Here is a 57,671-nt window from a genome sequence, read left to right on the forward strand (position 1 = left end):
AAAATGGTCAGGAATTTTACATGCGTAGAAAGCCTTTTATACCGGGCACACAGGACGGTTTTGCCTTTCCTATCTACTGTCGGTCATGATGTCGGTCATACTGTCGATCATACTGTTGGTCATACTGTCAGTCATAGTGTCATTTTCTTCATTATTTTTCTTACTTTTTTAATCAAATATTTTATCCAATTATCAATTGGAATCTATTCATTGATACATTTAAACACTCATTTTTTTCAATCTTTTTAGAGTGTATTGAACTCATTTTTTCTTTTCGTTTTCCTGTTTTTTTATCCAGTCACTCACACTTCGGATATAAACAGATTGCGTCGGGATCTCTTTTGACGAAGCTTTTCGCTCCACAATGTACTCCCCTTGTTTCAGTTTTCGTATTTTATTCGGGTGTACAATGAAGCGATCCACGTTTCGTTTTGTTCCCTTTTCACCTGTCCAATCTGATTTTCCAACGTCAGAATAACCTGCTTCTTGCTGCACAACGGAGGTCAATTCGATATCTTGATAGGTTCCCATTGATTTTGACCAATACTCGCGCTCAAGTGGACTATTTGTCTTTCCGACCATTAAGGTATTGACGTTCCCGACTAATTGCTCGTCGATTTGATCGCCAAGTTTCTTGATATCGGCCATCGTTTGAGGTGTAAAAATACCACACAAACCGACACCCCGTGTCTTGTTTACGGTATCAATGAAGGCCTCATTCAGATACGAAGCCGGTTCATCAAAGATGGCAAAGAAAGGTTTTTCTTCTCCCTGAATATACATTTCTGAAGCGTAATAATTAATATCATGGACAAGCATTTGTGCGAGAACCACAATAAATTCACTGTAAATTAACCCATTCAATGAGATATAAACGATCTCATTATTCTTCGCAATTTCACCGATATCCAACTCTTCTTCTGCGCCTTCTGGATCAAACAATCGACCGAGTTCACTATCTAAAAGCATGTTGATATTTGACTGTAAGGCTTCCGATGTCGCATATAAATAGAATGGATTTTCTTTGTGTTCATATCGGACAAACAACCGCTCAAATATTCTCAACTGTTGGGGAGTCAATAAATTTGAGTACCGTTTTACTAGCTGATAATAGCTATCTAGATCTATCGTCTTAGGATCTAATCGAATCCGTTCTGTCTCTGGTTGTTCCTCGAAAGATTCCATCCTTTTTCGTAGTTGCCGATCCATTCCTTCACGTTCTTTCTTTTGGGGCTCGGCAATTGAAGAAGTATCTTCTGTATCATCTGATAGTTCAATTGATTCCTTTTTCGGTCCTTTCCCCTTCTTATTTGAAGTTTTCGCAACCACTTCAATCACAAACATATCCGGCTTTTTCTTCCAGATTTCTTTAGCAAATAGATCCAATACTTTACGAGGCATCATGTATTTTTGCATCAAGAAAAGACTCCGTTTGAACCCAGTAACTTCACTAAACGTATCAATCAATTGAACCGTTCCGAGTAAAAGCAACTTCGCTGCGATGGTATAATACTCGCTTTCTGTTTTAGCTAAAGCGACTAATTTATTCTCGATAACAACTTCGTTCCCGTGCTTAATTGGGTTGTATTTCATATGACCGGTATCTGTAAAAACGCGTACCTTCCGGCCATAAAAACTCGCGATAGTTTCCATTTCAGTGAGGGTTGCGCGGGCACCTTTTCCATCAATCAAGACTAAAGGAATGTCAAATTTTGCCGCATGTTGAACAAATAATTGAATCAAAGTTGTTTTACCTGAGCCGGTTGTCCCTGGAATTAAAACGTGTTTATTTAACTCGCTCGTACACAGATAGTATGGTTTCCCAAACTCACTAGCACCTAACAAAATGCGTGAGCGTAACTCTAAAAGTTTCTCAACATCACCCTTCCGTTTTGCTTCTTGGTACGCGGCCTCTTCCTCTTCAGTAAATCGTTGCGACTCTTGAAAACTGTTCTTGCGTCGCTCTTCATAGTCCTTGGACTGAGTGACTTTTAGGCGCTCGTCTTCTTTTGAAACTACTCTTCGTTTGGAAACAAATGCAGAAAAGGCGATTAACGCTGCACCCATTCCACTACCGCCCATGACCAAAGCAAGGACCGTTTGGTAAGTAAATATGAGCGCAGTATCTAACAAATTCAGCGGAAATAGTAGGTAACAAGAGAAGTATCCCCTCGGAATAAGAAGGATAAAACATGCGATATTTACAATCGCGAAACCACCTGCCAGTGCCATAAAGAAAGAGCCCCCTCGTTTGAGGAAGCTCTTATAATTCATATCATCAATGTGCGCTGCTTGATCTTTTTTATCCAAACTCATCACAATTACAAGTGGAATTACACCAACAAAAAGGAAGGGATAGAGCACCACGCCGATCAATACTGCGACAGTTAAGAGGGTCTTGTACTTGTTCTGTTCTTTCTCTTTTTCTTTTTGATTCTGGTTCGAATTGTTGTACCAGCCGAACAAATTATTTTCTTGCACGGTGTATCAATTCCCCTTTCATTGAAGATTATTTCTTAGATTTGTCAGTCAAGTTTGACTGTTTTTCAGTTTGATTTCGAACGGCTTCCGGTCGAAAAACCGCAGATGAACGTCTTGCAGGTGAAGGCTCAGTCGGACGTTGGTTTTCCTTTGAAGCACGCTTAACGGAGACCGTTCGGCCATTTTTCTGAGTATTTCGTAGCCGTTCGGCCACCTGTGGATTTCCGCCTTGCCGATTGATTGCCGGCTGGATTGATGTTCCACTCGCCTGTGGTTTCATTGATTCGGGTACACGGACCGTACCTTTTCGAACCGTTGATTGCCGAGCTGGCCGTGCACTGACATTTCGTTGTTCAGCCTTTTGCGAGCGATCACCCGAAGGTGAGGAAGCTCGTGCTGGTGTGGATCGTTTATCACTTCTTGGCAATTGGCCGCGACGTTCGTTGCGGCGTTCCGTTCTGTTTGTTTCATCAGATTGCCCCGCAGACTGCTTGGCAGTAGTGTCACTCTTCTTGCCATTTGATGCCTCTTTCACGGATTCTCCACGCTTGCTGCTTCGTACTGAATTCGCTTTTTGCTGACGTTCCTTCGCTTCAGTAGTCGTTGAAGAGGACACCACAGCCTCATTCGATTCTGGAGACTTGGCATTCGATACCTGGTCTTTTTTAACTGAAGGTTGTCCCCGCTTAGTCGAACGCTTCGATTTAGTGCTACCCCCGTTTGGTGTCCGTTCCATACCAGTTACAGTTGACTGTTCAGCGTGATTTTGGTTCTTATTCTGGCCTGACGTTGCCGTATTTGCACCTGAACGAATACGATTCTTCTCTTGCTTGCCAGCATTTCGTCCCTGATTCTTATTCCCTGTTTGATCCTGCGTAGATTGTGATTGCCGTTTGGCGCTCTTCTTGTACTGCTCTTTTGAACCAGGCTTTTCTCGAAAATCGACAGTCGTTCGGCCGGACTTTTCGGCTTCTTTTTTCTTCCGTTCCATCTCGGCTTTTTTCCGTTCTGCCGTGTTTTTGCGGGATTGTCTTGCGGTTTTTGCTTGTTCCTGGTAAGCATTTCGCAACCTGCGTTCTGTCCCTACTGGGTTGACGGAGAACGAAGCCATATCGGATAACTTCACTTTCCCAAGCAACATACCACCCAGGAATTTTCGGAAAGTCCAGATCCCAAGCGGAGTCAGAAGATAAATTAGGATAGTTAGAATCTTTTGCCAAGGGTTATCGACCGCATTGCTTAGACTGAACCCTAATGACAAGAAAGTCGCAAAGAAAATCACAAGAAATCCAGTCATTGCCTTCAGCAACATGGTCATGCCGAAGCCTTTGAAGTAATTTACCGCAAGATTGTTTTCGATCAAAAATAGCCCGGCAAATAGCATGATTGGCAAAAGCGGCATTAAGAATAGCTGCATGACCGCAATCACTAACCGTAAGAAAGCAAGGACAAAATAGACAAGGGTTTGAATGAGATTCACGACAATATAAAAGATCCCGTAGAAGCAGTTTTGTAGGTTCGTAAAATACTGAATGGCCTTGTTACTCAGTTCGTCCGCTTCATATTTCATTGCCTCTTCATGAAGTTTTTCGTTCTCATTCGTGTCTACATCATTATCCAGCAACACTTGGATCCGATCATAACTAGCACCATCGAGTTCAATGTCTTTCTTACGAATCGTCTCCACGTTTGTTGTCCCATAGTTCATTAACAGGTACGGCTCGAACACATTGGTATAGAAAATTTGTGACGCAATCAAATCACCCGCATTTTTCATTCGTTCATTGACATCATAGTCTACTTCCACCTCACGACCATTTTCATCTCGAATCGTATGACTAGCAGCCATTGAATTTTCGTCACCAAAAACTGGATTAACTTTTACAAATTCAGTTTCAATCGCTCGATCAATATTGAATAGTTGGGCAAACAACGAATCATTTGAATCCGCATCACGACAAACGGCAAGGCCCGTAAAAATGACAATAGTCGTCAGTAAAATCTGGAATACCCGCTTGAAGTTTTGCTCTGCAAAAAACCTAAAGCCAATAACCAAAACGACAACGGTAATGCCAATGGTGCCCGCAATACTCGTCATATTCGTCGCAATGCTTGAAGTGAGTTTCTGCATTGGACCACGGATTGGCGTGATTACATCCATACTGAACAGAAACTTGACCATTTCTGTATTAAACTGGCCAAGTCCCTTCACGCCACCCCAGGTGAGATTTTTTAGTGTGCCCGACAGGTTCACAAAGGCTTCTTTGATCTTATTGCCAAAGAAGCCTTCGTCATAGTCTTTGGTCATGAGCTCAAAGGAATTGTCTTTGTACCGATCGTAAATTTCGTCTTTGTTGGTTGTCGGATCAGTAACTACCGGCTCTGCGGCCGCAAAGGCCGGCTGCGAATGACTCAGACCAAAGATACAAAAGAGCAAGAAGGCGACCAGGGCGAGCCTTTTCTTCATTCCGCATTCCTCCTATTTTTGAACATGCCTGGTCAACGTCGCTGTTTTATCCCCATTTTCCATTTGAACAGTGCCATCTTCCAAGACCTGAACGTTTGTAAAGGTGGCATTTTTTTGATCTCCGCTGAAGGTCAATAATTTGTTCTCTTCATCAAGAGTGTAGGTACCGGAATTAATCGGAGAGCTGGAATGGCTGGCTCCCCAGTCAAAGGTGTTGTTTTCGTAGAAGGTAAACGTTCCTGAACTGCCTAGCCCCTCAACGTCCCATACACCGCCTTCGGCTTGTAACGTGTCATTTAGCACGTGCTGTGAGCCGCACGCTGCAAAGATTGTCAAACTTGCAATGAGGAGTACCGTCACCCCAAGCCATCTTTTTACGATTTTCATGAATGTTCCTCCATTTCTTGTAAAAACGTCAGCTGCTTCTCGTTCTTTTGAATTTTTTTATCCCATTGTGTTCTGAGGGTATATTCCTGATCGATCCATTCGTGCAATAACATGGTTCGTGTCTTTTTTGAGCTTCGCAGAATGGCTTCTAATCGTTTGATATGTGGTGGATCTAACGTGGCCCAGAAACGCATATTTCCCTCTTTGATTGGCAACTTTTTCACCTCCTGTTACGTGCAACACTTTTAGAGAGAAAATAAAAAAGTGTTGCACCCACCGGTGAACACTCTGATTAATTTTTCCCTTCGATCGCTAAGGCTGCTTGTGTCGCCGCATCTTTTTGGTCGGTTGAAGAAATCGCAAGCATCCAACTATCAAACAGTACATCAATGGCGATCGCCTGATTCCGTCCTAAATGGTCTTGGAAAAGGCATGTCCCAGGTTTTAGTTTGTTGATTAATTCCATATTGGCCCGATTCTGTTCCATACCAAAAAATCGTAGGATTTTCCCTTGCGCTTCTTCCTGATTCGGCCGAAAAGCGAACTTGTACGAGAGGAGTTCCTTTTTGTCTTCCTGGTCATAGTCCATAAAGGCTTGGGTCACAAGATAGATGTCCGTCGCGTTCGCACGGCCTTTTCTAAGACTATCTTCAATCAGGTAACGTCCTTGGGACGTATCTTCAAACCCTTTGGCTTCATCGAAGATAATCGCGGCGTCCTCGTCCTTATTCGTGGAAAAAATATAGGTCATCTTCATGATGACTTCCATTATCGACATACCCGCAATTTGTTCATTGTTTAACCGGTGTGCGGCAATCTCTTCTTGGGTTGGAATTTGAAGACCTTGGGTACCCAAGACGTTGATTTGATTCTCAAAACGCAACGGCTCACTCTGGTCATTTCCAAGCAAGATTTTACCTAACCCGGTGTTGTATCCATTAATGAGTTTTGCCAATTCTTCATCTTTTTGCCGGATTTCCTCGATCACTTTCGTTAAATGTTTCTTCCCACGCCCATTAATGACTGTTTCAACCGAACTCAAAATCAGAGCTTTTTTATGGTTGGCCGTTGCCGGATCGGTATTCACCTCACCAAAATTTTCTAATACGGTTCGTGCAGTCTGAATCGCTTCCTCGCGAGGTAAAAACATCAACGGGTCTAACATTCCTCGGTAGCGTTCATTGCTGGATAGGGAAATGAAATTGATTCGGTGGTACAAGTCCACAAATTTCGGTTCATGGCTGTATTTTTCCAATGCACGTTTAAAAAACTTTTCGGTTTCATTTTTTGGATCGACGTAGAGGATTTTCTGACCAAGAAAAGTCAGCCACAGGAAGATATACTTCACTAATACCGATTTCCCTTGACCGGGTGGACCTGTGATTAGTGTATTCCCGTTGGTGTGTAAAGCCCCGGCAATCGCCCGCTTCGTCAGGTTTGGGTAGAACCAGACAATTTTATTGGATAAATTCAAGGCTTGGGTCCGGTCCTTGATATTTCGAATGGTAATGATTCTGCCTAGTGGAAAGCCCATATTGTTTCCTACTTGGCGAACGAGATCCAACCCGAAATCGGCAATAAAGCCCGTCGTCAAGACCTGTTCGTAACTTCGAAAACTTCGTTTTGTCCCAATTAGACACTGATCGAACAAGGTCAACTGATCCACCAATGGCCGGTAAATTTTCCAATCGGTCACTTCAAAATGAAAGTAAAAGTCCTTGATTCGTTCTTCCAGGGTTGCCAAATCCCCTGCCGCGATACAAAACGTCACGGTGGTTCGACAAAGGCGACGATCCTTTCGCTTCAACCGTTCGTTCAGCTCATTTAAACGCTCCTCACCAAACAAGATCACTTCATCTTCATTTAAGACTGCATCGACCGTCTGTTGATCCTTATCCTGTTCATAAATACGTTTTCGCATTTTGTAGACGTGCTTTTGATCTTTCTTTTCATGTTCGAAACGTACTTGGACATGGGTTTCAAAGGAAAACCGAATCATTTCTTGTGCCCGTTGAATAAAGGCGGAGCCAAACGAACTGCTAGGTAAATCAATGACAGATAGAAACGCGACATAATGGGTCTTATCCGCTTGTTCAATGGTTAGGTAGCCTTTGTGATTTTCAATGATTCCCTCGTTGATTTCTTCGGCCAGTAACTCACGTTGCGGCAGTCGTGTATTCGCACGATGGAAAAAGTAGTAAAAGATCCGTGCCATTTGCCGAGTTTCTAACCGTGAAATGAGTTTGTTATTTGCCAGGTCTTGAAACAGCTGTTGTTCTGCTCGTCGATAGCTAGATAGCAGTGTGGAACGAGGAATCCGTTGACCGGTCAACCGAAAAAGTTGTCGGGTACCAAAGTCTTTAACCAACTCAATATATTCCAAGGGATCTGCGACTTGAATCGGTGTCGATAATTTAACAAAGAGATAGGTTGTGTACTGATTCACCTGAATTTCTTCTTTCAGAATCTCTCCTGCTTGGTGAAAATAGAATTCACCGAGATCTGCGAAGCTTCCCTTTACGATCGTGTCGATGGTGTCTTCGATATGTTGATCCAAATCAAAATATTCCGGCACATTTACAAAATGGTAATCGTAGGAATCGTGTTCAAATAGCCCCTCACCGTCTTCGATGTATTCCCTGAAAAAATCCACCTTGTTTAAGGGCAGCTCTTTGCGATCAAGCTTGTAGCCTACCCAAACATCTTGCGTATCTGTAAAGAGAAAATTTTGGGTCATGGCTTCAATTGGAAAGGCCAGTTTTGGTTCTCTTTTTGCCATTCATTACTTGCCTCCTTTCATACAAAAAAACCTACTGATTTCAATATCAATAGGTTTCTGATCTATTTTCTAAAAATTGACTTGATTAATGTTAAAACAGTTTAGTTCTTAATTTCTTGAATTTTTCTGGACAATAAAAGAAATTAGAGCATATGGTTAAATAGGAGATTATCATGAACGTGATCGATAAGTTCACTTTCCAACTCAAACTGTCCTCTAAGAGTTAGAACATCTTCTATCGCTAGTGTTTTAAAATTCGAAATTTGTACGATAGGAAGAACGATAGGTTTGTCATAAATCGTTTGAAATATCACCAATCTAGAAGCTGAAGTCGTATCCAAAAGATCTAATAGAAGAGAGAAGCCCTCTGGACAGTGAATCGTTGCCGTTTCTACAACAAGTATTTGTAGCCGTACTTTTTCGTTTGCGCCCATCTCTGAGAAATAGGACCCTCCGGCCTTACGAAATTCACTAGTTGAAAGAAACTGACTTTCCTCAAATAGACGCTGCTCTCCAATTTCTAGAATATCAATTGTGCATTCAGGATGTTGTCCCAATAGTTCACTCAGAAAAGAGCGAAGTTTTCCTATATCTTTTGAGTAGTACTCGATCACATTCATTTCATGAACTTTTGGGAAACTAAGTTCCCTCAACGTTGCCTGATAGACGTCTTCGAACATATAAATTGAATTTTTCTTCATTTGAACCATTTGACCACCTCAATTTGTTCAACCCATTAGCTTAGGTACGTGAAACGAATCAACTGATAAAGCCTTTCGACCAAATAAGGATCAGTTTCTTGCCATTCTAACTGATTCCAAATATCCCATATGGATTGGTAAGCTATATGGGAAAAACTCAGTGCAGGTAAGATTCTTGCCCTGTTTTCAACTGTCAAAAACAACACGACCTTTGGGTGATTTCCCGTCGTAGCTAATGTCACTAACCGCTCAATCATTGCCAGGCTCATAGACTCGCTAAACTGCACTAAGAGAAGCTGACAATCTGACGTTTGAATCTGTCTTGACTGTTCCTGTACGGTCATTTCACATCTGAAAAGGTTGAAAGGTAAAAATTTGCTACGCTCAAATATCCGAGAGTCCCCAATTTCCAGAATATCCTTTTGATACTCTGGATAGGAGTTCACTAAGGCTCTGACTGCCTTCACCAATTGACTTGGATTCACTGAATGCCACTCAATTATGCTCATTTCATAAATGTGTGGTGGTTCAATCTTTCGCAACGTATTCAGATAGACATCTTTAACACCGTCTAACTCCTTTGTTTTCAATGGATACATTTTCTCTCACTTCCTTGGTCTTTTTCGAAATAGTCCTTTTCCCATTTGTACGTGGATATGCTACAAATAAAAAGACAGCGTTCAATATTTACATTCAATCTCGATTTTGGTTCAGAAAATCTAAAGAGAAGGAGTCGGTTTTACGTTTTCAAGAGCATGGTGAAAAACTGATCCCCTTGGTGTATTTCACTGAGCGGCATTAAGGGGGACTGGAAATTTGGCATTTTTGATAAGCAATGAAATGGCAACCAAAACCATTGCTCGTGTTGTTTGATAAAAACAGCAAGACGGTGTCCATTTTTTAATAGGTGGAAGCTAGTTGTCCCTATTTTTTCCGCAATTGCGATGGATTGATCTTCTGATTCTAGTAGCTGAGTAGAACACAACTCTTCTTCAAAATACAGATAGGAATTATCAGGAGAAGGACGTATTTGATGAAATACGTCCCTTTCTGTTTGATTTTCGCCATCCATTTCCCAGTATAGTAACCGTGAATGGGTGTGATTTCCCATCAGGTATTCTTTGATTTTTTCTTCCAGCTCTTCTTCTGCCATTAGTGTGAAATTTTCCAAGCTAAATTCTAAAGTGCTTACCAACTCAAAATAGGAGAGTAGAAAGGTATACTTATCAGTCATTTCACCCTCCTTGTCTGAATGCCCTGGTAGGTCATTTTCTTGTTCAGGTACTGCACAGGCATTTCATGTTCGAACCGCTCGTTTCGCTGACTGGCATAAACAACTCTGCCCATTAAATAGTCCACAAAATTCTTGTTGTCCCACTTTAGAGAGAAGAGTGTCCAAATGAGTACGCCTGATCCAGCAATAACTAACATCCAGTAGTTCATGAAGAGTGACGTCAAAAAATCGCTGTGAGTCACAAACCCAATGAACCAGATAATCCCCAGTAAGACGACGAACCCAAGCCCAATAAACAAGGTGTCGGCTCGGATTCCGTTCGGCGCAAAGGGGATTGCGATCCCTTTGACCGAGTAAAATTTGTGTGGTTGTTTAAATTCGTGCGTGTAGTTGTACTCCAATGACCTCACCTAACAATCTAAAATTTGTGATCAAGCCAGCATCAGAATCTAATTTGAAGATTTTGTCCTTGATCCAGGTGCCGACCTCAGTAGCACTTCCAAGCATCAAAATACAAGCGATTAAGACAAAAACACCGATCACTGTAATAATCGCTCGCCCAAATCCTTGTGTGGCTACACCGACTACAATCATTCCCAAAGCCACGATCGCAAGTAAAATAATGACCTGCGTTGAAAAATTGTCCCAAAGGGGCTTTAAATCAATCATGTTGTCACTCTCCATTCATTGATAATACATAGTAATTTTCTTCGGTTTGCTTGATTTCCAAGCTGAATTTTGACTTGATTGTGCTCTGCTTTTCAAATTGAAACAGATAGGTGCCTTGAACAAAATAGTTCCCATTTTCCAGTTTCATAAAGACGGTGGAATTGACTTGTTGGACCGTTGCTCCACCGATTCCACTGACAGCTGCGATCAATTCCAACTTGTCGTCATTTGCGCCGTAAAGGTCAAAGAATCGATTGACAAATTCTGTAAGTTTATCCTCTTCCTGAGTAGAAACAGAGGTTCCTTTCGGAATAAAACGATTTTTATCATAAGTCACTGGGTTTGTAGCGTCGCGTTTTTCCAAATTTACAACAGCTGGCAGATCAATCAGCTTCAAATCGTTGTCTTGATAAGACACCGGCAAAACAACCGACAAATCATTCATTTGATCGGCTTCTGTATACGAAACTTTGTAGAAAAGGCGGTACGTCCTTTCAGATTCACTCAAGGTTTCCATCTTAATAAAACTAACGGCACTCACAGTCCGGTCAATTTTTCCGTTGTTTAGTTCCAGTTGGCTGACATTTAGACCTGGCGCAAGATACCCTTTCACCTCTGTTTCCCATGCCTGCCGTTCTTCGTCTGTTTTGCCTGCCGTGTAAAGAGTTTTTGCGAGCTCTTCGCCTTCATAATGCAGCTGATCGGTTTCAATTAACCGGGTATTAATTTTTAACACGAGGTCTTCTTGATTCACTTGCTTACTCATGGCCATGTCTGTTAAATGATCGACGCGACCGAAGGTCATGAGGACGATTACACACATGATGACAAACAAGAAAAAGAACAGAACCGAAAAAATACTTTGGGCGGTCCGCGGCGCAAACCGCAACGTCCGAGTATTTGAAAGATCCACCTTCTCCTTGTTCGAAAAAAAAGAAGCCCGCTTTTTCTTGGACTTCTTCGCAGCTTTCTTTGTTGTCTGAACGGCTTGCGGATTAAATACCGGCTTCTTTTCAGCCATTTCCGAAAATCCCGTAGCGCTGGATTAAACCAGTTGGCACTTTATCCGAGACAACCACTTCATTGACGACGACACCCGCACCTTCAAGAAAGGCCAGTGCTTCCTTATAGGCTGGTTTTGCGGTCTTCAGGTTGCGATTAATCTCTTCATAGAACAGTTGCGCCCCCGCTTGGTATTTTTTATTGTGCACCCGCCATAAAACGAATAGTGCGGTTTGTACGGCTGGGCGCTGATAATCAAAAGTTTCAGCAATCTTTAGCTGCGAATTAGATGCCGACGTTCCTTGATTTGCATAGTTTTCTTGATTTGTATAGCTTTCTTGATCTTCCAATGTTTCTGCTCCTTTCATTAGTAAGCTTGTTGGACGTAGTTTAAGACGATTTCATCGATTTTGAACGACCCGTCAACTTCAACTACCTTCAGCTGAAGCAATACCTGGCGGTGAATCGTCTCGCGTACCACATCATTGCCAAACAACAGGTAGGTGTCCGTTTGATCCACGTCTTGTGTAACAAGCGTGAACTTCCCTTCTCCCTTAAATTCGGCATGTGGATCTGCCGCAAGGCCATTGTCTTTCACTGCTTTTTCCGTACATAATTCCACGACAGACGCGTTTCGTTTGCCAATGGAAGAATAGTTCAGCCAGCGCTTCCCAAATTCACCAATGAGCGCTAGAATGGCTTCTTTCCGTTCGGCGGCGGCTTGTTCCCGTTCAGAATCCCTCGATGTTTCAGTAGAAGAAGCCGTCGATGGGAATTCTTCACTGCTCGATTCAGTTGTTGGATCCGATTGAATCGTTGATTGAACGGTACTTTCTGTGGATTGAGTGGCTGTCCGTGTTGGCGGCTCTCTTGTTGTGAAATAGAAGAAAGCACCAATGCCGATAACGCAGATGCAAAATAGGCCGATTTGAAGGTTCCTTTTCACTAAAAATCACTTCACTTTCCGGATAATCGCATAGATCGAATCGTCGTAATAGCGAGTATAGGACGCACAGATTTGTCCTTGTTCAGAATTCTGTTCGTAGGTGTCATAGGCCCCCATTTTCCCAATAGAAGCAATGATCCCGGTGTGCCCATATTCACTGCGGCTGTGTGTAGAGAACGGTTTCCAGTTGATAATATCCCCAGCCTTCAGGTCGGCGTATTTTGGACTGTTTATCACCTTCCAGCCGTGCGCTGCCCAATCATAGGCATTCCCGATTTGATACGCACTGGTGCCATCTGTGCCGGGAATCATGTCGATTTTATCTGTCACGCCAGCTCCCAAACTTGGACCACCCATCAAATGCGAATAGAGCGCCGTCAAGGCGTAACACTGTCCATTGCCGATGCGTTGCCCAATATACCCATTTAGGACTTTCGGATTTCCCGCTCCAGGTAAATTCGGAACTGAAGGCCCGTCATCAACCCCAGGTAATTTGGGAGAAAAACTACCCCATTTCTTGATTGCCATGTCGTCATATTCCGTGAGCTTATTCCTAGAAATGATATCCATCGCTGCTTTGAAGTATTCACTGTCTTCGTCAATCCCAGCAGCCGCATACCCTCCACGTCCTAAAATCAGTAAACTTTCTGAGGGGCTTTGGTTGCCCACAGAGGCGTTGAAATTGCTTTGAGAGGCAACCATATAGCCATAGTAGGAGAAGCACGTAATAGGGTCGGGAAAGGCCATATAATTACCGCCTTCGGAGCCATTTATCCCCCGCTGCATACCTTTCGGAAAGGGGCAGCCATCAAAATAGGTGATCCCAAAAAAGTTCAGGTCTTTGGTAGCTGGGCCAGATTTTCCCCAGGCGCTTTCATACGCCCATTGGCTCAAAATAACTGAAGGCAACAGCTTGTATTTAATCGCTGTCCCAACCGCCATTTGAACCACCGCATCCGGGAAATCCCCGCGTCCTTTGATCGTTTTATCCAAAGGTAGGTCTTTGGTGAAGGTACCGTTATACGCTTCACCTTCGCCAAAATCGACGCTGATATTTGTGCCAGTGCTACCCATCGCCGCACCCATTAGCGCAATCAGCAATACCAGAAAAAAAACGGCGAGGATTGGCATAAAAAAGGCACCCAAGCTTAATAGGATTTTCTTTTTCGTCATGTTGGGTTTCACTCACTCTCCTATTTCCCAGTGATATAGCTAAGTCCTTTTGCAGTCTCCGCTGACAGGATTCGATAGGACACGGTTCCTTTGCCTTTGTTAACGACGTTTCCTTCTGAAATTAGAATAGAACCGTCTTCATTGACTGCTTCAACGAATGCCACATGCCCGTATAATGGGTTCGATCCCAACTGGCCCCCAGGAATTGAAACGGCGGTTCCTACCGTTGGCGTACTGATCACAGTGTAGCCCAGGGCTTTGCCTGTTTCGCCCCACTGACCACCGTTCCCCATGTGATCATCTACGGTCATACCCAGTTGGGCCATGCGGTTGAACACGTACCAGGTACATTGTCCGAAGGGATAAGATCCGGAAGTATTACGCTCCACACCATCATAGGCTGGGTAAGTGAGTTTCCCTTGGTAGACTGCTGGTACCTCCGTCAGAATAGCGGAATCCGCAGCTACACCCGGAAATGCTGGTGCGGGTGCCGGCGTTTTTTCTTTCACTGTCACCGTCACCACGGCTGGAATGCTCTCTTTTCCGTGGGAATCTTTCACCATGTAGTGAATTTCGTAACTGCCAGCGGTGTTGAAGTCCACGTCGCCAACAACAGAAATCGCTTCTGGTGAAAGATCACCGTCTTCAGTATCTGTGGCCGTAATTCCGTCCTTCAGATCCAAAGATTGGCCGACTTCCGTCTCCAGGTCTTTTGCACCATGGATTACTGGCGCGTCATTGATCACATTGATTTTGCCTTTCACTTCTGATTGCTTGCCATGGGAATCCGTCGCAGTGATCTGAATTTCATAGGTTCCTTCAGCCGTTGTTTGGACGGCATTCAAGTCCTCCAAAGAGAATTCAGGCATGATTTTCTCGCCTTTGCGATCGTCTTCCCGGTCGGTCACCTTGACAGAATCCCGATAAGTTGTCTGGTCGAACGGTTGACCAACATGCAGCGTCAATTCTGGTGCGGTGATAACTGGGGCCTCATTGGTTACTTTGACATAGATTGTTTTGTCAGTTGCGGCCTTTCCGTCACGGTCTTTTACATTGCCAATCACGACTTTGTAGGTTCCTTCTTTGTTGCTGTTGACGTGATTTTCCAAAATGTTGGCAGCTGTCAGCTTGATTGGCTTATTGTCGCGGTCGTCTTCCCGATCGGTCACTTTGATATGATCTAAGATTTCAAACGGCTGATCGATTTCCCATTCCATATCTTTTGCATGGATAGTAGGTGCTTCATTGGTGACCGTGAAAGTAAGCGCGAGAGTCTCTGATGCAGCGCCCTTCGAATCGACGACATCATAGTTGACTGTGTATGTTCCCTCCTTGTCCACGTTGAGATTGGAAGTGACTTGCACTTTTTTGAGTAAGTCACCATCTTCGGGATCGCTTGCCAACACATAATCCACCAGATTTACATCCTGGTGAATTGAAAGGGCCACGGTATCATCTTTTGCGAGAAGTAGCGGCCGTTCATTGACCGTCACAAAAAGTGTCGCAAACGCCGTATTCCCGAAACGATTCGTGACAGAAATATAAATCGGATTTGTCCCAGGCTTTAACTCATACGGGGCAATTGTCACGACTGGTTTAGACCCGTCAGCGTCTAATACGGTGAAGTACGCGTGGGGATCAAAAGAATCACCAGCTGTGATTGTCACCATTGATTCCGGCATAGAAATCACCGGAGTTGTTTCTGGATCAACAACAGGTGGGATTGGATCCGGATCTGGCGTAGGCGTCGGTGTCGGTGTTGGCACCGGATCAGGTGTAGGAGTTGGCGTTGGTTTTGGCAGATCTGGTAACGTTGGCCGCAAGTCTTGACCGTTCGAATTTTTATTTTGTTGATTGGCTGCATTTTCCTTTTCTTGATCCTTAATCGCATTAGCAATGGTGAGTATCTCGTTCGGTCGTAGCGAGTTAGACCCGCTGTTGCTAGAAATCACGCTCGTACTGGACGAGGGATTTCTTACGCCGAATTGTTGCAAAACGGATTCACCGGTATCTTTCGACTTAGATTCTGAAACTGTAAAGCCAGAAGTGCTTTCTTTGTCCTTTTCCTTTTTTTTAATGGTACTTTCGACAATCGATTCCGTGCTAGAAATGGTCGTCTCACGATCCATCGTAGATGAAATAGCAGGTGTTTCTGCCTGCTTTTTCCCCTGTGGATCGCCAGTTTGACCGTTTACCAAAATGATTCCCCCAGCGGCCAGCAGTACAGCGCCACAAATTAATAAATAGCTTTGCCATTTTTTATAGAAGGGCTTTTTTGATTTAGATTCATCAGATCGGGTTGGTTCGTTATTCTCCACTGTCTAAAAACTCCTTTCCTAATCCGGCGAGACGGTCCTGCCAGATTTTCTTGTTCTCGTTGTCCTTTTTCTTGGAATACAGTTCAATCATTTCCTGACATGTTTTCCCGACGTCGATTAATTCTTTGACGTCCGAATCGCTAATTTTTTTCTGAATACGCTCGGCTTCCTTGAAGTCAGCCTTTTGAATCGCTTTGATGGCCGCAACTTTCCAACCTCTTTGAATCTCTTCGGTCAATTTGTCACTTTTTAGCGTTTTATTCAGAATTTCTGCCTCTTCCATTTGGCCCAACTGTACATAGGCATACACCAGCATGGCTTGTCGTTCCGGGGTCAACTGTGGATCATTCAGCGTAATCACTTGTTTCCAATCCTCGTTGTGAAAGGCAAGATCGAACGTGCCTTCAGGTGTTGGGTGTCGTTCATTAAATTTTTCTAGGTCGTCAAACCGTTGGTTTTGCGTCAACAGATTCGCAATCAACGCAAGCTGTTCCGGAAACTGATCGCCTACTTTGACCGGATCTTCCGTTTCTATCGCCTTAGCGATTTGTTTATCCACCGGCTCGTCAGAGGTGGTGGCTTCTGTTGTGGAAACGTAAGTACCGGCTTTCGCTTCCGCACTAGCGAAATGTTTAATGACAAAATAACCGCCAGTTACAAAACCCAGCAATACGAGGAGTGTCAGGGGAATGACAACTGACAGCTTGGATCTTTTTTCTCGAGGCCTTTTAAGCTTTTCATGAAGTTCACTAGGTGGCTCCTCAGAAGGGAGGAATTCAGCCGGTTCTTCATCTAAACTGGACTCCGTTTCTTTTCCGTTGATACGATAGCGTTTTGGCAATGCACGATTGAATTGCTTCAGAAATAATTTAACGTCTTTTTCTTCTGCTTCACTGCTCGTTGTTACTGGAGCAACCAATGCTTTGACCAAATCAACTTCATCGATAGGTAAAGCGAGGGTTGCTTCCAATGTCGGTATTTCTTGTGCTGCGTCATTAAAAATCAGATAATCCACCAGTGCGCTGTCATTTAGAAAAAGTAATTCCTGATTGCTCCGTACCAACGCCTCAATCCCCTTTTCTAATAACAATCGCTTCTCGATGGGTAATTGGATCTCTGACGCAAAATCCGAATCCATAGAAAATGAAATATACATGTCGCCCCTCCTTTACTTCGAATATTGGTCTGGTGTCTGTTCAATCGCCATTTTCCAAAGATTACTTCCGCTTCGACGAGAAGCGATTCGATTCAGCTTTTGCTTTATGCAGACTGTATAGATCCGCACGACTCACTGGATAATTCGTATCTACCACAAACGTAAACGGGTGTTGGCGCACAATCGGCAGTAACCCTTTTAGGGCCGCGGTTCGCTGGCTATCAATGTGGATCAGAATACTTTCTTCGACACCTAAGGCATCGAGTGGCGCAAGTTTAACCTGCGTCTTGAATTTTGTTTGCGTGATGAGCGTGATCTCGGTGACCTCATAAATTGTTTTCCGGTTGATTACCCCGTTGGCAATCAGTTCGGCCACCCGATTTTCAGTCAGGTGGATACTCCGTAACTGGGATACATTCGGCCCAAAGGATAAATGCACCCCTTCGTCAACGGTCAACGCTAGTTTCATTGGTTTTGTCTCTTCCATACGGCGACCCTTTCTTCTTGTTTGGATTTCACGTACAATAAAAACGATCACGCCGCAGGCGCGAACCAGACGGTGTGATCGTATTTGGTAGGGGTAGTCTTGGTGATTTCCGTCACCGAGGCTGCCTTATTTTGTTGCTTTTTTCCTTTGGATTACCAGGTATCCAGCAATCAGCAAAATTCCAACTCCCATCAATGTCAGCGGCAGCGTATTTCCTTCGCCAAGTTTAGGCAGAATCCCTGCTTTTGGTGTCGTAGGTGCTGGTGCTTTCGTTGGATACAAGGTTTGCGATTTCTCCTTCAGATCGTCGTTGTGACGCCCGTTTTCTTTGCCTTCGCCGTCATAGTGAATTTCCTTGAACGTAAATACCGTGCCTTCAGGATATTTGCTGGTATCTACTTCTTTGGTCACAACCGTTTTGACGAATTCTTTTTCATCGGCGGTGTAATCGATCCGGTCAGATTTCCAGATCTCTTGTGATTTTCCGTCTGGAGTGACTGCATACAAAATTGTTTCAAAGGATTGCTTTTGACCTTTGACCAAGCTGTTCGTGATTTTCACATCGTCGTACATTTTCAGCACGTCTCCGTGGGTAAAGGTTTGTTGGCCTTTGCCGTCATGGGCTTTGGTCATAATATCGACGATATTTTGTTCCGAATCCACCGTGACCGTTTGGGTCTTAGAGTCTAAGTCGGTGTCAAATGCCACGGCAGCTTCACCGGCTTTGAACGCTTCTTTGCTGGCAAACAAACGGTTGAAGACAACCAAAGTTTTACCTTCCAGATCTTTGGTGTCAATCGTGTGTTCCAAGTACCAGTTGCCTTCCACAAACTTGTTGGAAACTTCCTGTTCTTGCGTAGAAAGAATCACTGGTGTGGCCTTTTCGTCTTTGGCTTGCGCAGCTTTTGTCGCATCAACATCAATCACATCAGCCACCAAGTACCAATCTTTTACTTCGTCCAACTTGTAGGCAACTTTATCTTTAATGACTTGTTTTCCTTCCGCAGTGGTATTCTTCGCCCCATTCGCCCATGTTGCATCAGAACCAATCGCATAGTGCAGTTCTTTTTCTTCATCAACCGTGACTTTTTGGGTTTCAGAATCCAGGTCTGCGTCAACAGCAACTGGGGTTTCTTGTGCATCGTAGGCGTCTTTTGACGCGTACAGATAGTTGTAAACCACCAATGTTTTCTTCGCAAATTTCGCAGTATCAATGGTGTGAGTCATTGTCCATGACCCAGTTTGCAGTTTGTTTTGGACTTCTTTTTCTTGCGTGGAAATGACCACCGCTTCAGCGGCTTCGTCGTTTTCGATTGCCGCTTTGGTTGCGTCAACGTCAACTACTTTAGAGATCAGGTACCATGATTTTCCAGCTTCCGCCAGATCATAGGTTACTTTGTCTTGTAGCTTCGTTTCGCCAGCTGCGGGTGTTTGTTTTTGACCGTTTGCCCATGTCGCATCAGAAGCAATGGCGTTGGTGCCCGCTTCTTTGTCGTACAACATAAGATTATTTAGAGATACGGTAAAGGCTTCATTTGTCAGTTCACTATAAGGAACAGTAATTGTTTTGACCGCATGATCCTTGCCTTCTTCAGTAATGGTGAAAACATAGTCGCTTTGTGCGTAGTCTTCTTCATTTTCATTGAATTTGACGTTAATCATCAATGGTGTAATCAGTTCGAAGCCTTCTGGCGCTTTGGTTTCTTCAAATTTGTATAGCAATAGGTAAGACTTTGAAATCATCGCCATCTTTTCCCCTGCTTCACACCGTACGTGCGACTTTCACCGCATACGGCGTTCCATCTTCTTTCTCATTGTTTTTTAGTGTGAATCTACTACACTTAATTTAGCTCACGTAAAGGAGGTGATTTTATGCTTCCAGATCCAAATACACTTGCATCAATGGATATTTTAGATCGGATGGTAGCTGGTGAAAAAGCACTACTGATTGGCCTCATTTTGCTTTTCCTAGGCTTTTTCTTACTAAAATATCTATTGCCAAAAGCAATAAACTATTTGAATGGTTGGTCTGTTGCAGGTAGCGGTCTCGGATTACTGAGTGGTATTTCCGGATTCGTGATCCTCTCTGTGTACTCCAGTATCATTCTCACCAGTCTTATACTTGGTGCAATCGTAGTTTTTGTTTTAGCAAATGCGTAGCAATGAGGCACCCCTTTGGGGGTGCTTTTTTGAAGACTTGAGCCTGTTCCTCCCGCTCCATTACAGAACGTTCATCGGTCGTGGCTCTGCTTTCCCTGCTATAAAGTGAGGTTATGACTTCCCTCACAACGCTTCACAGACTGTGCCATCTCCACGTTAGCAGCTTCCAACGTTCAATTGATTCTATCAGTTCTTGTGGTAGGTGCTGACTATGCCCCTCTATCTACTACGGAGCCTGTAACTCCGTGAGGATTTTTGTAGCGATTATTCCGACTCATCCTTGAGATAGGTAACCTGAAGTTACACTTGCATTTCTACAAGTCAATTGTTAAAGGGACGTACATTCATCAGTTCGTCAGTCCAATGGACATTCTCACCTTGACAAGCTTTTTTTGACTCCCGGCATATCAGATACGGACCTTAAACGGCCTTTTCGTTGTGTTTATTCACCTGACGGTATCTTTCTGCCGACTTCACCGAGCTTCATACCCCTTCTTTCGCACAAATAGGGGACATGTCGGAGGATTAGAGGGAACGTTTCGGGTCGTTACACCGTCATTCCGTTTCTCGAATCAATCGTTCATAACAATTTCGTCATGCGTAATCTTTTCAATTACGAACGTTTCGCACAATCACCAATTGGGATATTTTTGAACTGGCCGTAGCCGTCAAGACCAGAAGCCGCATTCGGACCGGTCACCGCAGTATCTTCTGCGCCAGTGATTGGTTTCGTGCCTTCTTGCGGAGTCAGCTTGAATTCTAAACCATTGACACCGGCGGAGGCGGAGCTGCCTTCTGCCCATTTGTAGAAACTAAATCCGAACCGGATCACTTGTTCTTTGGCTGTGACGTCCTGTTTGATCACAGCATTTGAAGCATTATCGTCTACTTTCTTGATTTCGACAGGATATTTCGTATTATCCAAGGTGTATCCGATTGGAGCCTTAGTCTCTTTGAAATAATAAGATCCGATGGCCAAGTGATTGACGCCAGCTTTTTGAGCGTCGTCAAGCGTGATAGTCACTGCATTTTCAGCAACCGGCGTTTCAGAATGGGTACCCACAGTCAACACAGGTTTGTATTCATCGGTCCACAAAACCGGTTCATCAGCTTTGTGGCTGCCCACGTTTTTGCCGTAGTACAGGGTGTATTCGGCCCCATCAAAAACGGCATTCCCTTGCGTTTCAGCACCGGTATCTTTGTCTTCTTTGGTGAGGGTAGTTTCACCAGTTACTTCTTGGTTCGCGCCCTTCAAGGTATTAATTACCAATTCCACGGTTTGACCCGCATATTTGAGCTCAACAGGTGTTGGCTTGAAGGTATTGACGAAACCAGCAGACGCTTTGGATTCAACAACCCAATATTTACCCAATTCCAAGGCTTTTAAAACGTCAGAAGACGTTTCTGCTTTGCCGTCTTTGTCAGTTGTCAATGTTGCAACGATTGGACCATTTTGCGTATCTTTGCGGATCTGGAATTCGTTACCTGCCAAAGAATAATTTTCATTCCAAGGTTTTGTGCCAGTTTCTTGACCGCTTTTTTCGATTTTGATCTGGCCTTTTTGACGCATGTTGCGGCTAGTCAATTCGATAGTTTCACCAGCAACGATTTTACCTTTGAAGGTTGTTCCATCAACCACATAAGGTGCCGGAACAGAGATTTCTTTCACCGTTACTTCGGTTCCATCGATCGCAACATCTTTCAACGTCACCGTACCGTCCGCACCCGTAGTGACAGTTTTCTTAGGTGTACCATCAGAAAACGTCACTTCGAACTTGGTTCCTGGCACCAAGTCCCCAGATTCTTTGTCGCGTTTGACGATTTTCAGGTCACCATTTTTGATGACTTCAATTTTGACTTGAAAAAAGTTTGGATCTTCAATAGCACCGGCCATGACAGTTTGTTGTCCAGCTTTTTTATAGGCAACAGGCGTGCCCGTTTCCATAGACTTTTGAATTCTCAGTGTTCCTTGAGTATTTGAATTCTTATCAGCAGAAATAGTAAGCTTGTTGCCTGAAATCTTATAATCAATGTTTGCAGAATTTAGCTTTTCAAAGTCAAATTTTGAGAGATCAACGCCATTGCCATCAGTTAATGTAATAGAGTCGCCAACTTTGATTTCAACTGACTGATTATGGAAACTAGGTTTTTGTCCATATTCATCTACTACCTTATTTATTTTCGCGCTAATACCAGCAAAATCTAGCGGAGTACCATTGGGTCGTGTTCCACTAATATTACTCAATCCCACAATTTCATTCCAAATCATCCAAGAAGCAACTTCTTGGGTATCGGTATCTGTACCAGCATATTTCCAAAGTACAGAAATCAATCTTGCTCTATCAGAAATACCCGTTAGGGGGTTCTTAGTGTAGCCTGGCGTGCTTGCATTATCGATTGGAAATCCTGGTTCTATACAGAAGACAGGCGTTCGTTTGCCTTCATAAACTGCATATAATGGATTGGTCGGGTGGTTCTCAAACCGACGTCCGCCCCCCAAATCGGCAGTGATGTGATAAACCTCATCATAGCTGTATTCAATGGTCACTTCCTCCGGATGATAAATATCCGCCGCAAAAGCTTCTTTGATCGGTAAAAGAGATCCGAAGACTTGTGCAATCAATACAAAGAGTGCCAAAAGCACTCGAAACTTACTCTTTTTAGGTTTCATGATTTTCTCCTTTTTTACGTTTTCAAAACGGCCAACAGAGTAACGATGGTGGATCTCGTGTACTTCCCATAACTAATCACCTCTTACCTCATAATAAAAAGCACCCACAATTGTGAGTGCTAGCTTAAATATTCTAATATGGTTTGATCCATTCGCCTGATTTGAAATATCCCCAATATCCCATACTATCTAGCCAATCCCAAAACTCATTACTGTCAATCGGGTATTTAGGCTTAATCCATCCATCCGCTTCCATATCCGCATCGGTAGTTCCACCATCTGATCCTGAATTACCTCCTGTGGAGCCTCCGCTATTTCCGCCACTTGTCGAGCCACCACCGGTATTTCCACCGGTTGATCCTGAATTACCACCAGTAGAACCGCTGTTATTGCTGGAAGAACCACCTGACGAATTGTTGTTACCTCCTGAATTAGAAGAGCCACCACTGGCATTTCCAGCGGATTGATTGCCGCCAGTTGTAGCGCCTTGGTTGCTGCTTGATCCAGAACCCCAGTTGCTATTATTGCCTGTATTAGAAGAGCCGCTCCAATCGGAACCAGCATTTGAATCCGACCAATCCGAATCAGTCTTTTGATCACTGGCAGGTTGATTAGCTGTTTCGGTGTCATTTGCGGAAGCGACATCCTTAGTTGCTTCTGCTTTTTCTTTGGCAGCTGCTTCCGCCTCCGCCTTTTTCTTGGCTTCCGCTTCTTTTTTGGCTTTTTCCGCCTCTTCACGCTCCTCAATGACTTTCTTCACCGCATCGAGTTTTTTGTTCAACGAATCTTTATTTGTCTTGCGTGTCAGTGCTTTTACAGCCTTGACGGCTTTTTCATAATCAGCGCGTTTAACAGCCGGGTTCACTTTCTTATCTTTGTATAGGTTGTTGACCAGTTTTTCAGCCGTCGCAATATCCGACAACTGTTTCTCAGCCGTTTGCAAGACATCTTCAATTTTTTTAGTCCAACTGTCTTCCGTCAAATTTGCTGCACCGAGCGCTTTTTTTACACCTTCCAAGGATTCAACCGATGCTGCGTCACTTATAACAAACTTCTTCACATCAGTATCTGCCTTCAGCCAGCCATCATAGGTAGTAAGCTCTGCCTTCAGCTGTTCTTCAATAGCGAGTTTCTTTTCTGCCACTGCCAATTCTTCTTTCAGTGTGCCGATATCCGAAAGATTGACCGTCTCATTTCGTATAGACACGAACTGTTTTACTTCGTCATTCAACGAGGAGATTTCCGCTTGAAGTTTTGTTACCTCATCCGATGTGAGATCCTTTTTCAAGAAACCGTCTTTGTCCACCAACTGACTGACTTTTTGGGCGAGATTTCCTTTTTCAGAGGCTGCCGCCAATTTTTTTATAATCTCATTTTTTTGATTGCGATACTGATTATCTGCATTAACCTTGACGGCACCAGCCGTTCCGCCAATGACAAGTACCGCTGCCCCACCAATCAATCCAACCTTCGCTTTTTTGCTTAACTCTTGCCACTTTTTCATTGTCTTGCTCCCTTCATTCAGCCATTCTAACCGCTTTCTTGAATACTTTCAGTTTACCACTAAAGACAGGTTTAATCTCTTCTGTTTCGCCATATTTAAGCGCCAGGATATAGCCCTCACGCACACTGCATGTGTATTTCTCGCCTTGTTCAAGCTTAATCCACCGTCCACAACCATCGTAAAATGGCAAAGTATCGTCTTGATTCATATCAATGTATCCTTTCACTACAAACTTTAATGTACAAAGGCAAAGTATCCAGAATAGGCAACCATCAGATTTCCTGTTAAAATTTAGCTGTGCCTGGCGGAAAACAGGTACCTTGTTCACTGTTGAGACAGCCAGTGGTCGGCTGTCTCTTTTTTGTTGTTCTCCTTTGGTGGTTAGCGTACTGTAAATCCATTTTTTATTGCTAAAAACCGTAGCACTATCTGTTGCCTTTGGTGTTCTTCAGTACATCTCCATAAACTAGCTAACCGCGGAGGAACCCAAGATTTCCCTGTTGCTAACTCAATAATTAATCCTGTTGGTTGAAAACTACACTCTTGAACATCTTTAGTTTCTTCTAGCAGCCAATTAAGAATCATGTTTTGATTTTCTGATAAGTCATTGGCAAAAAAAATGAAATCATTTATTTTGATAAAATCACTAGTTTCTTGAACGTTTTCAACCGCAAATGAATTACATATTCCAGCAGGTTTGTCGTTGTTATAAACCAAACTCATTTTTTTCTCCTCCTTTAAATACGTCGTTATCAGATTAGTCGATTCGTATACTTGATGCAAGGCACCAAGTATAGCTATCTGGGAAAAAGCTTTATTGGGGTGTGGCTCCCTTCGTCAAACACATGAACCTTTGTGCTAAAACAGGCGTTCACCAATCCGTTCGTAACGATACCGATCCGTTTCAACCTCTGGTTGCTGCATCTTCCGCATTTGTGGGAAAACTAGCACCATATCACATTGGTGAGCCTCCGGATTGGCCGCGTAGCTCTTTGTAATCCCGCAATTCCGTTCGAGATAAGATACGATCTGAAGCTTTTCGCTTGCTGAATAACTGGGTAGCTGTCGATTGCGTTTGCGAAGTCGATCTAGCTCCCCAAACTTCACTTGTTTCTTGTGCTTCGTTGCTCTTAGGATCCAGGCACATTCCTTTTGTACGTTCATGACAATCATCCTTTCTGTGCTTTGGTGACTTTGACCGTTGGATTTACCGAAAAATCGGTCGCAGGGTTTATAGCAATCGATACCCCAAACTCTTCGCAGGCTGAATATTCGCTCAATCTGTAAAGATGTCTTTGCGAATCCCACGATGTATGCTGCACACGGTGCTCATCTTCCGGGGAAACCGGAAGCTCCGTTTCGCCCGAGGCTCCTTGAGTAGCAGCGCTGATAAGCCTCGGATCTATATAGTGTGTTTGTTGCAACGAGTTGTCCCTGTTTTCCAACCCACTTTTATTGCGCGTTGTTCATTACCGGCGAATGTAAACTTGATCAAGATCAATGGCAGATACCTTGAGTGTAAATTCAAAAGATTGTATGTAGTGCCTCTTTTGATCGTCACACATGCCGTCAAATCACAATCGCCTCAGCGATACTTTGCTACAAAAACAACAATGTTGTTTTGCTTTTCAGCAAATCCAACTGTCAAAATCTGGTTAATTAAGTATTTCAGACTGCCCATTCGGTAAAGTCTCTATTCGCAGACCATCTACAATTTCTCGTACTGACACATTTCGCCAGGTTAACAACTTGCTTTTCGGCGTTGCTCTCAACGCAATCACCCGACCTTCATAATCAAATAAAACTTTGATCTGATTAAAGATTTGAGCAATTTCAACCGGTGTTCCCCAATCTTGATAGTTTGTATGTCCCTGCTCAAATCGCCCAATTTGACGGATAAGCATGCCGCTCTGAAATCGATAGAACTGCTTGGAAAAGGTTTGACACCGCCCTGCGGTGGCTTCGCTTAAACAATTTTTTGAGATTGAAATTTTGGTCATACTCAACATCCTTTCAGTTCCTTAAATCCCTATAATGTTTACTGTCAATGTCACATACCTTAGTCGGAAAGACTTCTCACATTTTTCTGCCAGAAAACCAAAAAAGGGAACCTACGGATTACGTAGACTCCCCATTTTGCACAACCGGCCCATCAAACGAATCACTCTTGCAGCACAAGCCTTTTGCGTAAAAAGTTTTGCCTTGCGAAAAAGATTCGGTCACCAAAAAAACTAAATTCCACGCAAGAACTCCGTTCACGCGGCGTTCGAATTTTGTTATGGTAACAGTATTGTTGCGGCCATCGGTCGTGACAATGGGAGCAGCTCGTAATCCTGTGTTAGCAGGATTATTAGCCCTTGACCGGGTCGCTGACCCCTAAACGAACGCCAATTCATTTAGAGCGAGACTCGGTTTCGGTGCTCCTTTTTATCTGACTGAAACAAACAAGAAAGTGCCTTGCTCGTTTACCTGATGTTACCTAGACGATAGCACACTGCAATCTTTTTCACAAGCCAAAACTGAATAATAACGCTTTTTTGTCTATACCGCCCTTCCTTCTTCTTGGTCTGGTGGTTTTTTTATCTTTCCCGATTTTCCCAGTTCCAAGTTGATGAATCGATCGACACCGCCAATATACCTTGATTTCAAGCGATTGTAAAGGGTTCCATAAATTGTCTGAATTGTTCTTTTTCTTGCGAATAATTGTTATCTTATAATCATTATCAAAAGAACACCATCAATTTCTTACCTAGACAGATTTTGATACAAAGGCTCTCAGAACTGTTTTTCACTTGTATTTTTTGCTCAATCTTCTTCCACCCAGCTCTGCGGTTCATCAAGCACAAAGTTCTCTTCGAATTCTTCTTGCGTTAAGACCATGTAGATATCCGCACCAAAGCGGACCAACACTTGCCCATACTCAATCCCAAAGGTCCCACGACTATAAGCGACAGATACCCGACCCTTCGTCTTGAACTTCTTGGTCTTTGTGATTTCGCAGTTGTCACAAAACGCCCACAAGCGCATGTACTGATTCCGATCATAGCGAATATACTCAAACGGCGTCTTGTTGTAACATTCTCCGAGGATCCTCAGCCGTGAAGTATCCCGCTTAGCTAATACTCTGATCCCGTTGCCCTTTTGGTTTTCCACGATATTAGACAGTTTCAACACCGCTCGGTGTAGGCTCTCCAGATAGATCGTGTCATACATTCGCTCTGGAATCACAATGTAATTCTCTAGGTCTTCTTTCTTGCGCCCTAACAGGAACAGGCTGCTTTCGATTCGGAACCCGTAAATCAGATACTCTTCCCCATCCTTAAACCTCACCTGGTACACCCGGTACTTTCGGCCCCCACGTCGAGGCTTATCCTGAACCATTTCCACCATCGGATCATCAACAAAATTCTCTTGTTCGAAGGCCTGGATCCGATCTGCGATTTCGGCCATCTTCTCCGAATACTCGTTGTATTGTTCGCAATACAGACAATAGGGATCCCCACCCACCGGGTGAAAAAGGTCCCGATCCCCATAATGGCGGTCCACTGCTTTTTTCGCTTTTTGGCGATAGGTATCATATTCCGCTTTCAAGCGTTCATAGTCTTGCATATCCATCCGCTACCTGACACTCCTTCCTCGAATAAAAATCTTATGACCAATCCAAAAACTAGCCGGCGGGCTGAACCCGGCGTTTGACTAGATCAACCCCATACTCACCCACTACCCCACGTGCAATCCACCGGCACTAAGGTGCCTGCCGCTGAGGCGGCTGGATTGTTTTCCTAAAAAGTAGGTCAAACGACACAAAAAGTCAAACACTGGGCAGCCAATCTTCTGCAACGAAAGAAAGCCAGACTGTATCCTAGATATATTGTATTGGCAGTTTAGCTTTTTAAATTTAGCCTGTGCCGGCATGGATTTCTTGCGCCCCGAAAAGACTGACTTCACCGGCTTTTTTGGGCTGTTCAAACAACTTGGTTAAACTACGCGCCTCTGGGAAAAAGGTCTGAATCGATTGTTTATAGGCCTCTTTGACCACTTGGTTCGTTTTGATTACTGTGCGAATCAGAGCTTTTCGAGTCGCAAGGATCATTCCGCCCCCACGACCGGCTTTCATTTGGAGATACAGTTTGCCTTCAGCCACGAGTTCCTTTAGAGCACGTTCCAGTGAGCCTCTAGAAATGGCTTTGCCGTTGTAGGTGACACTCGCCTGAAGCTCCGACTTTGTCAGTTTGATTTCTGGTCGGTAGGTCACACACTCCGTTTCGAGAAAAGCTAAAAGATCGCCTTTCCACTCATGAACATGGGAGTTGGTCCGCTCGGACCGGTCTTTTTTAACTTTGACCCAGCCATTGCGATTTTGATTGAAAAGTGGTGTCCCAGAGAGCGATTCTAAGCCCCAGTTTGCAACCAATTCTGATACATAGACCGTACTTGCCCCTTGGTATTTGCCACTGTAGGCACTTCGAACAATTCGATCCACTTCAGCGGCTTTGAGGGGCCGAGTTAACCCAGAATTGAACAGATCCATATCATCGCTGCATCGTTCTTGGTCCACATTCGACGCATAGTAAGCCAATGACAGCGTAAAAATCACATTGTTGCGGCCAAACTTGCCTTTTTCTCCGACAATTTCAGGGTTCTTCAGCAGCAGATCGACCCATTTTTCCTGAATTTGCTTTGTTGGTTTCAAGACGTGAAGATCTGGACGAGCGTAAGTCGCTACCGGCTCTTGTTTCATCGACCAAGCAATCAGATCTTGCATATTATGGGTCAACGCTGGATAATAATAGACCACGTTATCCGTTCTCGGAATCCGGGCAATCCCAAAATGGTTGCAGCCTAAATCAACCTCCGGCAAATTTTCAGCAAAAGCTTTCCGCAGGTTTTGTGACACTAGTTTTGCAATCCGAATGGATTGGTAATCGTTCTTTGAGCTGATAAACCAAGGTGCCTGCAAGATAAAATATGCCTGGTACCCACCTGGTGTTTCCAGGAGTAGCGTCGGAATAAGATCAAGATCGATAGCCACATCCAGAATATCCTGGTCCCTTAGTTTTGAGCCTGGCTCTTTGTCAAAATCAATGACAAAGCAGTTGATCTGTTTGAGATTTCGCTCCTCATGGCCTTTGACAAAAAGCCGCTGGGCGTTGGTGTAGGTACCATACTGGTAAACATTAGGTGTCCAGTGAGTCAGTCGATCTGCATTTTCAGACAACGCTTCCTCGGAAGTGACGACAATCCCACGCCCATCGATCATGTGCTTTTTGCTCCTAAATCCAAAGATTGCGCCTTTTGTGCCTTCAGGCTGATAATTGATTGATTGGATTTTGGAATTTTTGAACTTCACTTTCCGAATCCCGCCATGCAGGATTGCATTACAAATCTCATCGACGTTAAACATCGTCTCACCTCCGTTTCCTAGCAATTAAAAAAGGGAACACTAAATAAACTAGCGTTCCCTGGAAATAAACCTTAAGAAAGTTACTCACTTTTTTACAAAAGCACACCTAAATAAGGCTCACAGTATTGAATTTTTTCGAAAATCCTGCTAAGATAATGGAGAAGTGAGTAACCTACTTAAACGTATGGCATGTACGTTAAGCCTTTCTGAATCTAGGAAATTCAAAAAGGTACGTTCGTTGCAACGGCAGCTTTAGCAAGCAGGATTTTCTTAAAATTCAATATGAGAACACTCTTGAACAACCTGATTGGCGTCAGGTTGTTTTTGTTTGTTTATCTCAAAATACCCCATAAGTTGTTAATTGTAAACAGTGAATAATGCTTATACTATCGTTGATGTATACCAGTATACCGAATTTACAGTATACTGGTATACTGGTATACCTATGAAAAAATACCCATAGTATACCAGTATACTACGAGTATTTGTCTACAAATTTGTGCATGTCTTCTGCAAGGTTTATAAAATAGCCTTCTTGAAGTGGCCATGAATCAAAAACCTCTATCTCGGTATACCAGTATACGTTAACTGCAGTAGAAAAGTATACCAGTATACATTTCTACTAGTATACTTTGGATATTATTTTATTGACTTGCTCAATCATGCTTGGTATACTAAACTAAAGTTATCGATAGTATACGAGGGAGATGTTGACATGGGTAAAGTTTATGTTGTTGGAAATTTTAAAGGTGGCGTTGGCAAAACTAAAGCAGTGACGATGCTGTCTTATGTTAGTGCTGTAAATAGACACCTAAAAACATTGGTAATTGATTTAGATCCCCAAGGTAATGCGACGCGTGTTTTGGCCAAAACCGGAAATTTGTCTGAAATTTCTGCAACGATCACTGAAGGATTTGAAAGTGGTGATCTTAGAAACTCGATAACGCATATCTTACCAAATCTCGATCTGATTGGAGCTAACACAGCATTCAGAAATTTGACTAAGATACTTATTAGTAAATTTCCTGAAGATGAAGATAAGCAAATTACCTACCTGAATGAACTCCTTAAGCCATTACGCGATGAATATGACGCAATTTATATTGATGTTCCCCCAACCATCTCTGACTACAGTGATAATGCTATGCTGGCAGCAGACTACTGCATTATTGTGTTACAGACTCAAGAACTGTCACTTGACGGAGCGCAGACATATATTGCCTATATGCAATATCTCGCTGATGCATATAATAATCGCCTTCAGGTCTTGGGAATCATTCCCTGTATGCTAAAACCAGGGGGCAGAGTAGATAATAAGGTCCTGCAGCAAGCAAGGGATCTTTACGGTGGAAATATACTTGATACAATTGTGAAGTATCAAGAGCGTTTGAAAGTTTACGATGTCGAAGGAATTCACATGGGAACAAACTATTCCGGTACTCAAGATGGATGGGATGTGAAAGCACATCAAGTTTTCATAGATGTTCTAAATGAACTTGAGACCCACAAACGAGTCCTAGAAGGAGGTAAATAAGATGTCTAAAGATTTCACTCCTCTGATTAACATCTCTAATCCAATCTCTTCTAGTACATTACAATCTCGCGAAGTGAATATTAGCGGCAGTAATGACTTTACACGTAAATCAGCTAATCAAATGCCTGATGAAAAATCTTCCTCAGGAAACTTAGCTTCTAATAAGAAGGACTTGTCAAAAGATCAAAATGCAGATCCTCGTTTCAAAGCTACTACCACACAAAAACTATCTCCAGCTGTCAACCTGAAGATATCTACACTAAGACCTTTTCTTGGTGAAGTAGAAGGTCTTCAGAAAGGAACAGTTAATGAGATAATCAATCTACTCGTAGATAACTATGTGAATACCAAAATCAGTACACGACAGCAAGAAGCATTTAATTCAATGTATCAGACACAGTTAGATTTATTGAAAAAATGACATAAGTATACTGGTATACTTAAGATATAGATATTCAAATACAAGATATCCCGACCTTATGCAACTTGATTGAATAAAGTTTAACGTCCAGTGCCTCAGTTTTTTGAATATTTTCCTAACAGCTGTATCTATTAACTCATCTATCTTTTGTCATGTTTATCTTTTATCATGTTTATCTTACATGATATTCTTTAAGTGACAACTGAATTTGCTTATAGAACGACATAAGTATACCAGTATACTGGTATACTCTAGAAATAGTTCCCTAGTAATAAAGCTTTACGAACTTATACTGTGTTAATTGAATACAATGTAAATCCCAGTTTCTCAGTTTCTCGAAAGGGGGCAATACCGTGTTTGCATTTTTTGAAGGGTACTTCTTAGGTCGTTTCATTACTTTCATACTTGCTGCTGCAATTATCTTTGGTTTACTTTTCCTTCTTTTTCAAGTTCTCCTGGTTCTCCTCAAGGTAGCAGCCGCTATTCTCGTTGGGTATGGGATCTTTTTGGTAGGAAAAGCCATCATGTATTATGCAAGCACAAATGAGCAATAGAAAAGGCAGCCAGTTCGGAAATACCGACTGGCTGCCTTTTTTGTTGTCCCACAGGGCGATTTTAAGCACCGTTCAGGTACCTGAGGTGGGGAATTGATCGAGTAGCGCTTTTAAAGATCGGGTCTTTTCAAGTAATATCCGCTGAGACTGCCGCTCTTGCTATTAAACGAATAATTTACCAGTACTTTTCGAAAGTATAAGGATTATCTTTTAGTTTGGTACCCTCATGTAATAGGGCTGAACTTGGAGCTCCTGTGTATACTCTTCTGGACCAGCATTTAGAGCATCGGCGGTACTACCTTCTAAAGGAACAGTTTGTTTCTCCCCATTCTCATCAGTATAAACAATCCCAAGTGGGTAGGACTGCACACTCAAATCAAGACCATCGGGAACTGCAACTGGTGCGCCTACATCACCTCTTAACTCAATAATCCCGTTACTTGGCAGGGGATACCCTACATCGTATAACAAGAAACTCTCTACTATGACTTGAATGAATTTCCCATCAGGTGTATGCACATAAAAAGTGCGACCAGTATGCTGGGTGATATCACTGAAATCAAGTCTCACATAACCAATTACTTTTCTATATACAAACGTAACTTCAATATCCTGTTCAGTAAAGGTTCCAGTCATCTCACCGATGATCTCTTTAAGAGTCATATCTGTAATATTTTCGAAAGACGCTGAATACTCAGTTCCAACAAGTCCGACCAATACAATATCGTCCATCAGTTTCTCGAAAGATTCATTGACAAAATGAACAATCACTTTTCCTTCTTTTTCCTCAGGTTTTGGTGGGTCCACTTTGTCTTCCGAACGATGAATATAACCAATATACTCATAACCATTGACCGAGGTTTCGGGTTTAAACGTACTACCTTTTACCATTGTTTCGGTTTTTGCTGCCGGGAGTTCAAGCGATGCAGCCTGTGCAACAGCTGAAAAGCCAGTCCCTCCGATGATTACAGCGAGCATTAGAATTTTTTTCGCATCTTTTCTTTTCCAAACTAGCAAGCCACCTGATATAACCAGCAAAACAATCCCAATCCCTATAACACCTTTACTTGTGCCATTTTCACCTGTTTTAGGGAACTGCTTAATTTTGGTATCTCCACTTTGAAGAGAAGACGATTCAGTTGGAATAATAGCTTTCTCTTGTCTTCCTTCCGTTGAAGTAGATTGTATCATGGAATTTTCCGTGGTACTTGATTCTGATGAAATCTGTTCTGAACTTGAATTTGATGTGCTTTCTCCGGTGTCACTTATACCTTCTGTTTGATCCGTTGAGTCTTCACTTATAGCTTTATACACTAATCTAAATGTTTCTTCATCATGTGCAATCTCAGTATTTGGATTACCTTTAATTATAGTTCCTTGTTCCTCTGTAGATAATTTGTCAATTAAAACAAAATCAGTAGTAACAGTTGCTGTCTCTTCTTCCGCAAAACTAATCTCGGTACTTAAACAAAACATGCTAACCAACAGCAGAACAAAAATAGACAAACGGTGATACTTTGAAGCACCCCTCTTTTCCATCCTTTTTCCTCCTAATTATAATTCTTTTGTGAAAACGAATTATATCACACCACCAATTTTTTTACAGCTAACTGACACCCATACTCATCTGTATCCCAGATAACGGTACTTGGTGATTTTTGTTTTCTCTATTTTCGTCACTTCAAACTGAAAGATATGATCCTGTCGGTCCCGGGTCTGGTGTCCGGGGACACGAAAGTAGGGGACCTTATGTTTTTCCATCATATAGAGCCGCTCACGTTTCACCGCAAACAGGGGGACGTCGGTCTCGACGAGAGAATAATAATCTTTCGCAAACTTTTCGAAAGTAAAGAGCAGCCTATGAATATAGCACCTAAGGTGCTAGAAAAGATCACAAATTCTTGAATGTGAGTGACTGATGATCTTTGATTCGACCTATAAAATACAAATAAACCTCCGGAGTACGCATGATTCCGAAGGTTTATTTATTCAACTATTTCATTTCTGCATTATTAGCATCAAAAGAGCCTAGTAATTTCAGCATAATCCTATATTTTTCCATACTGCTTTACTAGACTTTCAATAATATGCTTTCGCCCTTTTACGTTACCACTATAAAAAACCATCGTCTTGTTATCGGTTAGATAATAAAAGTCATAACGACTTTGACCTGTGACATGTGCCATAGCTTCAGGCGTTAAATGAAAGTTTTGTGCATACTGATTCAATACTTTACTAAATTTGAAATTACGATAAAAAACCCAAGTCCAAAGGGCGATGATTATGATAAAAATCAGTATTGACAAGCATTTTATCCAAAGCGCGCGAGGAGAAGGCAACACCAGCAACATCTGACTACCAGAGATTAACGCCATAATAAACGCAAATAGAAATGACTTACGTAATTATTTGTTCATTATTAATCACCTCTTCTAGTAAAATTCATAGCATAATCTTATTATCTATCAAATAAATTGAAAATATAATTAAACCCAGTCAAAGTATCCATTTTATCTATTAACACCCCAGTAAAAATACGAAACACAAAGTAAAGTAAAACGGCACTAGCTACAAACGCCAGCACAACAATATAGAAGTTGGGTTTCTTCATACTGACAATCTGACCAGTCCATAAGCTGCCAGCAAATGCATATCCTACCAAGCCAAATGATACCACAAATAGCAATAAGAATAGTTCGAGCGTATTACTTACAAGAAATGCCAATAATAAGGTTGCCGCGCTCGTGTATACTGACAAAGAAGCTGGCGCAAAAATCCGTGAAAAACTGTCTAGCAGACTGATATTCTGTTTATAAATGACTTTTTCAAAAATGAAATGAGTCAAAGGATATACCAGAAGAGCTACAGCTACCCATAAAATGAACTCTAAAAAGAAAACAAAAACAGAGTCATTATAATTTCCAATAATATTTGATAATACACGACTAACTGCCAGCCCATTAATCAAAGAGATAAAAATATAATTCACAAGTCCAAAAATGCTGGATGGATTCTCATCACCAATCTTCGGGGATATTATATTGTTATTCAAAAAAGAAAAATAATTAATGCTACTTTTTTTTATTTCTTGGACCGTCTCATTACTTGCAAGTTCATCCAATTTAGCACCAGCTGACCGTGTTTGGCTTTCAGTAGATTGCTGTACACTGTGCTGTGCTAAAATCGGATCAACTTGATGGGAGTTTTTTTGTACTCCTTCATTAATCTCCGGCTGAATCGTTCCACAAAATGTGCAGAACTTCGCATTTTCTTCAATTTCCTTCCCACAGTTCACACAAAATTTCATTTTTTTACTCCCTTTCCTAAGGCTAACCTTTAGCCATCCGTTCTCTTAAAATTATATTTATCTATTGATGTCAATCATTGTTTTATCAGTAGCTTGATTCTATTGTTGGTTTTTCGACTTCAATTTGCTTTTCAACCAAGACATTGCCCTTCACTGAATCCCAAATCTGCACCTTTCCTTCTGGTTCTTGAATAAAAATTTTACCATTGTCAAAAGGATTGTACTGTAATACATTTTTTGAGAGGATAACGCCGTCTTTATTCACTAAAGTGTAGGTAATAGTCTCTCCCTGGTCTCCGTTATAGATAGCCAGATATGGACTCATTTCACGTTGCTGTACAAAATATTGGAACTCTTCTAAGATTTGTTCTCCATGCCAGTCCAATATCTGACCAGTAGAAAAGTCTTTATCAGCATAGGTAAACAAGTTAGTTCCACTAATACTAAAAACACTACCTTGACCCAAATCTTTTACTATATCTCCCTTTAAATCTAGTAAGGCGCTCTTTTGTCCTTCTTCATCCATAGCAGCAACTATACCTTTTTCATTAGGAAGTGTTAAATAGGAATATTCCACTGTAAACAATTCGTTTCCTTTACCATCAAGTAAAGAAGACTCCCCGTCATCCTTCGAGACTACCATATACATAGAATCCTGAGCGATAGTTGGAACTTGAATGGAAATCGCTTCAACCACTGTTTTCAAATTTCCGTCCAGTAAACCATACTTACCATTTCCAGCCTGGTAAATGATATATGGATTTTCTTTTTGGCTATAATTGGGATATACGTAGGTAGCAAAATCTTCTTTGACCACTTCTCCCTTCAAATTAATAATATCCATAAGTTGATCCTCATTGTCTTCCTTTACAGCAATATACTTATCAGAAAGTACGGTCGCCTGATCATAGACAGCTTCTAACAAAGTTTTGCCTTTCTCATTGATAATTCCCGTCTTTTCGTATTCTGTAAAAGTTGTGAGCGTTCTCCCATTAAAAGAGGCATAGTACCTTTCCTTTAAAGGTACTACAATTTTTCCTGAAGAATCGATAAGGCCCATTCGCCCCCCATCCTCACTATTTTGATAAAAATTCATTACACCATTTTTGGACTGAAGATAAGGTTGCGACCCCGCTTGAGAATAGAAATCACCAATCCCATCATAGATGGGACGTACAACAGCCGTACCTGTTTTATCTATCAATCCGACCTTATAGTTATCATATTCAGATTCACTAAAGGCTGCTACACCTTGTTCATTAAATGGGAAGACAGTTGTACCGACCTTATCGTCAACAATTTCTAGCCTATCATTCATCAACCCCATGTAGTTTCCATTACGATATGGAAAAACAAAACTTTTAGCAGCTTTTTCTTTATTCTCCACAACCTTAGCAGTCTTATCTTTCCCACTGCCAATGGAATTCCAAAATGGAACTAGATTTTCTTTAGCCAATACATACCAGATTCCAAAACCAGCTCCAATTAATCCAAGGATACAAATAATTACAATGACAAGATTTTTATTATTTTTCTTCTTTGATCGCAAAGTGGGGGTCTCATCTGCTTTCGATTCTACACCGATATTTTCTATCTTAATATGAGGAGACATCTCCGATGTCTCATTTGAGGTATCATTAATGTCACTACTCTCGGATTCATGTGATTCCTTGTCAACTTTTGAAAATTGATCGACCAGTTTATGACCGCATTTCGCACAAAATTTGGCTTTTTTCGGCATTTCTGCACCACAATTTGGACATTTGACCATCTCTTTTTCTCCTAATCTAATTTTCTGGTATGAGAAGCGATTCGATATGCCATACTTCTTTCTACATTCCCCCGCTCTTCTCAAAAATTCGAACAATTTAGGGATTTTAAAAAGTTTCGAAACCATGTCTCAACCACAATTTAATATCGTTGTTCTCACCCAGATTATTTTGACGTATTTCCTATGCCTTTCCATTAAATACTCTGGAATCTTTATCAATTATTTTGAATCATATTAATGTCTAACTGATACCTTATATCTTCTCAAAATCAGGGTGGTCTGCCTTCAATGTATTTACACAGTCTTCCACAGATTTTTCCTGTCCCCAACTATAAGAGCTCCCCCCTGAAAGATCCTTAGCCTGAAAAGCGTTACCTTTTACAGGAACAATACTATATCCGTAAATTTCATAGTAGACTTCAGCTTCTTTTTTATCTCCAGTGGTTTCCGTATCAGTGATTTTGTAGATGGACTGAATCTCACAATTAATTTCAGCATCGTTGCTATTGCCCCAATAGTTATACTCATCAGTGACTCTCAAATAACTTTCTACTCGTTCTACTTGATATGTTCGATAGTCATTGCTTTTATTTTGAGCTTTAGCATAGGTATCAATCTGCTTAAGAATATCTTCCTTTTTTTCAATATCATTGATACTCTTCAGATTTTTGACTTCGGTTTCAATGAAAGTATCTCCTTCGAATACACGCCCTTCATGACTCTCAGATGCAATGAGATTCGGTTCTATTTCTAACGTTACTTTATCACCGTTTGAATAATTGGAATCATTATACTGATTAGTAAAAATACTTTCTGTTTCATTTGAGTATGGATTATCGGTGACAGTCAATTTTCCGAAGCCATCGTACCCTGAAAAGCTGTACTTAACATCCTTCAGTAAGTCTTCAGCAGTGAAGCTTTCAATTCCTTTGAGACCTTTGACAGTAAACTCCTTTTTACTGTCTTTAATAAATTTATCTTTGTCTTCATTATTATCTTTGATCGTTAAGACAACCTTATCGCCATTTTTTAGACTCTCAGTTTTATTCATTTTGATTTGTACGTTCTGAATAAGACTAGCTGCTTTACCAAGCCTTGAGGCATATCCGCTTACCTTCTGAAGTTTATCAATAATAGTACCGTCACCATTAAGAATACCTTCGGCATCTTTCTCCTTAAACCCCGCCTTCTCGTAAGCCTTTTCTGAAATTTCTGAATAAATTTTGTCGGAATTGTAATTAGCTACCCCCTGAGAATCGTAACCATCAAATGTTACTTTTACATTGCCAGAAATATCTACTGGCCGACTATTCACATAGTTAAAGAAACCAATAATAGCAATCAAAGCTACCGCAGCAATAACTAGTGGAATACGATATTTTTTAATAAATATAATGAACTTTTCCACTATCGGATTAGGTGTCTTTACTGATAGTTGATTATTTTGAAACCGATCATCCTGTCGTTTCCCTACTCCTTCATTTTCAAGCTGGACTGTCTTCTTTTCCATAGCCTCTGCTGATTCATCAGTCAGTTTTTGACCACAGTTTGGACAAAATAACGCGTTTGGTGCCAATTCTTGACCACATTTTGGACAATTTTTCATATTTCCCATCTCTCTTTCTCATTTTTAACTCCTCATATACCTACCTCAAAAAAAACGTAAGATATACTAACTAAAAGTATACATGAAATACACCTTTAGTAAATTACTTATTTTCCCCCCAAAAAAAATTGAACTAACTCGCTACAGTATAAAAAGACTTTTTCGAAACCGATTACATTTCTGTGAATAGAGCAGTTCAGATATTCTAAATTTGGAAAGTGTCCTAAAAACCACTTGCTTTCATTTACTGACTGCACTCGCCTTACCCAAAGTCCAGTTTTTTCCCAAATCGAAATTCAAAGGTATAACCGGAAACATAGTTAATTTTCTTCAACGTTCCTAGAAAGGCACGCTGACTAATTGATTCTTCACCAACTTGCACATTGGTTGCCACGTCTTCATATTCCAACAAAATCTCGGTAATTTCCGGATCTGCGAAAATATCGTTTAAGTAGTCGGTCACGATTTCTGACCAGTCGAACCAATAGAGATCTTCTTTCATATGGATTCCTCCTTTGGGACTAGCGCAATTCAGCGGTGAGAATCGATGTATTTTTTCTTTTCAAGGGCACTTATGACTGCTTGCTGGAATCCAAGCGGGGAGAAGCCGTTAAACTTTTCGTGAGGCTTATTTTGCTTTTTCGCCATCTTGACTGCAAGTCCACTTTGATTGTGGCTAACGCCTTGAATCGCAATGACAATAAGATCCGCTTTTTTAACGAATACCGCAATCTCTTTGGGCCGAGCTGACTTCTTATCAATTAAAATCAACTTGGCGCCTGAGTTCTCAACCATTTTTCGGAATTCGGATGTTTTCGCACTCATGCCGATACATCCAACTGTCAGACCAGAGATACCCGGAATCCCTTCAGTAATTTTCGACGTATGATCGTAACTCTCACTAGCTTCAGCTTTTTGGGGAATGGTTTCTTCAGGCTCTTTCACACGAATAGGTATTGGGGGAGCAATCTTGTGCTTCCAAAACAAACGCTTTTGAAAGGATTTTCCCGGCTCCCATCGAAGATCAACAATATCGCCCTCCATTAGGTCATAAACGGAAACAGCCTTCTCTGGGACTATATAGGGTTCATCGAGTGCCTCGCCATTAACATTTTTCTCTATGCAATAATGTTTATCACGAATTTCCACGACTCCTTGTGTAAACCTCTCCATTGTTGCCGGCAGGCTCTTATGATCTACTATAGTTAATAAATAGCGAAATGAATGACTCTCTTTCGGTAGCGACTCTTTTTCTTCCACACATACTAAATCACCATGAGTCAGGCCAACTGCTCGAGCAACATTCTCTGGAACAGTCGTTAACGTATAGTTGGACTTTTCGCGCGTCAACAGATACCCTGTCAGGACCTCAGTCGCTAGGTATAGTTCTTGTTGCGGATCGTCTTTTGCTTTTTTCGGAAGGGATTGTGATTGTTGAGGTGGCGCTGATTGCTCTCCAGCTATTTTTTCTGCAAGAATTTGTGGAAGAACGGTTGGTGCCAAAGGCTCCGACGCCTTTTTCGCCTGGGGGACTGCCTGTCTCCCTTCAGGAAGAACTGGCATTTCGCGCTTCGGATCTGACGCGGCCAATGACCGACATTTTTCAATCCACCAAGTCAAACGGGAAAGTTCCTGGAGTCGTTGTTCTAAATTTTCACTTGTAATACTGGTCGTGATTTCACTGAGATCATACTGTGCTTGTTGAGCGATTTCTTCATTGAGAAGGACGTCGGATTGTTGCGTCTCTTGGATCCCAGTCTCTGTCTCTTGTCTGTCAATTGCTGCCTTCAGCATTTCATCAGTTAGCCAATCAGGGCGCGAAACACGGTTGATCACTTCTTTATAGTCCATTCCTGCAACCGGACACGCAGAAACAGAAACGGTCACGATAGTTGATAGTTGACCTGTATTTTCTACTTGAATTTGGAAACAATCGCCTAATTTGGCCTTTGATGAGATTTTATCTGGAACTAACCAGTTGTACCTTTTCTTTGTATTTATTTTTTTTCTACTATTATATAGATGATATCCTGCAATTAATTGCTGCATACATTCTCCCCTTTATCTCTTCACTATCAGTAAGTTTAATCAATTAACAAGCTTGCGCAACAACTTCTAATTTTAAACGATCCGGATCTTCAAAAAAGAAAGTATAGCGATCTTTTCCAACGGCGAAAGGAAACTTATCAACGTACAATTCTTTGGCACCAAAATCCTTCATTCTTACTCGAATCTGATCTACCTGTTCTATGCTATCAACCGAAAATGCCAGGTGATTTAATCCTATGTTTTTTCTATGAAATCCTTTTTCTCGATAGCTCTCTTCAGCCTGGACAAAGACAATGTAAAATGTTTTATACCTGTAACTGAATCCATGCTCCCAGTCCTGATAAAGCTGGTAATTCATAAGGGAAAGCAAAGTAGAATAGAATTTTCTCGTTTCCACTAAGTTATTTACGTATAGTTCAATATGATCTATCATTTTTCATTCACCTCTTTGTCACGAGAATTAAATCCGCGGTGATTGACCGAATTAAGGTACAAAGTTATACTACTGTTATAACTTTTCTTTTCGTACCAACTCCCAACCAACGCCCACGCAAGATGCGTGGGTCTTTTTTGGTTCTGTCTTCTCATCACCTATTCGATGCCAACTCGCCGTATCGCTGCTTATATCGAACGATTGTGGATTTATCAATTTCAAATAATCTTGCCGTTTCTTTATAAGTATGTGTTTCTAGGTAATCTAGGATCTCCTTAATTTGTCGTGGCGTTTTTTTCATTCGTCGCCCATCTCGGTAATTTGGATTATGCAGCCGTTGATACTCTTTTCCTTCTTGGGTTCGCTGAACAATCATATCCCGTTCAAATTGGGCAAAAGCCAAAAACATGTTCAACATTAAGCTGCCATTAGGCGATTGATCAATTCGCCCCATATTAAGAATATTTACCACGATATTTTTTTCTTGTAGTTCCGAAATCAAGGTGGTTCCCTGCTGAACCGAACGAGACAGTCGATCCAACTTAGTGACAATCAATTCATCACCTGGAGAAAGCGTCTGAAGTAATTCCTCTAATTTTGGACGATCTCGTTTTGTACCCGTAAATTTTTCGCTGTAAATTTTTTCAGCCCCTGCATTTTTTAATAGTTCCACTTGGCCTGCTAATTCTTGATCATTTGTTGAAACTCTGGCATATCCAACCTTCAAAAATGGCCCTCCTTTTGCACATATAATACGCACACGCGCTAAGATTGATTTTATCACACTCAGTTCACATATGTAAAGCTGTTAAGTTTTGCATATAATCCGAAGCAACCTTCTTTACGACTCAAGCTGCCAAAGAAGATAAAAGAAAAGAGGCCTCCATTAAAGAGCACCTCATTTGAAAGCTTCATAAATTGACGTATTTGGACTTATCTAAATATATCAGAGTGACTACCTGTTCTTTCAAAAATGATTGTTCGATCGTAATAATAAAACACTACAATCCAATCGCTATTTCTTCCACCTATGTGTATATCCCAACGTTTAGGAATTTGATTCTTAGGTTCCAATGGATGTAGTTGGTACTCTATCCCCAGCTCTTCTTCATTCATTAGTAATTCCATAGCGATTTGCAGTTTCTTTATTGGTTTCCCTTGCTTAATCAACTTTTTAACATCTTTATCAAATCGTGTCGTCGTTTTATAATTCAGCATGCGCTTCCCCAACAGCTTCTTTTTTCATTCTTTCGAAATAACTATTTAAATCCTCCTGATTAGTTAAGTCGTTTTTTTCAATAAAACGCTCAGTTTCTTTAAAGGCTTTTAAAGTCTCAACTGTTGGTTGAAAAGATGGCGTCTCAATGTCAAATGGAAATTTTCCAGTTTTTACAAACTTCGTCAAAAATATTCTTACTGCGACAGATGTATTCATTCCAACTTCATCAAACATTTTATCTGCATCGCGTTTTAAGTCATCATCAATTCTGATAGTTGCCATGATAATCCCTCCCTATCTCTAAAATAATAACACAAAAGTAGTCGTTTGTATACGATTAACAACATTATGTAACACAATCATTTCGCCAGTAGATTTATTTTATACACCCTAACGCTACACGTTAAAATCTGATTCTTCGGAGATTTCTAAAAGTACCAAAAAGGTATGCTCTAAATAAACATATAGGCAAAGTAGCAAACCTACTTGTCTCAGTGCCTACTCATACCTTTTCTGTTTCTTTGAACGACCTTATTTTGTATGACAAAGATGTTTCTAAGTAAGCGGGAAGTAAACGAGTATATGCTAAATAGGCCAGCGCCAGACTAGTCAAAATTATAACGTAAAACGGGATTTAAGAAAACTTTACAACACAACCCTTTTTGCAGACTCTAGAATAGAACCTTTCAGTATTGTTCGTTTTATCTAAAAATGTAATATCTATCGATGTTCCTATTGTTTTTAAATCTATACACTATTGCTAACAGAAAAGGAGGATATTTTTGAAGAAAAAGAAAAAATTTAATTGGCTCAAATTTCTTACTATGAGTATACTTTTTCGAAATCCATAGCAACTGATTTTTGAACTAATTATGTACCTTGAGATATCAGCTAACTGCAGGATTAATCAGTTAGCTATTAGTTGCTCAGGGCACTCGTCTAACACCATACATATCCGCTCATTTCACACTTTTCCAGTTAAATATTTACTTGGTTCGATCAATTAATTAATTTTGTACAATATTCTTTCACTATCTCTACAATTATCAATTTGTATTTTGAAATTCTACTTATTGATACTTTTTTCAATGCATCTCTAAATTTCGACCAGTCTCCCTTATAGTTCTAGATTATTATCTATATTTTTGGAGTTGCTACATTCTTTATGATATACTTTCGGCTATTTATGAAATAATTACGTACGGAGGATTCAAAAAATATGGAAATTAGATAAATTGTTTATGGCAGCTACGAGTATCAAGAAACATTGAGGTTGAGAGATGAGGTCATGCGACACCCAATTGGATTAAACATTGGAGATGAAGATTTCTCCCATGAAGAAAAGCAATATGTACTCAGATCTTTTGAAGTTGACCAATTAGCGGGACTGGGCGTGTTGGCTCTTACCAGCACTGCCAAAGTTGAATATTTAGTAGTTGATCCAAGGTTCTAAGGTAAAGGCATTGGCAAGGGTTTGATGATGCAGCTCGAACGTACGGCTAAACAGAAAGACTATTCTGAAGTCACGATGGAGACCCGTACTTATGCTCAAAGATTTCACGAAAAATTAGGTTATTCACCTGTGAATGATGAAATACCTACTACAATGAATCCGATTCCACATATTGTGATGAGAAAAGAACTAAGAGAATTTCCAATACCATAATAAAACTATGGGGCATCTCTAGAAATTACGAATAAAATAAAAAAAATCCTCTTCCATGGCGATAATATGATTATCAACTACTGGGGGGATTTTTTATGTCTGGACTAAATTTATTTGGAGAAAACAAAGTGTTTGAAAAGTTGAGTCAGATAGGAGATTCCTTGGAAAAACTAGTTGGTTTTGTTGATTGGGAACTTTTCTATCACATTCTGAATTACTTATTGGCGAAATCTGCCAAAGGACCTGGCGGTCGGCTACCATATGACTACGTGTTAATGTTTAAAATCTTGATTTTACAGCGATACTACAACCTGTCAGACGGCCGGCCATTCCCGATGCCAAAACCATCTGGCTGTTTAAAGATACACTCTCAAAGACAAATGGCTATCAACAACTAATTATTATCTTTGAGAAAGAACTCGAATTACAAGGACTTATAAGCCACGAGGGAACCATGATTGATGTCTCCTTTATTGAAGCGCCTAAACAGTGAAATTCTAAAAAAAGTGGCATGTTTGAAATGGTCTCAGCTTTATACAAAGAAAGTCGAAGAGAAATTAGCCTCTTCGACTTTTCGCTATGGAAGAAATTCAGAACTTATTAAAATCAGCATATGTCATCAACAAAAGATGGGTTCGGAGATTCATTTCTAAAATTTTGCAACACAATCCCGGCAATCATTTTTTAGAAGGCTTGATGCGACTAGTTAAGTTATCTATAATGTCAGACAAAAAAATGTCTTTCATTTTTTGTTCTACAATTTGCTGCAAATCATCGTACGTATCTTCAAGAACCGTTTGAATATTACTTCCAATTGGACAGTTGGGTTCTGTATTTTTATCTGTATGGAAAAGGGCTCCATCTTTATCAACGCTCTTGTAAATCTCAAAAAGAGAAATGTCTGATACACTTTTAGTCAATTTTGGTTCTGCTTTGCCATTTTGGGTTTCAATTAATTGTGCTTTTTTAAGTTCCCCCATGATTTTTCGGACTGTTACAGGATTTGTATTTACACTTTTAGCAATCGTCTCGCTAGATAAATCTGTTCCTTGGAAAATTTCGATATAGGATAGAATATGAATGGCATCACTTAAACGTACAGAGTATTTCATTAAAACGACGTCCTTTTCTCTTGACTTTGGAAAGCTTATTATATACCATGATCCTGTAACTATCAAATTTACAGGTTGTAACACCAGAAAGAAGGGATACATTGAAAAAGCTGTCACTTATTGGCTTAGCGTTAACATCCGTTTCCATTCTTTTGGTAGGTTGTTCAAACAGCAACCCGACAAAGAGTTCTCAGTCAGAATCACAAATAACAACATCCAGTATGAAGAAGGAGAGCAAAATGATCTATAAAGAGGTAAAGGGTCAAAACGTCACATACTACACTATGAATCCAGATCCTGTTTTCGGAGCGACAGCTACACTTGTTGAAAAAGATGGAAAAGGGTTGCTTGTTGACACACAGTTTTCAAAAACTGATGCTGATAAAATAGTCCAAGTTGCAAAAGAGAAGAAAATCGAGATAGAAAAAATTTACATTTCGTATAGTGACCCTGATTATTATTTTGGTGCGCAACAAGTCAAGGAGGCTTTCCCAGAGGCTAAAATTTTTGCCACAGCTAACACAATTGAGCGAATTAAAAATACTTATGAAAACAAACTATCTGTTTGGGCAGATACCTTGAAAAATGATGCACCAGATAAAATCATTATTCCTGAAGAAATAAGTGATAAGATTCAATTAGGAGAAACGACGTTTACTATTTTTGGTAAAGATTTGTCAAAACAAACGTTATACAGTAAAGAAGACCAACTACTTTTAGGTGGAATTCTTGTTTCAACTGATGGACACTTATTTATGGCTGATACAAAGACCATTGAGAGTCAAGAACAATGGATTAAAGATTTAAATGAATTGGCTAAATTAGAACCAAAAACGGTTATTCCAGGACATTTTAGTGAAGGTAATGACTTTTCTGAAAAGAATATTGAATTCACAAATGACTACATTGAAAAATTTATTGAAGTAGAAAAAGAAAGTAAGAATAGTGAAGAAATTATTGAAAAAATGAAAAAAGCGTACCCAGATTTTCCAGAAGGAAGTTTAGAAATGAGTGCAAAAGTAGTGACTGGAGAGCAGCCATGGGAGTAAGTTGCTGTGACTGGTTCTGTTGCACAACTTATAAACTAATAATACAGCTTCATCCTATCTTAAAATATGATAATAGAAAAAACTTTATAGGCGAACTGTTTTAACTATTCTAATTTATGTAGACGCTCTTAGGATTGTTAGTTTATTAAACTTTCAAAAGAGGTATCCTTAAAAAAGGAGCTCTTCAACAAATTGTGTTGGTTAAGACCAAATTTAATAAAAGTTAGTCGACGGTGTGGTACATTTTGTGTGCCACACATTTTTTAGTTTTCATAGATCAATCTTTGCTGCAAGTAAAGATTCTGATTCGCCCCTTACCAAAATAGAAATCAATTCCTGCTTTACACGAAAAAGTAAAAATCTCGTACGGATTTGCTACAAATCTCTAAAAATTACACCCTTGTCAGAACCCTTAAGTTTTGCATATGTTCTTTAAGTACAATCATTAATTAAGCTTACAAACCTTCAAAAAGATATTTCAAAGAAAAAAAGAGGCCCCTTTTTTAAAGGCAACCTCAGCTGTTTAATTGGCTCTATTTGAAGTAATTGAACTCCTCATAGCTCTTCATTCATCTAGAAGCGGATATGCAAACTGTGAGTCTATTTTCTGCGGGTCAGTCGTCCCATCACCCGAAATTACGTACTGAATCGTTACTCGATTGTTTTTCAAGTCTAGTACACAGTAATACTCTAACTCACAATTAATAATGGTTAGACTCTCCTGATTTTTCAGCTTTTCTCCTGACAGAAATGTGCCTGAATTTATAACTTCTTGTCGCCATTTTTGAAAGTCCTTTTTGGTTGTAATTCTTTTGGAATACTGCTTATATAGTCCAGGCTTCTCATCATATCGGATTTTTCCGATTGTTTCGATTTGCTCCTCAGGTAGTCCCCTTTCAACTAGGTATTGGTTGATCTTCTCATCTGCCTGATCTTTTTGATAGATTGAATACCCATAATATCCTAGAATTAAAACTACGATGATACCGATAGCAACTCCAATTTTTTTCATAGCCGTCCCTTTTATTTTCTTGTTCAATAGGCACCAGCCTTATACTGTAAATAGATTAGGCAATACACCTGTTGCAAACAACCATCTGCCATCTACGCAATCGGACATATCTATCAAATCCATTAAAATAGATTCTTTTAAAGTGACAGAAAATTGGAGAATAGCCAGACTTATCTTTTATTATTGTTGAAATCTTCACCTGTTAGTTCAGTTTTCGCAAGTGCACCAGTGTTTATCCATTCCTTCATGTCCCTTTTAAACTGCGTCCACCATCTTCTAACCATTGTTCTGCCACCCCATCAATAATCGGATTGTATCACTTTAATAGTTAGTTCAATAGCATTTTGGGGAAAACTTAAGAAGTATTCGGCTATTGTGTAATCCCCATTTATAAACTCTAACAGGTTTACTGGTTACATTTTTTACTAAACTTCACTACCGCTTTGAACGGTCTACTTGAGGGAGTATGTCGAGTACGTCCTCTTTACATTGCAGGTGTAGATCTTTGACAACCGACAACATTTTTTTGTGACGATTCGACGAGGAGTATCTCATCTGTACAATCAGATGAGATACTCCTCGTCGGAATCTCGAAAAAATTCTCACAAATCGTATCTGAAGTATTGACTCAAATCCAAAGAGTGTTTGAGGTGGAACATGTTAATTTTTAGAAAAAGGAAGGTGTGACGTAATCAAATTTAGTCACTTCTTTCTAGAATAGGAATGGTGATATCGGTCACGAATGTTACCATCTGTTGCCAAGGATAGTACCACAACGTAAGAGAAAAGCTAGGGATCAGCTTTCTAAGCCCCTAGCAGTGTGGTTAGAACGGTAACTTGTTCTAATCCATCTGTTCAGACTTTCTATCAGAAATATTGATACAAATTTCTCAAAAATCTACCTACTTATTCCAGGAAATGTCCAACAATTTGCAGTTCTTAGTAAATCCTTGGTAGTTGCATACATACTAGATTTATCTAGCACTTTATCCGGTTGGTTTCCGGCTATATCGAGCCAAGAAATGTTGGTAATGCACATTAACTCACGATTTGTTCTTTTTGAGAAAATTTCATCAACCAATTTTAAAATAGATACAGAACGCTGAATATGCGTCACGCTTGAGATGATAGTTATATTTTTTATATTACCTTCAATCTCTATAAGCTTCATAGAATATAAAAGGTTTTCTACGGTATCCGTAGCCATATTTTCTTGAATTATTCTGTTCCCCCCTATACCTCTATCCTCTAACCATTTAGCCATTAGTTTACTTTCAGTATTTCCGTTTTTCCCCCGCCCACCAGTTACAATTATTTTTGATTCAGGATATTTATCTAATGCCCTTTTTGCAATCTTCAATCTTTGAAGTAGTGCATTTTGAATTGTTCCGTCTTCATTTAATTCATACCCCAATAAAATGAAAATGTGATTCTTTTTTGGCAGATCCTTTGGAATATCAATGTTAATTTTAATATCTTTAATTTCTGACATTTTTTTATCAAGGCTACTGAATGTAGCTTTATCTATATCAGATCCATAATCAATAATATTTCCTTTTGCTTCATCATAAACTAAATCCTCGTTTAGGTATTTTGCATATAATCCTCTATAAATTTCTGCTTCAACATTTTGATTGTTTTTGAACGCCTGTTTGTAATACTCTAAACCGACTTCGTTATTTTCTTTTGACATTTCAAGAGACCCCAATCCTATAAGATAATTTGAGTTTTGTGGGACTGTAGCATCCAGTTTTTGTAATACAGTTTTTAAACTTTCGTAACTATCCTCTTCCCAATATGTTCTTGCATATGATTTAGCAAGAGTCTCTAAACTAGCAATGCGATTGGGTAAGGGAGATTGGCTGCTTATTGCGACAAACTTCCTTTCGAAATTATTAATAAATTTCAAATTGTCTTTCTTTACTACATTGTCTTTTTTAATCATTGTAATTCCTCCTAAAAAGTAAAAGTTCCAGTTCAATTGTAAAGTTTGTCGATAACTCATTTTACAGTGGATTTAGCACCGAAGAGTCCACTCACTAAAAGTCGATTCAAAGGAAAACAATCCGGTTATCGAATCGTTTTCCAATCCATTTCCTTCAAATATAAATCCATTAGGTCCACATTTGAAGCGGATTCAAGCTAAATCTGTAATTAGCCATGGCCCCCTTTTGAGATATAAAATGACAGCATGAGAAATAGTACAAATCTAATTGACCAATAATTTCTGTTCTCAGTGAAACTTTGGAAGAAGCCCTACCTGTAGTGATCATTTTGCACGGTATCTATAGTGTCAGATCAATATATTTCTGTAACTTGATCAAACTGATGATAAACAAACCGTAATTCAATGTTAACAAAAGCGATTACTTTTATTGTCAAAAACCTTCCTTAATAAGCAGCAAAGACTTATCTGTCTACAACTCACAAAAAATCAGACCTTTGGCAGAACCCTTCAGTACCGGACTGCCAGTTTCAAGGGAACGAGCAACTGTAGTTTTGGAACAACCTAAAAGATCCGCAGCTTCTTGGACGCTTTCTACTCGTCGAATAGCGCCTTCTGGATAAAAAATCAGAATGGAACGAGAGCAATCCCGCGCTGAAAATTCCCCACAGATTGCTTCTAGTTCAGCCACACAGACCTGCACCTGATAGACTTTTTCTTCTTGCTCCAACCAAGAAGGACTTTCACCCATGATAGCGAGCATCTTTTTGCGGATTCGTCGCTTCTCTTCTCTCGCCTCCATTGGATCACCATCCGTCCTTTTAGAACGGAAAGCTGCTGCGTGTTAGATTACTTGGAAAACCATACCTTTTGCTAATCCTCTTTTTACCGGCTTCCCAGTCTTCAAACTACGTTCGATTGTAGTTATTGAACAGTCAAATTGTATGGCAGCTTCCGTGATACTTCTTACTTTTCCAACCAAACCATCCGGGTAGAGTGCCCTAACCTGACGTTCCTTCCCATTGCTTGGTCGGCTGGTGATATATTCCATCATCGCGATACATTGATGGACCTGCTCAACTTTCTCTTCACAATTTTTCCAGGTATCATCATTCCCCATAATAGCTAACATTTTCTTTCGTAATTGTCGTTTTTGTTGCTCTTCATTCAATAAAAATCACCTCAGCTCACCCAACACTCCTCTTTAAATAAGTAATCAACCACGTTGGGCAATTAGTATGGGCTGATCCTCAACCATCTGCCAGCGACGCAACATGAACTTTCCCCGTTTTCTCTCGAACAGCTGTAATTCAACCGTTTCTCGGTTTTTAGAGGCTACCTCCATCTGTAAAAGTGCCGCTAACTCTGAAACAAAGACATGATTGATTGTTTGATAGCCAGTCGCTTCCAACAAGGCAACTGGCGTGGACGTGCGCCTATGGCTTTGACCTGTAGAAATCAACGTTTCTCGATGAATCCCATGCACTGTTTGACATTCTGGTACGTACGCCGTCACCCACATCATCGGACTGACCTGTTCCAGGTGGACAAGTAGATCTTCCACACTCTGAATCGGCGAATCTTCTTCTATTTCGTTTTGTTGAAGCTTTTCTAATAATTCTGCTTCACTATACCATTTCAACATCTACTCCGCCCCTCAAGTCCCACCTAAAATACCCGAGCCTGAGAAACTTTTCGATACAATACGACCTCAGGCAATTTCAGATCCGCTTCAGTCGGATTCAGAATCATGGCTCCGTGGTCCTCCCCCAACTCATTCATCAGCTGCAAGTATCGCAAATTCTTCTCGCCCTGGCGCAGATCACTACTTGCCTGAATATCCTCAAATACACTCGCAATCGTTTCTAAAGTTCGGATACCTGAATATCCCCGCTTCGGCTGATCCTCAAATTTAACCATGCTTTTTTTCCACCTCTCACATTTGTTTTCTATTTTTCAAAACTTCTTTATCAATAACGAGCTCAAACACGCCGGCGGGATAATAGCCATGTTTTTCAATCATAATATTTTCAATGACAAGCTTCGTTGAAGTGACCGCCTTCAGGTTCTCGCGATCCAGTTCATCTGCTTGGCTATTGTGGCCATAAACTTTCTTCCTCAACTCACGATAGACACCCCACGCCAGCTTCAGCCGAGACAGCAGTTCGACATAAGTCATTTGTAATAATCCTTTTGTCGTCGTTTACTGGAAAAAGAATGGGTCTGTTTCGACAGTCGGTTCTCGATACACCCCCGACCTGGATTCAATCAGTTGGTCCTCACAAAAATTCAGCTCACAATTGGCACAGTGATACTGGCCCGTTGCTAGTTTCAAAACCTTTTTATTGCAATATCGACAAATCATCACAAATCCCCCAGTTTCACAAATAGTATATCACGCAAAAGAAATAGCACTACACTTCTTTTCTGGACAAAACCTTCCCAACAAAGACAGACCTAGGCTAAAACCTCTCAACTCCGGCTTTCTAAAGAAAAATTCTTGCCCCCTCTTCACCTTAGTCTAAAAGGTTCTCAACAGCTTTTGGGTCTTCCTATGAGTAAGGATAATAACGCGCTGACGGGAATAAATTGCCGTTTTCATCGACTTCTAAACCTACTTTTCTCAAACCTTTTATAGAGAAAAAACGAGCTAGATTATTATCTAACTCGTTTTATCACTTAATATTCTTGTTACTGCTAACGATCCTTCAGACTATTTTCCCAAAGACTAAAGATTAAAAAACTCAAGAAAAACCAAACAGGTTCTTTCAATTTAATCAAAATAAAATACATCTTCAAATTTTTTATCTAGTGCTATACACAACAGCAAAGCAAGTTTCGCTGAAGGAACAAATTCGCCCGTTTCTATATTGCTAATGGTTTGTCTAGAAACCCCAACTTGTTTCGCAAGTTGTGTTTGATTCAATTCATTTTCAGCACGTGCAACTTTTAATTTATTTTTCAAAATCAAACTTTTCATGTGCAAAATAACCTACTTTCCTTTAACAATTAGCCACGCTATATACCCAGTTGCTATGAATAATAGTGCGGCAAACAGAGCGTTTATTAGAGAGTGCTTCTTTAAAAACCCTTCGATTTCAATCCCTAATCCGCCCAATAAAATCAATAATAATAGTTCATTAATTGATTGTTGTCTTGCCAATTTTATGACTAAAAGAAATATTATTCCCAATGAGTACATTGCAAACACTAATGATTGCGAGTTTTTTATGAAAGTTCGCCTACCTTCATCATCTTGCGCTTTTTGTGCCGCTGCCAAAATTTGACTTTTTTTCATATGGAAACACTCCTTTAACTTTATATAAACACACTGTAAAGTAATCTTGATATTTTGTCAAGTTTACTTGTCTCTAAAAAGGCAATTTGTCTCGTATACCGGTTTAAAAGCCGAAGATTTTTCTCGAGCGGTGCTAGAATTCTCAAAACGTAATCAGTCGTAAAAAATAGGGCTTTGAGACCATCTAGGAATTTTAAAAGTACTGTATGATAATTTTAGGTACATAAAAAAACAACGTGATAGCTAAATCTAGATATAAAAAATACCGTGGAAAAAACAACGGATTTTGAACGGTGCTCAAAAAACACTAAAAAAATAATAACTTATCTCCTTTTCAGAATTGTTCATAAAAATATACTAAGATTAGAGGATACAGTCATTGATGGATGATCTTACCCTCTATTTTTCTTTTTTGAATTATAGTGAAAAGTGAAAGGAAGCTTTAAGCTCTTCACTATAGGTCTGTTTGCTATGCTGTCAATAAACAAAAACTGAAAAAAGAGAACGAATAATCGTGTCGTTCTCTTTTGCTCGTGTTTAAGGACTTTTATTATTTGAAAAGGCTCGCAACAAAAATACCTATTAAACAAATAAAGAGTGTAAAACAAGCATACACTAAAACAATAATAAACGTTTCTACTCCTATTTTTCTAGGATTTCTTTTTTCTCTTAATACGTCTACATCTTTATTTTGTGAAAATGCTAAAATCTCCTTGTAAGTTTTCAAGTCATTATTCCTTTTGAATTTTTCTAAAACAAAAGAACTCCATATTGCAGGTAAAAATAAAATACCTGGAACCATTAATATCAACTTTGATTCTGGTAACACTACTACTAAACCAATGGATAGACTGGCTAATATTGTCGAACTAATCATTATTAACGAATAAATATCAGCTCGTTTACTAGCTTTTTTATTACTAATTTTCATCTTCATTTCCTCCAAATCTTCTCGAATTAATTCATCTAGAGAAACATTAAATAGAATAGATAACGAAATAAGGATTTGTATGTCTGGATATGTTTTGTCATTTTCCCAATTAGATACTGTTTGACGTGAAACAAAAATCTTATCTGCCAATTGTTCTTGAGAAAGATTATAAATTTTTCGATACCCTTTTATCTGTTTACCTATCTCCATAATGTCTCCTTTCATGAATCTAGCATATCAAGAAAATTGAATTCATTCAGCCCAATATTTTTTGAAATAGAAATAAAAACAGTTTGTCAAAGCTTTTTTACACCTTATAAGTATTAGGGATTACTTCATTTAAAATTCACGCCTAAAAAGATTCTCTCTCAAAAGAAAGATTCAACAGAATCTGAGAACCATGGTTACCCACTTTCGATAGATGACCCAATTGCGACAAAGCTTCGAGGTCTATCAAGAGTTGTTGGCTACCTTTGATGTAAAAAATCCCACCGAATACTTCGACTTAATTGAAGAATTCCCCCACTCTTTGAGCACTGGTTAAAAAGAACATTTCGTTTTCTGGCAAAGCATCTGTGAAATTATTTAATAACACTATTGATAAAGAGCCCTTTTTTGTTGTGCTAAATCAATTCTTTCTTTTTCTACCAACCACCAGATGCGCCGCCACCGCCAGAGGAGCCACCACCAAAGGAACCCCATGAGCCGCCGGAGGAGGAGTCGTTGCTGGACCAGTTGCTGGAATTATATTTAGAAGCCAGATAAGCGGTGGTCAGGACGTTTCCGTTACCGGAGTAGAGGGTATCTCCAATCAAGACCCGTCCCAAAGGCATTCTCTTGGCTCGAGGATATTGTAGCAGCTTGCCACGAGTGAGGGCACGCCGGGCAGCACCGGCGGTCAAAGCCAAGATCAGACCGCTTTTCATAATATAGTAAAGATCGGTTTGGCGGCGGAATCGGTCTTTGTTTTGCCGCTGGTAATCTTTATACATACTCCCTAGCGCTGCTTGACCAGTGGTGAGGGCGACAGCTAAACTCAATGAGCCGAGGACCAAAGCTACTAAAAAGATCAGTGCCCCCCAGTGAAGCAAGCTGGCATTGCTTTTGACAGAGGAGACCTTTTCGATCTGAGCATCAACCAGAACCGTCTTGGTATTCATGATTCCAAAGACCTGGTTGACGACTTTGGTAACGGCGTCATCGTATTTTTCGTCTCGGAAAAGGTCCACTACGTCTTCATTATTGATGATATCATCGGCAATAGCATCCGGGATCACCCCTTCCAATCCATATCCGACTTCCAATCGGAATTTCTGATCGTCCAGGTCAATCAAGTACAAGACCCCGTTGTTCTCGCTTTTACTGCCAATCCCCAGCTGGTTGAATACGCTGTTGGCGTATCCTTCTATATTTTCACCACGAGGCAGTTCTTTGATTGTCACGACTTCCAGCTGGGCACCGTCGGTACTAGCCGCAAGTTGCTTGTTAAGGTCGTAGAGGTGCTGCTTGGTTTTATCGCTAAGCATCCCGGCATTGTCAGAAACGAAGATATTGTTCTTATCAATCACGATCGTGCCCTCGGTGCCGTTGATGGGAATGCTGACGTTGTTTTCATTGGTGGGATAATCCCCCAGCGCCGCCAGCCGCTCATTTAGCGTATCATCAAAGGATTCGATGAAGGGTTGGGTCTTACCAGAGAGGATATCCTCCCGATCCTGCTGCAGCTTGTTGATTTTACTTTGGTAATCCGCCTGTTGCTGTTGGTAGCTGTCATTTTGGATAAACGCCATGATAATCGTTGTCCCACAGATCAGCGCCACGATCCCGGCAAAGGTCATCAATAGGCCACCACGTTTTTTCAATTTACGATAGTAGCTAGTGATCCGATCATCCAGCCCGCTGCTGAATCGCTGTTTTTCCATCGTATTGTCCCCCTTTCTTCGTATGAGGTGTTGCCAGAATGGTTCTGGCTGTAGTCAATCTGGATCATTCGCCGGACAAGTCCACATCAGGCACTTCCTTGGCACTTTCATCTGCCTTGAAATTGACTTTTTTCTCGAATCCCATCATGTTGGCTACAACATTTCGCGGGAAGCGTACTAGCTGTTTGTTGTAGGTGTTGACTTCGTCGATATAATTTTTCCGCTCTACGGCAATACGATTTTCCGATCCTTCCAACTGGGTCATCAAGGTTTTGACATTTTCATTAGAAGCCAGTTGTGGATAGCTCTCTTGGATCACGTGGATCATGGTGCCTACGCCTTGTTGGATCTGGTCATTAGCAGCGATCTTTTCCTCCGGTGTCCCAGCATTATTGTAGACTTTACGAGCTTCGGTGATGCCATTGATGATCGTCGTCTCATGCTCCATGCTGCCCTTGACGCTGTCCACCAGATTCGGAATCAGGTCCGCTCGCCGCTGCATCACATTTTCCACCTGAGACCATTTGGCATCCACGTCATTTTCTGCTGTCATTAAAGAATTATAGGTACTCATAAAGTAACCACCTATGGCTAAGATCAAGATCGCGATCCCGCCAATGATCCATACACCTGTTTTTTTCATCATCATTACTCCCATTTTCATTTTTGTCAGATTCTTTTGTTGTTGTGTTCTTTGATATAAATTTTAATATCCTATTTATAACCAACCGTTTTGACCTTCTACTATCTTTGATTCTAACCCACCGACTTTTTACAGTCAAAAATGCTAAGTTTTAAATGTGCATTGCGAGCATGTATCGATTTTAGCCTTATTTGGAAGCTGACTCTGTCACCCCCCTCCCCGATACATAAGTAAAACTTTTTAAATTTTGCATATGACCTGTACATTATTTGAAACAATTCTCTCACAAAAGCTTCTGGTTCAACCTTTACTAAAAATATAAATCAATTCCTGCTTTACACGGAAAAACTAAAAATCTCGTACAAATTTGCTACAAATCTCTAAAAATTATACCTTTGTCAGAACACTTAACTTATGAACACTTTGTGGTTCATCTGAAGCTATTACCTAAAAATTTTAAATAGCTTTAGATTTTCTATCAACAAAAATTTTCTTTAATTAAGACTTTTGTATGGTTACGGCTAACTCTATTTATGATTTAATAGAGTTGTTTAGCCGCTTGGTAATTACTTTAAAGTGGAGGAGATTCTCATGAATTATTTTTTAAAGAATAAACACTATTTATATTTTGTTGTAGCAATCTTAAGTTTAATTACTTATTTTGTTAGACAGGGCTCTGCTAACACTATCTGGTTGGTGCTATTTTTTGCATGGTTAAGCTTTGGATTCACTTCTATTGCAAGAAAAAAAGATAAGGAAAAGTAACTAGATATAATCCGTTTCTTTGCCATAATAATGTAGCAACAGAGGTGAAATAATGAAAGAAGTTATTTATAAAATTATACAGTCCATTCTTTTCGTTCTGGGGGCAATCTTGGTCAAACTGATACTTGATTCTTTTAGAAACCCATTGAATGGTATATTGACTTGGAAAATTTGCATAATTTGCGCCCTCCTTGCCTGGATCGTCACATCGAAAAGAGAGTAAAAAATGATATTAGCTATATCCTTTTTAAAGTGGGGTTGTAATGTGAACATCTACTTTAGGACAAGTCCATTGAACACTATAAAAACTTGCTTTCTGGGCATTCTAAAAAAGATTAAAAGAGTATACCCTATCTTTACATATAAGCAAAATTGGAGGATACCTATTGATATCCTCCAACATTAATATGAACTTTTCGGCTTTGGAATTTCTACTAACTGCCTATGAAAATCATTAATTCTTGAAACCTGCATAAATAATTTCCCACGTCTTTGGACCCTCTAATACCCAATAATAATTGTCATACTTTGTGTAAGAGTCTAAAGCTCCTTGAGCTTCCCCAGTCTTTATCGTTGAGTTCAAGAAGATTATGTTCTCTTTATTTTGATAGGAAATATTTAACATAGGTAGATAATCTATAACTAGCTGATTCGATTCTTCTTCATCGTATTCAATTGATAGTAGTTTCCCATTATCCAAATATTGGTTATATGAATTGACTACTTCGTTGACAGCAGAACTAATCTCTTCCTTTGAATATTTTTCAGAATTACCTATTTTCTCCGTTGGTTGTGAAGAACACCCCGTGATTCCATAAGTGAAAAAAAATAGAAATGCCAATCGCGATAATTTCATACTATCACTCCAATCACCAGTGTCTATTCGTTGTCTAAG

At 40.5% G+C, this 57,671-nt stretch carries 61 protein-coding genes and 1 pseudogene (1 of these 62 running past the window's edge); 10 read left to right on the forward strand and 52 right to left on the reverse strand.

Annotated features, from left to right (window positions below):
- Positions 1-261: 261 nt before the first annotated feature.
- The 18 genes from BAU14_RS00500 to BAU14_RS00585 form a co-directional block, all read right to left on the reverse strand.
- Positions 262-2,481 (reverse strand): TraM recognition domain-containing protein, encoded by a 2,220-nt coding sequence (locus BAU14_RS00500; RefSeq protein ID WP_161898137.1) that lies wholly within the window; start codon positions 2,479-2,481, stop codon positions 262-264.
- Between the two features lie 28 nt (positions 2,482-2,509).
- Positions 2,510-4,948 (reverse strand): hypothetical protein, encoded by a 2,439-nt coding sequence (locus tag BAU14_RS00505; RefSeq protein ID WP_161898138.1) that lies wholly within the window; start codon positions 4,946-4,948, stop codon positions 2,510-2,512.
- Positions 4,949-4,960: 12 nt separating this feature from the next.
- Entirely contained in the window at positions 4,961-5,335 is a 375-nt protein-coding gene (locus BAU14_RS00510; protein ID WP_161898139.1) for a hypothetical protein, read from the reverse strand.
- On the reverse strand, positions 5,332-5,550 hold the full coding sequence (locus BAU14_RS00515) for a hypothetical protein (protein WP_161898140.1): 219 nt from the start codon (positions 5,548-5,550) through the stop codon (positions 5,332-5,334). The genes BAU14_RS00510 and BAU14_RS00515 overlap by 4 nt, the downstream gene beginning before the upstream one ends.
- 77 nt (positions 5,551-5,627) lie before the next feature.
- Entirely contained in the window at positions 5,628-8,114 is a 2,487-nt protein-coding gene (locus tag BAU14_RS00520; protein WP_161898141.1) for an ATP-binding protein, read from the reverse strand.
- Positions 8,115-8,257: 143 nt separating this feature from the next.
- Complete coding sequence (locus tag BAU14_RS00525) at positions 8,258-8,824, reverse strand: hypothetical protein (RefSeq protein WP_161898142.1); 567 nt, start codon at positions 8,822-8,824, stop codon at positions 8,258-8,260.
- Between the two features lie 26 nt (positions 8,825-8,850).
- Positions 8,851-9,414, reverse strand: coding sequence for a hypothetical protein (locus tag BAU14_RS00530; protein ID WP_161898143.1), 564 nt, complete (start codon positions 9,412-9,414; stop codon positions 8,851-8,853).
- Between the two features lie 140 nt (positions 9,415-9,554).
- Positions 9,555-10,049 carry a hypothetical protein gene (locus BAU14_RS00535; protein WP_161898144.1) on the reverse strand — a complete coding sequence of 165 codons (495 nt, stop codon included), beginning with the start codon at positions 10,047-10,049 and terminating at the stop codon, positions 9,555-9,557.
- On the reverse strand, positions 10,046-10,459 hold the full coding sequence (locus tag BAU14_RS00540) for a TcpE family conjugal transfer membrane protein (protein ID WP_237580378.1): 414 nt from the start codon (positions 10,457-10,459) through the stop codon (positions 10,046-10,048). Before BAU14_RS00540 ends, BAU14_RS00535 begins: the two co-directional genes overlap by 4 nt.
- Positions 10,422-10,718: a hypothetical protein gene (locus tag BAU14_RS00545; protein ID WP_237580379.1), complete on the reverse strand. Its 297-nt coding sequence runs from the start codon at positions 10,716-10,718 to the stop codon at positions 10,422-10,424. Before BAU14_RS00545 ends, BAU14_RS00540 begins: the two co-directional genes overlap by 38 nt.
- Before the next feature lie 4 nt (positions 10,719-10,722).
- On the reverse strand, positions 10,723-11,739 hold the full coding sequence (locus tag BAU14_RS00550; RefSeq protein WP_161898147.1) for a conjugal transfer protein: 1,017 nt from the start codon (positions 11,737-11,739) through the stop codon (positions 10,723-10,725).
- Positions 11,732-12,070, reverse strand: a complete 339-nt coding sequence (locus tag BAU14_RS00555) for a hypothetical protein (RefSeq protein ID WP_420022068.1) — start codon at positions 12,068-12,070, stop codon at positions 11,732-11,734. The genes BAU14_RS00550 and BAU14_RS00555 overlap by 8 nt, the downstream gene beginning before the upstream one ends.
- A 17-nt stretch (positions 12,071-12,087) precedes the next feature.
- A complete protein-coding gene (locus BAU14_RS00560) occupies positions 12,088-12,666 on the reverse strand; it encodes an EF0163 family protein (protein ID WP_161898148.1) in 579 nt (192 codons plus the stop codon).
- 6 nt (positions 12,667-12,672) lie between these two features.
- Positions 12,673-13,839 (reverse strand): glucosaminidase domain-containing protein, encoded by a 1,167-nt coding sequence (locus BAU14_RS00565; RefSeq protein ID WP_161898149.1) that lies wholly within the window; start codon positions 13,837-13,839, stop codon positions 12,673-12,675.
- Positions 13,840-13,859: 20 nt separating this feature from the next.
- Positions 13,860-16,157 (reverse strand): immunoglobulin-like domain-containing protein, encoded by a 2,298-nt coding sequence (locus BAU14_RS00570; RefSeq protein ID WP_161898150.1) that lies wholly within the window; start codon positions 16,155-16,157, stop codon positions 13,860-13,862.
- A complete protein-coding gene (locus tag BAU14_RS00575; protein WP_161898151.1) occupies positions 16,147-17,313 on the reverse strand; it encodes a hypothetical protein in 1,167 nt (388 codons plus the stop codon). The genes BAU14_RS00570 and BAU14_RS00575 overlap by 11 nt, the downstream gene beginning before the upstream one ends.
- Positions 17,314-17,374: 61 nt before the next feature.
- Positions 17,375-17,800 (reverse strand): hypothetical protein, encoded by a 426-nt coding sequence (locus BAU14_RS00580; protein WP_161898152.1) that lies wholly within the window; start codon positions 17,798-17,800, stop codon positions 17,375-17,377.
- A gap of 126 nt (positions 17,801-17,926) precedes the next feature.
- The gene (locus BAU14_RS00585) at positions 17,927-19,549 is read right to left on the reverse strand and encodes a VaFE repeat-containing surface-anchored protein (protein ID WP_161898153.1); all 1,623 of its coding nucleotides are present in this window, start codon (positions 19,547-19,549) and stop codon (positions 17,927-17,929) included.
- A gap of 123 nt (positions 19,550-19,672) precedes the next feature.
- On the opposite strand from BAU14_RS00585, the gene BAU14_RS00590 reads away from it, so the two are divergent.
- Positions 19,673-19,960 carry a hypothetical protein gene (locus tag BAU14_RS00590; protein ID WP_161898154.1) on the forward strand — a complete coding sequence of 96 codons (288 nt, stop codon included), beginning with the start codon at positions 19,673-19,675 and terminating at the stop codon, positions 19,958-19,960.
- Between the two features lie 613 nt (positions 19,961-20,573).
- On the opposite strand, the gene BAU14_RS00595 is transcribed toward BAU14_RS00590, so the two are convergent.
- The 8 genes from BAU14_RS00595 to BAU14_RS00630 all read right to left on the reverse strand — a co-directional run bounded on the left by BAU14_RS00595 (position 20,574) and on the right by BAU14_RS00630 (position 29,539).
- Complete coding sequence (locus BAU14_RS00595; RefSeq protein WP_161898155.1) at positions 20,574-22,631, reverse strand: MSCRAMM family protein; 2,058 nt, start codon at positions 22,629-22,631, stop codon at positions 20,574-20,576.
- Between the two features lie 133 nt (positions 22,632-22,764).
- Positions 22,765-24,135, reverse strand: coding sequence for a hypothetical protein (locus tag BAU14_RS00600; protein ID WP_161898156.1), 1,371 nt, complete (start codon positions 24,133-24,135; stop codon positions 22,765-22,767).
- Positions 24,136-24,148: 13 nt separating this feature from the next.
- Positions 24,149-24,343, reverse strand: a complete 195-nt coding sequence (locus BAU14_RS00605) for a hypothetical protein (RefSeq protein WP_161898157.1) — start codon at positions 24,341-24,343, stop codon at positions 24,149-24,151.
- Between the two features lie 173 nt (positions 24,344-24,516).
- The gene (locus BAU14_RS00610) at positions 24,517-24,858 is read right to left on the reverse strand and encodes a hypothetical protein (RefSeq protein WP_161898158.1); all 342 of its coding nucleotides are present in this window, start codon (positions 24,856-24,858) and stop codon (positions 24,517-24,519) included.
- Between the two features lie 135 nt (positions 24,859-24,993).
- Positions 24,994-25,299, reverse strand: a complete 306-nt coding sequence (locus BAU14_RS00615; protein ID WP_161898159.1) for a hypothetical protein — start codon at positions 25,297-25,299, stop codon at positions 24,994-24,996.
- A gap of 491 nt (positions 25,300-25,790) precedes the next feature.
- Positions 25,791-26,135 carry a hypothetical protein gene (locus BAU14_RS00620; protein ID WP_161898160.1) on the reverse strand — a complete coding sequence of 115 codons (345 nt, stop codon included), beginning with the start codon at positions 26,133-26,135 and terminating at the stop codon, positions 25,791-25,793.
- A gap of 805 nt (positions 26,136-26,940) precedes the next feature.
- On the reverse strand, positions 26,941-27,750 hold the full coding sequence (locus BAU14_RS00625; protein ID WP_161898161.1) for a hypothetical protein: 810 nt from the start codon (positions 27,748-27,750) through the stop codon (positions 26,941-26,943).
- A gap of 283 nt (positions 27,751-28,033) precedes the next feature.
- Positions 28,034-29,539: a primase C-terminal domain-containing protein gene (locus tag BAU14_RS00630; RefSeq protein ID WP_161898162.1), complete on the reverse strand. Its 1,506-nt coding sequence runs from the start codon at positions 29,537-29,539 to the stop codon at positions 28,034-28,036.
- A gap of 715 nt (positions 29,540-30,254) precedes the next feature.
- Here BAU14_RS00630 and BAU14_RS00635 point away from each other — a divergent pair.
- The 3 genes from BAU14_RS00635 to BAU14_RS00645 all read left to right on the forward strand — a co-directional run bounded on the left by BAU14_RS00635 (position 30,255) and on the right by BAU14_RS00645 (position 32,048).
- Positions 30,255-31,073, forward strand: coding sequence for a ParA family protein (locus tag BAU14_RS00635; RefSeq protein ID WP_161898163.1), 819 nt, complete (start codon positions 30,255-30,257; stop codon positions 31,071-31,073).
- A gap of 1 nt (position 31,074) precedes the next feature.
- Positions 31,075-31,494 (forward strand): hypothetical protein, encoded by a 420-nt coding sequence (locus BAU14_RS00640; protein ID WP_161898164.1) that lies wholly within the window; start codon positions 31,075-31,077, stop codon positions 31,492-31,494.
- 353 nt (positions 31,495-31,847) lie between these two features.
- The gene (locus BAU14_RS00645) at positions 31,848-32,048 is read left to right on the forward strand and encodes a hypothetical protein (RefSeq protein WP_161898165.1); all 201 of its coding nucleotides are present in this window, start codon (positions 31,848-31,850) and stop codon (positions 32,046-32,048) included.
- Positions 32,049-32,258: 210 nt separating this feature from the next.
- Here BAU14_RS00645 and BAU14_RS00650 read toward each other — a convergent pair whose 3' ends face one another.
- From BAU14_RS00650 to BAU14_RS00695, 11 genes are all read right to left on the reverse strand, one after another.
- Positions 32,259-33,587, reverse strand: coding sequence for a MucBP domain-containing protein (locus BAU14_RS00650; RefSeq protein WP_161898166.1), 1,329 nt, complete (start codon positions 33,585-33,587; stop codon positions 32,259-32,261).
- An 84-nt stretch (positions 33,588-33,671) separates the two neighbouring features.
- Positions 33,672-33,914, reverse strand: coding sequence for a DUF5960 family protein (locus BAU14_RS14305; protein WP_337248030.1), 243 nt, complete (start codon positions 33,912-33,914; stop codon positions 33,672-33,674).
- A 592-nt stretch (positions 33,915-34,506) separates the two neighbouring features.
- On the reverse strand, positions 34,507-35,355 hold the full coding sequence (locus BAU14_RS00655) for a zinc ribbon domain-containing protein (protein WP_161898167.1): 849 nt from the start codon (positions 35,353-35,355) through the stop codon (positions 34,507-34,509).
- An 85-nt stretch (positions 35,356-35,440) separates the two neighbouring features.
- Entirely contained in the window at positions 35,441-37,126 is a 1,686-nt protein-coding gene (locus BAU14_RS00660) for a WG repeat-containing protein (protein ID WP_161898168.1), read from the reverse strand.
- A gap of 253 nt (positions 37,127-37,379) precedes the next feature.
- The gene (locus tag BAU14_RS00665) at positions 37,380-38,741 is read right to left on the reverse strand and encodes a zinc ribbon domain-containing protein (RefSeq protein WP_161898169.1); all 1,362 of its coding nucleotides are present in this window, start codon (positions 38,739-38,741) and stop codon (positions 37,380-37,382) included.
- A gap of 253 nt (positions 38,742-38,994) precedes the next feature.
- Positions 38,995-39,234: a hypothetical protein gene (locus BAU14_RS00670; RefSeq protein ID WP_161898170.1), complete on the reverse strand. Its 240-nt coding sequence runs from the start codon at positions 39,232-39,234 to the stop codon at positions 38,995-38,997.
- A gap of 29 nt (positions 39,235-39,263) precedes the next feature.
- Entirely contained in the window at positions 39,264-40,781 is a 1,518-nt protein-coding gene (locus tag BAU14_RS00675; protein WP_161898171.1) for a DUF2325 domain-containing protein, read from the reverse strand.
- Positions 40,782-40,824: 43 nt separating this feature from the next.
- On the reverse strand, positions 40,825-41,214 hold the full coding sequence (locus BAU14_RS00680; protein WP_161898172.1) for a VOC family protein: 390 nt from the start codon (positions 41,212-41,214) through the stop codon (positions 40,825-40,827).
- Between the two features lie 154 nt (positions 41,215-41,368).
- Positions 41,369-41,941, reverse strand: a complete 573-nt coding sequence (locus BAU14_RS00685) for a recombinase family protein (RefSeq protein ID WP_161898173.1) — start codon at positions 41,939-41,941, stop codon at positions 41,369-41,371.
- A 206-nt stretch (positions 41,942-42,147) separates the two neighbouring features.
- Complete coding sequence (locus BAU14_RS00690) at positions 42,148-42,432, reverse strand: type II toxin-antitoxin system YafQ family toxin (protein WP_161898174.1); 285 nt, start codon at positions 42,430-42,432, stop codon at positions 42,148-42,150.
- Entirely contained in the window at positions 42,419-42,715 is a 297-nt protein-coding gene (locus BAU14_RS00695) for a type II toxin-antitoxin system RelB/DinJ family antitoxin (protein ID WP_161898175.1), read from the reverse strand. Before BAU14_RS00695 ends, BAU14_RS00690 begins: the two co-directional genes overlap by 14 nt.
- A 1,006-nt stretch (positions 42,716-43,721) precedes the next feature.
- Between BAU14_RS00695 and BAU14_RS00700 the strand changes: the two genes are divergently transcribed.
- From BAU14_RS00700 to BAU14_RS14495, 4 genes and pseudogenes are all read left to right on the forward strand, one after another.
- On the forward strand, positions 43,722-43,886 hold the full coding sequence (locus BAU14_RS00700; protein ID WP_161898176.1) for a hypothetical protein: 165 nt from the start codon (positions 43,722-43,724) through the stop codon (positions 43,884-43,886).
- Between the two features lie 9 nt (positions 43,887-43,895).
- Positions 43,896-44,099, forward strand: a complete 204-nt coding sequence (locus tag BAU14_RS14490; RefSeq protein WP_420022069.1) for a GNAT family N-acetyltransferase — start codon at positions 43,896-43,898, stop codon at positions 44,097-44,099.
- 95 nt (positions 44,100-44,194) lie between these two features.
- On the forward strand, positions 44,195-44,497 hold the full coding sequence (locus tag BAU14_RS00710) for a transposase (protein ID WP_161898178.1): 303 nt from the start codon (positions 44,195-44,197) through the stop codon (positions 44,495-44,497).
- Positions 44,498-44,616: 119 nt separating this feature from the next.
- Positions 44,617-44,711, forward strand: a pseudogene (locus BAU14_RS14495) (IS6 family transposase); the annotation flags it as partial.
- A gap of 65 nt (positions 44,712-44,776) precedes the next feature.
- On the opposite strand, the gene BAU14_RS00715 reads toward BAU14_RS14495, so the two are convergent.
- The gene (locus tag BAU14_RS00715) at positions 44,777-45,211 is read right to left on the reverse strand and encodes an Rrf2 family transcriptional regulator (RefSeq protein WP_161898179.1); all 435 of its coding nucleotides are present in this window, start codon (positions 45,209-45,211) and stop codon (positions 44,777-44,779) included.
- 239 nt (positions 45,212-45,450) lie between these two features.
- Here BAU14_RS00715 and BAU14_RS00720 point away from each other — a divergent pair, with 239 nt between their 5' ends.
- A complete protein-coding gene (locus BAU14_RS00720) occupies positions 45,451-46,260 on the forward strand; it encodes an MBL fold metallo-hydrolase (RefSeq protein ID WP_237580381.1) in 810 nt (269 codons plus the stop codon).
- A 565-nt stretch (positions 46,261-46,825) separates the two neighbouring features.
- Here BAU14_RS00720 and BAU14_RS00725 read toward each other — a convergent pair.
- The 12 genes from BAU14_RS00725 to BAU14_RS00780 all read right to left on the reverse strand — a co-directional run bounded on the left by BAU14_RS00725 (position 46,826) and on the right by BAU14_RS00780 (position 56,011).
- Positions 46,826-47,272: a DUF3139 domain-containing protein gene (locus tag BAU14_RS00725; RefSeq protein WP_161898181.1), complete on the reverse strand. Its 447-nt coding sequence runs from the start codon at positions 47,270-47,272 to the stop codon at positions 46,826-46,828.
- Between the two features lie 898 nt (positions 47,273-48,170).
- Positions 48,171-49,217, reverse strand: coding sequence for a YdcF family protein (locus BAU14_RS00730; RefSeq protein WP_161898182.1), 1,047 nt, complete (start codon positions 49,215-49,217; stop codon positions 48,171-48,173).
- Between the two features lie 472 nt (positions 49,218-49,689).
- A complete protein-coding gene (locus BAU14_RS00735; protein ID WP_161898183.1) occupies positions 49,690-50,019 on the reverse strand; it encodes a hypothetical protein in 330 nt (109 codons plus the stop codon).
- 42 nt (positions 50,020-50,061) lie between these two features.
- Positions 50,062-50,388 (reverse strand): hypothetical protein, encoded by a 327-nt coding sequence (locus BAU14_RS00740; RefSeq protein ID WP_161898184.1) that lies wholly within the window; start codon positions 50,386-50,388, stop codon positions 50,062-50,064.
- 45 nt (positions 50,389-50,433) lie between these two features.
- Complete coding sequence (locus BAU14_RS00745) at positions 50,434-50,862, reverse strand: hypothetical protein (RefSeq protein ID WP_161898185.1); 429 nt, start codon at positions 50,860-50,862, stop codon at positions 50,434-50,436.
- Between the two features lie 23 nt (positions 50,863-50,885).
- Positions 50,886-51,137: a hypothetical protein gene (locus tag BAU14_RS00750; protein WP_161898186.1), complete on the reverse strand. Its 252-nt coding sequence runs from the start codon at positions 51,135-51,137 to the stop codon at positions 50,886-50,888.
- Positions 51,138-51,153: 16 nt separating this feature from the next.
- Positions 51,154-51,396, reverse strand: a complete 243-nt coding sequence (locus BAU14_RS00755; RefSeq protein ID WP_161898187.1) for a hypothetical protein — start codon at positions 51,394-51,396, stop codon at positions 51,154-51,156.
- A 594-nt stretch (positions 51,397-51,990) separates the two neighbouring features.
- Positions 51,991-52,197 (reverse strand): helix-turn-helix transcriptional regulator, encoded by a 207-nt coding sequence (locus tag BAU14_RS00760; protein WP_161898188.1) that lies wholly within the window; start codon positions 52,195-52,197, stop codon positions 51,991-51,993.
- 12 nt (positions 52,198-52,209) lie between these two features.
- Complete coding sequence (locus BAU14_RS00765) at positions 52,210-52,515, reverse strand: DUF6442 family protein (protein WP_161898189.1); 306 nt, start codon at positions 52,513-52,515, stop codon at positions 52,210-52,212.
- Between the two features lie 550 nt (positions 52,516-53,065).
- Complete coding sequence (locus BAU14_RS00770; protein WP_161898190.1) at positions 53,066-53,656, reverse strand: helix-turn-helix transcriptional regulator; 591 nt, start codon at positions 53,654-53,656, stop codon at positions 53,066-53,068.
- 434 nt (positions 53,657-54,090) lie between these two features.
- Complete coding sequence (locus BAU14_RS00775) at positions 54,091-55,368, reverse strand: TPM domain-containing protein (RefSeq protein ID WP_161898191.1); 1,278 nt, start codon at positions 55,366-55,368, stop codon at positions 54,091-54,093.
- Between the two features lie 64 nt (positions 55,369-55,432).
- Positions 55,433-56,011 carry a LemA family protein gene (locus tag BAU14_RS00780; protein WP_161898192.1) on the reverse strand — a complete coding sequence of 193 codons (579 nt, stop codon included), beginning with the start codon at positions 56,009-56,011 and terminating at the stop codon, positions 55,433-55,435.
- Between the two features lie 591 nt (positions 56,012-56,602).
- Between BAU14_RS00780 and BAU14_RS14185 the strand changes: the two genes are divergently transcribed.
- Positions 56,603-56,776, forward strand: a complete 174-nt coding sequence (locus BAU14_RS14185; RefSeq protein WP_202622139.1) for a hypothetical protein — start codon at positions 56,603-56,605, stop codon at positions 56,774-56,776.
- 454 nt (positions 56,777-57,230) lie between these two features.
- Here the strand turns inward: BAU14_RS14185 and BAU14_RS00785 are convergent, their stop codons facing one another.
- Both BAU14_RS00785 and BAU14_RS00790 read right to left on the reverse strand, forming a co-directional pair.
- On the reverse strand, positions 57,231-57,632 hold the full coding sequence (locus BAU14_RS00785; RefSeq protein WP_161898193.1) for a hypothetical protein: 402 nt from the start codon (positions 57,630-57,632) through the stop codon (positions 57,231-57,233).
- A 23-nt stretch (positions 57,633-57,655) separates the two neighbouring features.
- Positions 57,656-57,671, reverse strand: partial view of a hypothetical protein gene (locus BAU14_RS00790; protein ID WP_161898194.1) — the 3' portion only. It continues 302 nt past the right edge of the window; the window shows 16 of its 318 coding nt (coding positions 303-318); its start codon lies beyond the right edge, outside the window — the gene reads right to left on this strand; it ends in the stop codon at positions 57,656-57,658.

It is taken from the genome of Candidatus Enterococcus leclercqii, from assembly GCF_009933135.1.
GTDB classification, from domain to species: domain Bacteria; phylum Bacillota; class Bacilli; order Lactobacillales; family Enterococcaceae; genus Enterococcus_C; species Enterococcus_C leclercqii.

Excerpts from the sequence above, each read along its gene's own strand:
- BAU14_RS00505 (WP_161898138.1), bottom strand. The coding sequence starts at position 4,948 with ATGAAGAAAAGGCTCGCCCTGGTCGCCTTCTTGCTCTTTTGTATCTTT.
- BAU14_RS00510 (WP_161898139.1), bottom strand. The coding sequence starts at position 5,335 with ATGAAAATCGTAAAAAGATGGCTTGGGGTGACGGTACTCCTCATTGCA.
- BAU14_RS00520 (WP_161898141.1), bottom strand. The coding sequence starts at position 8,114 with ATGGCAAAAAGAGAACCAAAACTGGCCTTTCCAATTGAAGCCATGACC.
- BAU14_RS00525 (WP_161898142.1), bottom strand. The coding sequence starts at position 8,824 with ATGGTTCAAATGAAGAAAAATTCAATTTATATGTTCGAAGACGTCTAT.
- BAU14_RS00530 (WP_161898143.1), bottom strand. The coding sequence starts at position 9,414 with ATGTATCCATTGAAAACAAAGGAGTTAGACGGTGTTAAAGATGTCTAT.
- BAU14_RS00535 (WP_161898144.1), bottom strand. The coding sequence starts at position 10,049 with ATGACTGATAAGTATACCTTTCTACTCTCCTATTTTGAGTTGGTAAGC.
- BAU14_RS00545 (WP_237580379.1), bottom strand. The coding sequence starts at position 10,718 with ATGATTGATTTAAAGCCCCTTTGGGACAATTTTTCAACGCAGGTCATT.
- BAU14_RS00550 (WP_161898147.1), bottom strand. The coding sequence starts at position 11,739 with ATGGCTGAAAAGAAGCCGGTATTTAATCCGCAAGCCGTTCAGACAACA.
- BAU14_RS00565 (WP_161898149.1), bottom strand. The coding sequence starts at position 13,839 with ATGACGAAAAAGAAAATCCTATTAAGCTTGGGTGCCTTTTTTATGCCA.
- BAU14_RS00575 (WP_161898151.1), bottom strand. The coding sequence starts at position 17,313 with ATGTATATTTCATTTTCTATGGATTCGGATTTTGCGTCAGAGATCCAA.
- BAU14_RS00580 (WP_161898152.1), bottom strand. The coding sequence starts at position 17,800 with ATGGAAGAGACAAAACCAATGAAACTAGCGTTGACCGTTGACGAAGGG.
- BAU14_RS00585 (WP_161898153.1), bottom strand. The coding sequence starts at position 19,549 with ATGGCGATGATTTCAAAGTCTTACCTATTGCTATACAAATTTGAAGAA.
- BAU14_RS00590 (WP_161898154.1), top strand. The coding sequence starts at position 19,673 with ATGCTTCCAGATCCAAATACACTTGCATCAATGGATATTTTAGATCGG.
- BAU14_RS00595 (WP_161898155.1), bottom strand. The coding sequence starts at position 22,631 with ATGAAACCTAAAAAGAGTAAGTTTCGAGTGCTTTTGGCACTCTTTGTA.
- BAU14_RS00600 (WP_161898156.1), bottom strand. The coding sequence starts at position 24,135 with ATGAAAAAGTGGCAAGAGTTAAGCAAAAAAGCGAAGGTTGGATTGATT.
- BAU14_RS00605 (WP_161898157.1), bottom strand. The coding sequence starts at position 24,343 with ATGAATCAAGACGATACTTTGCCATTTTACGATGGTTGTGGACGGTGG.
- BAU14_RS00610 (WP_161898158.1), bottom strand. The coding sequence starts at position 24,858 with ATGAGTTTGGTTTATAACAACGACAAACCTGCTGGAATATGTAATTCA.
- BAU14_RS00615 (WP_161898159.1), bottom strand. The coding sequence starts at position 25,299 with ATGAACGTACAAAAGGAATGTGCCTGGATCCTAAGAGCAACGAAGCAC.
- BAU14_RS00620 (WP_161898160.1), bottom strand. The coding sequence starts at position 26,135 with ATGACCAAAATTTCAATCTCAAAAAATTGTTTAAGCGAAGCCACCGCA.
- BAU14_RS00625 (WP_161898161.1), bottom strand. The coding sequence starts at position 27,750 with ATGGATATGCAAGACTATGAACGCTTGAAAGCGGAATATGATACCTAT.
- BAU14_RS00630 (WP_161898162.1), bottom strand. The coding sequence starts at position 29,539 with ATGTTTAACGTCGATGAGATTTGTAATGCAATCCTGCATGGCGGGATT.
- BAU14_RS00635 (WP_161898163.1), top strand. The coding sequence starts at position 30,255 with ATGGGTAAAGTTTATGTTGTTGGAAATTTTAAAGGTGGCGTTGGCAAA.
- BAU14_RS00640 (WP_161898164.1), top strand. The coding sequence starts at position 31,075 with ATGTCTAAAGATTTCACTCCTCTGATTAACATCTCTAATCCAATCTCT.
- BAU14_RS00650 (WP_161898166.1), bottom strand. The coding sequence starts at position 33,587 with ATGGAAAAGAGGGGTGCTTCAAAGTATCACCGTTTGTCTATTTTTGTT.
- BAU14_RS00655 (WP_161898167.1), bottom strand. The coding sequence starts at position 35,355 with ATGAAATTTTGTGTGAACTGTGGGAAGGAAATTGAAGAAAATGCGAAG.
- BAU14_RS00660 (WP_161898168.1), bottom strand. The coding sequence starts at position 37,126 with ATGGTCAAATGTCCAAATTGTGGTGCAGAAATGCCGAAAAAAGCCAAA.
- BAU14_RS00665 (WP_161898169.1), bottom strand. The coding sequence starts at position 38,741 with ATGGGAAATATGAAAAATTGTCCAAAATGTGGTCAAGAATTGGCACCA.
- BAU14_RS00670 (WP_161898170.1), bottom strand. The coding sequence starts at position 39,234 with ATGAAAGAAGATCTCTATTGGTTCGACTGGTCAGAAATCGTGACCGAC.
- BAU14_RS00675 (WP_161898171.1), bottom strand. The coding sequence starts at position 40,781 with ATGCAGCAATTAATTGCAGGATATCATCTATATAATAGTAGAAAAAAA.
- BAU14_RS00680 (WP_161898172.1), bottom strand. The coding sequence starts at position 41,214 with ATGATAGATCATATTGAACTATACGTAAATAACTTAGTGGAAACGAGA.
- BAU14_RS00690 (WP_161898174.1), bottom strand. The coding sequence starts at position 42,432 with ATGCTGAATTATAAAACGACGACACGATTTGATAAAGATGTTAAAAAG.
- BAU14_RS00695 (WP_161898175.1), bottom strand. The coding sequence starts at position 42,715 with ATGGCAACTATCAGAATTGATGATGACTTAAAACGCGATGCAGATAAA.
- BAU14_RS00700 (WP_161898176.1), top strand. The coding sequence starts at position 43,722 with ATGCGACACCCAATTGGATTAAACATTGGAGATGAAGATTTCTCCCAT.
- BAU14_RS00710 (WP_161898178.1), top strand. The coding sequence starts at position 44,195 with ATGTCTGGACTAAATTTATTTGGAGAAAACAAAGTGTTTGAAAAGTTG.
- BAU14_RS00715 (WP_161898179.1), bottom strand. The coding sequence starts at position 45,211 with ATGAAATACTCTGTACGTTTAAGTGATGCCATTCATATTCTATCCTAT.
- BAU14_RS00720 (WP_237580381.1), top strand. The coding sequence starts at position 45,451 with ATGATCTATAAAGAGGTAAAGGGTCAAAACGTCACATACTACACTATG.
- BAU14_RS00725 (WP_161898181.1), bottom strand. The coding sequence starts at position 47,272 with ATGAAAAAAATTGGAGTTGCTATCGGTATCATCGTAGTTTTAATTCTA.
- BAU14_RS00730 (WP_161898182.1), bottom strand. The coding sequence starts at position 49,217 with ATGATTAAAAAAGACAATGTAGTAAAGAAAGACAATTTGAAATTTATT.
- BAU14_RS00735 (WP_161898183.1), bottom strand. The coding sequence starts at position 50,019 with ATGGAGGCGAGAGAAGAGAAGCGACGAATCCGCAAAAAGATGCTCGCT.
- BAU14_RS00745 (WP_161898185.1), bottom strand. The coding sequence starts at position 50,862 with ATGTTGAAATGGTATAGTGAAGCAGAATTATTAGAAAAGCTTCAACAA.
- BAU14_RS00750 (WP_161898186.1), bottom strand. The coding sequence starts at position 51,137 with ATGGTTAAATTTGAGGATCAGCCGAAGCGGGGATATTCAGGTATCCGA.
- BAU14_RS00755 (WP_161898187.1), bottom strand. The coding sequence starts at position 51,396 with ATGACTTATGTCGAACTGCTGTCTCGGCTGAAGCTGGCGTGGGGTGTC.
- BAU14_RS00760 (WP_161898188.1), bottom strand. The coding sequence starts at position 52,197 with ATGAAAAGTTTGATTTTGAAAAATAAATTAAAAGTTGCACGTGCTGAA.
- BAU14_RS00765 (WP_161898189.1), bottom strand. The coding sequence starts at position 52,515 with ATGAAAAAAAGTCAAATTTTGGCAGCGGCACAAAAAGCGCAAGATGAT.
- BAU14_RS00770 (WP_161898190.1), bottom strand. The coding sequence starts at position 53,656 with ATGGAGATAGGTAAACAGATAAAAGGGTATCGAAAAATTTATAATCTT.
- BAU14_RS00775 (WP_161898191.1), bottom strand. The coding sequence starts at position 55,368 with ATGGAAAAACAGCGATTCAGCAGCGGGCTGGATGATCGGATCACTAGC.
- BAU14_RS00780 (WP_161898192.1), bottom strand. The coding sequence starts at position 56,011 with ATGAAAAAAACAGGTGTATGGATCATTGGCGGGATCGCGATCTTGATC.
- BAU14_RS14185 (WP_202622139.1), top strand. The coding sequence starts at position 56,603 with ATGAATTATTTTTTAAAGAATAAACACTATTTATATTTTGTTGTAGCA.
- BAU14_RS00785 (WP_161898193.1), bottom strand. The coding sequence starts at position 57,632 with ATGAAATTATCGCGATTGGCATTTCTATTTTTTTTCACTTATGGAATC.